The sequence below is a fragment of the Synechococcus sp. LA31 genome (genome assembly GCF_018502385.1).
Classification (GTDB): Bacteria; Cyanobacteriota; Cyanobacteriia; order PCC-6307; family Cyanobiaceae; genus Vulcanococcus.
The window spans coordinates 543,045-598,184 of the sequence record NZ_CP075523.1; the positions used below are offsets into that span (position 1 = coordinate 543,045).

General features: G+C 63.9%; 56 protein-coding genes (2 of these 56 running past the window's edge). 28 read left to right on the forward strand and 28 right to left on the reverse strand.

Annotated features, from left to right (window positions below):
* Positions 1-512, reverse strand: partial view of a CPBP family intramembrane glutamic endopeptidase gene (locus tag KJJ24_RS02925; protein WP_250544880.1) — the 5' end (the start) only. The gene continues 892 nt to the left of window position 1, outside the view; 512 of the gene's 1,404 nt are visible here — the first part of the coding sequence; its start codon is at positions 510-512; the stop codon falls past the left edge of the window.
* A 99-nt stretch (positions 513-611) separates the two neighbouring features.
* On the opposite strand from KJJ24_RS02925, the gene KJJ24_RS02930 reads away from it, so the two are divergent.
* Both KJJ24_RS02930 and KJJ24_RS02935 read left to right on the forward strand, forming a co-directional pair.
* The gene (locus tag KJJ24_RS02930) at positions 612-1,964 is read left to right on the forward strand and encodes a histidine phosphatase family protein (protein WP_214340836.1); all 1,353 of its coding nucleotides are present in this window, start codon (positions 612-614) and stop codon (positions 1,962-1,964) included.
* Positions 1,961-3,256, forward strand: a complete 1,296-nt coding sequence (locus tag KJJ24_RS02935; protein ID WP_214340838.1) for a dihydroorotase — start codon at positions 1,961-1,963, stop codon at positions 3,254-3,256. Before KJJ24_RS02930 ends, KJJ24_RS02935 begins: the two co-directional genes overlap by 4 nt.
* Here KJJ24_RS02935 and lepB read toward each other — a convergent pair.
* Entirely contained in the window at positions 3,219-3,968 is a 750-nt protein-coding gene (gene lepB / locus KJJ24_RS02940) for a signal peptidase I (RefSeq protein ID WP_214340840.1), read from the reverse strand. The genes KJJ24_RS02935 and lepB overlap by 38 nt on opposite strands.
* A gap of 62 nt (positions 3,969-4,030) precedes the next feature.
* Here lepB and KJJ24_RS02945 point away from each other — a divergent pair, with 62 nt between their 5' ends.
* Positions 4,031-5,512 (forward strand): hypothetical protein, encoded by a 1,482-nt coding sequence (locus KJJ24_RS02945; protein WP_214340844.1) that lies wholly within the window; start codon positions 4,031-4,033, stop codon positions 5,510-5,512.
* Here the strand turns inward: KJJ24_RS02945 and KJJ24_RS02950 are convergent.
* On the reverse strand, positions 5,475-5,849 hold the full coding sequence (locus tag KJJ24_RS02950; RefSeq protein ID WP_214340851.1) for a Spx/MgsR family RNA polymerase-binding regulatory protein: 375 nt from the start codon (positions 5,847-5,849) through the stop codon (positions 5,475-5,477). The two genes, KJJ24_RS02945 and KJJ24_RS02950, sit on opposite strands and share 38 nt — an antisense overlap.
* Positions 5,846-6,205 carry a 2Fe-2S iron-sulfur cluster-binding protein gene (locus tag KJJ24_RS02955; protein ID WP_214343201.1) on the reverse strand — a complete coding sequence of 120 codons (360 nt, stop codon included), beginning with the start codon at positions 6,203-6,205 and terminating at the stop codon, positions 5,846-5,848. Before KJJ24_RS02955 ends, KJJ24_RS02950 begins: the two co-directional genes overlap by 4 nt.
* A 130-nt stretch (positions 6,206-6,335) precedes the next feature.
* On the opposite strand from KJJ24_RS02955, the gene KJJ24_RS02960 reads away from it, so the two are divergent.
* A complete protein-coding gene (locus KJJ24_RS02960; protein WP_214340854.1) occupies positions 6,336-6,992 on the forward strand; it encodes a class I SAM-dependent methyltransferase in 657 nt (218 codons plus the stop codon).
* Here KJJ24_RS02960 and KJJ24_RS02965 read toward each other — a convergent pair.
* Complete coding sequence (locus tag KJJ24_RS02965; protein WP_214340856.1) at positions 6,985-7,506, reverse strand: inorganic diphosphatase; 522 nt, start codon at positions 7,504-7,506, stop codon at positions 6,985-6,987. The genes KJJ24_RS02960 and KJJ24_RS02965 overlap by 8 nt on opposite strands.
* Positions 7,507-7,823: 317 nt before the next feature.
* Positions 7,824-8,279 carry a hypothetical protein gene (locus KJJ24_RS02970; protein ID WP_214343203.1) on the reverse strand — a complete coding sequence of 152 codons (456 nt, stop codon included), beginning with the start codon at positions 8,277-8,279 and terminating at the stop codon, positions 7,824-7,826.
* A 190-nt stretch (positions 8,280-8,469) separates the two neighbouring features.
* Between KJJ24_RS02970 and KJJ24_RS02975 the strand changes: the two genes are divergently transcribed.
* From KJJ24_RS02975 to KJJ24_RS02990, 4 genes are all read left to right on the forward strand, one after another.
* Complete coding sequence (locus tag KJJ24_RS02975) at positions 8,470-10,278, forward strand: proline--tRNA ligase (RefSeq protein WP_214340866.1); 1,809 nt, start codon at positions 8,470-8,472, stop codon at positions 10,276-10,278.
* Between the two features lie 35 nt (positions 10,279-10,313).
* Entirely contained in the window at positions 10,314-10,724 is a 411-nt protein-coding gene (gene psb27, locus KJJ24_RS02980; protein WP_214340868.1) for a photosystem II protein Psb27, read from the forward strand.
* 149 nt (positions 10,725-10,873) lie between these two features.
* Positions 10,874-12,187, forward strand: a complete 1,314-nt coding sequence (locus tag KJJ24_RS02985; protein ID WP_214340870.1) for an adenylosuccinate synthase — start codon at positions 10,874-10,876, stop codon at positions 12,185-12,187.
* An 8-nt stretch (positions 12,188-12,195) separates the two neighbouring features.
* Positions 12,196-13,203, forward strand: a complete 1,008-nt coding sequence (locus tag KJJ24_RS02990; protein WP_214340873.1) for an adenosine kinase — start codon at positions 12,196-12,198, stop codon at positions 13,201-13,203.
* Here the strand turns inward: KJJ24_RS02990 and cutA are convergent.
* Both cutA and KJJ24_RS03000 read right to left on the reverse strand, forming a co-directional pair.
* Positions 13,149-13,481, reverse strand: coding sequence for a divalent-cation tolerance protein CutA (gene cutA / locus KJJ24_RS02995; protein WP_214340876.1), 333 nt, complete (start codon positions 13,479-13,481; stop codon positions 13,149-13,151). The genes KJJ24_RS02990 and cutA overlap by 55 nt on opposite strands.
* A 7-nt stretch (positions 13,482-13,488) precedes the next feature.
* Complete coding sequence (locus KJJ24_RS03000) at positions 13,489-14,241, reverse strand: precorrin-6A/cobalt-precorrin-6A reductase (protein ID WP_214340879.1); 753 nt, start codon at positions 14,239-14,241, stop codon at positions 13,489-13,491.
* Between the two features lie 57 nt (positions 14,242-14,298).
* Between KJJ24_RS03000 and KJJ24_RS03005 the strand changes: the two genes are divergently transcribed.
* Positions 14,299-14,793 (forward strand): single-stranded DNA-binding protein, encoded by a 495-nt coding sequence (locus KJJ24_RS03005; RefSeq protein WP_214343205.1) that lies wholly within the window; start codon positions 14,299-14,301, stop codon positions 14,791-14,793.
* Between the two features lie 46 nt (positions 14,794-14,839).
* Here KJJ24_RS03005 and KJJ24_RS03010 read toward each other — a convergent pair whose 3' ends face one another.
* Complete coding sequence (locus tag KJJ24_RS03010) at positions 14,840-15,082, reverse strand: hypothetical protein (RefSeq protein ID WP_371811765.1); 243 nt, start codon at positions 15,080-15,082, stop codon at positions 14,840-14,842.
* On the opposite strand from KJJ24_RS03010, the gene KJJ24_RS03015 reads away from it, so the two are divergent.
* Genes KJJ24_RS03015 through KJJ24_RS03025 form a run of 3 tightly spaced genes read left to right on the forward strand, consistent with a single transcriptional unit; the run spans position 15,081 to position 17,654 of the window.
* Positions 15,081-15,626 carry a DUF2854 domain-containing protein gene (locus KJJ24_RS03015; RefSeq protein WP_214340884.1) on the forward strand — a complete coding sequence of 182 codons (546 nt, stop codon included), beginning with the start codon at positions 15,081-15,083 and terminating at the stop codon, positions 15,624-15,626. The two genes, KJJ24_RS03010 and KJJ24_RS03015, sit on opposite strands and share 2 nt — an antisense overlap.
* Positions 15,627-15,634: 8 nt before the next feature.
* A complete protein-coding gene (gene argB / locus KJJ24_RS03020) occupies positions 15,635-16,519 on the forward strand; it encodes an acetylglutamate kinase (RefSeq protein ID WP_214340887.1) in 885 nt (294 codons plus the stop codon).
* A 7-nt stretch (positions 16,520-16,526) separates the two neighbouring features.
* Positions 16,527-17,654, forward strand: a complete 1,128-nt coding sequence (locus tag KJJ24_RS03025; protein ID WP_214340890.1) for a DUF3153 domain-containing protein — start codon at positions 16,527-16,529, stop codon at positions 17,652-17,654.
* A gap of 1 nt (position 17,655) precedes the next feature.
* Here the strand turns inward: KJJ24_RS03025 and priA are convergent, their stop codons facing one another.
* The gene (priA, locus tag KJJ24_RS03030) at positions 17,656-19,908 is read right to left on the reverse strand and encodes a primosomal protein N' (protein WP_250544984.1); all 2,253 of its coding nucleotides are present in this window, start codon (positions 19,906-19,908) and stop codon (positions 17,656-17,658) included.
* A 469-nt stretch (positions 19,909-20,377) separates the two neighbouring features.
* Here priA and rpoD point away from each other — a divergent pair, with 469 nt between their 5' ends.
* The 7 genes from rpoD (at position 20,378) to KJJ24_RS03065 (ending at position 28,830) form a co-directional block, all read left to right on the forward strand.
* Entirely contained in the window at positions 20,378-21,805 is a 1,428-nt protein-coding gene (rpoD, locus tag KJJ24_RS03035; protein ID WP_371811766.1) for an RNA polymerase sigma factor RpoD, read from the forward strand.
* Between the two features lie 61 nt (positions 21,806-21,866).
* Entirely contained in the window at positions 21,867-22,961 is a 1,095-nt protein-coding gene (locus KJJ24_RS03040) for a glycosyltransferase family 2 protein (RefSeq protein ID WP_214340894.1), read from the forward strand.
* A gap of 9 nt (positions 22,962-22,970) precedes the next feature.
* The gene (locus KJJ24_RS03045; protein WP_214340897.1) at positions 22,971-24,725 is read left to right on the forward strand and encodes a glycosyltransferase family 39 protein; all 1,755 of its coding nucleotides are present in this window, start codon (positions 22,971-22,973) and stop codon (positions 24,723-24,725) included.
* Positions 24,725-25,405: a phosphatase PAP2 family protein gene (locus tag KJJ24_RS03050; protein WP_214340901.1), complete on the forward strand. Its 681-nt coding sequence runs from the start codon at positions 24,725-24,727 to the stop codon at positions 25,403-25,405. Before KJJ24_RS03045 ends, KJJ24_RS03050 begins: the two co-directional genes overlap by 1 nt.
* Positions 25,398-25,805, forward strand: coding sequence for a DUF1824 family protein (locus KJJ24_RS03055; protein ID WP_214340904.1), 408 nt, complete (start codon positions 25,398-25,400; stop codon positions 25,803-25,805). The genes KJJ24_RS03050 and KJJ24_RS03055 overlap by 8 nt, the downstream gene beginning before the upstream one ends.
* 108 nt (positions 25,806-25,913) lie before the next feature.
* Positions 25,914-26,867 (forward strand): hydroxymethylbilane synthase, encoded by a 954-nt coding sequence (gene hemC / locus KJJ24_RS03060; protein WP_214343214.1) that lies wholly within the window; start codon positions 25,914-25,916, stop codon positions 26,865-26,867.
* 55 nt (positions 26,868-26,922) lie between these two features.
* A complete protein-coding gene (locus KJJ24_RS03065) occupies positions 26,923-28,830 on the forward strand; it encodes a chloride channel protein (protein ID WP_214343216.1) in 1,908 nt (635 codons plus the stop codon).
* Here the strand turns inward: KJJ24_RS03065 and KJJ24_RS03070 are convergent.
* The 3 genes from KJJ24_RS03070 to KJJ24_RS03080 are packed head-to-tail and all read right to left on the reverse strand — an operon-like array spanning position 28,794 to position 31,357.
* Positions 28,794-29,381, reverse strand: a complete 588-nt coding sequence (locus KJJ24_RS03070) for an inorganic diphosphatase (protein WP_214340907.1) — start codon at positions 29,379-29,381, stop codon at positions 28,794-28,796. The genes KJJ24_RS03065 and KJJ24_RS03070 overlap by 37 nt on opposite strands.
* A gap of 42 nt (positions 29,382-29,423) precedes the next feature.
* Complete coding sequence (locus KJJ24_RS03075; RefSeq protein ID WP_214340910.1) at positions 29,424-30,956, reverse strand: carboxypeptidase M32; 1,533 nt, start codon at positions 30,954-30,956, stop codon at positions 29,424-29,426.
* Positions 30,956-31,357: an OsmC family protein gene (locus tag KJJ24_RS03080; protein ID WP_214340913.1), complete on the reverse strand. Its 402-nt coding sequence runs from the start codon at positions 31,355-31,357 to the stop codon at positions 30,956-30,958. The genes KJJ24_RS03075 and KJJ24_RS03080 overlap by 1 nt, the downstream gene beginning before the upstream one ends.
* A gap of 77 nt (positions 31,358-31,434) precedes the next feature.
* On the opposite strand from KJJ24_RS03080, the gene KJJ24_RS03085 reads away from it, so the two are divergent.
* Positions 31,435-31,872, forward strand: coding sequence for a DUF2721 domain-containing protein (locus KJJ24_RS03085; protein ID WP_250544882.1), 438 nt, complete (start codon positions 31,435-31,437; stop codon positions 31,870-31,872).
* On the opposite strand, the gene KJJ24_RS03090 is transcribed toward KJJ24_RS03085, so the two are convergent.
* Both KJJ24_RS03090 and KJJ24_RS03095 read right to left on the reverse strand, forming a co-directional pair.
* Positions 31,846-32,280, reverse strand: coding sequence for a thiol-disulfide oxidoreductase DCC family protein (locus KJJ24_RS03090; RefSeq protein WP_214340915.1), 435 nt, complete (start codon positions 32,278-32,280; stop codon positions 31,846-31,848). The genes KJJ24_RS03085 and KJJ24_RS03090 overlap by 27 nt on opposite strands.
* Before the next feature lie 77 nt (positions 32,281-32,357).
* Positions 32,358-33,131: a hypothetical protein gene (locus KJJ24_RS03095; RefSeq protein WP_214340918.1), complete on the reverse strand. Its 774-nt coding sequence runs from the start codon at positions 33,129-33,131 to the stop codon at positions 32,358-32,360.
* 58 nt (positions 33,132-33,189) lie between these two features.
* Here KJJ24_RS03095 and KJJ24_RS03100 point away from each other — a divergent pair, with 58 nt between their 5' ends.
* The 4 genes from KJJ24_RS03100 to KJJ24_RS03115 are packed head-to-tail and all read left to right on the forward strand — an operon-like array spanning position 33,190 to position 34,920.
* Positions 33,190-33,672 (forward strand): secondary thiamine-phosphate synthase enzyme YjbQ, encoded by a 483-nt coding sequence (locus KJJ24_RS03100; protein WP_371811767.1) that lies wholly within the window; start codon positions 33,190-33,192, stop codon positions 33,670-33,672.
* An 8-nt stretch (positions 33,673-33,680) separates the two neighbouring features.
* Positions 33,681-33,959, forward strand: coding sequence for a cupin domain-containing protein (locus KJJ24_RS03105; protein WP_214340934.1), 279 nt, complete (start codon positions 33,681-33,683; stop codon positions 33,957-33,959).
* 30 nt (positions 33,960-33,989) lie between these two features.
* Positions 33,990-34,277, forward strand: a complete 288-nt coding sequence (locus KJJ24_RS03110; protein ID WP_214340936.1) for a 4a-hydroxytetrahydrobiopterin dehydratase — start codon at positions 33,990-33,992, stop codon at positions 34,275-34,277.
* On the forward strand, positions 34,261-34,920 hold the full coding sequence (locus tag KJJ24_RS03115) for a GAP family protein (RefSeq protein ID WP_214340938.1): 660 nt from the start codon (positions 34,261-34,263) through the stop codon (positions 34,918-34,920). The genes KJJ24_RS03110 and KJJ24_RS03115 overlap by 17 nt, the downstream gene beginning before the upstream one ends.
* 55 nt (positions 34,921-34,975) lie before the next feature.
* Here the strand turns inward: KJJ24_RS03115 and KJJ24_RS03120 are convergent, their stop codons facing one another.
* From KJJ24_RS03120 to KJJ24_RS03135, 4 genes are all read right to left on the reverse strand, one after another.
* The gene (locus KJJ24_RS03120; protein ID WP_250544883.1) at positions 34,976-35,842 is read right to left on the reverse strand and encodes a mechanosensitive ion channel family protein; all 867 of its coding nucleotides are present in this window, start codon (positions 35,840-35,842) and stop codon (positions 34,976-34,978) included.
* A 32-nt stretch (positions 35,843-35,874) separates the two neighbouring features.
* On the reverse strand, positions 35,875-38,493 hold the full coding sequence (gene clpB / locus KJJ24_RS03125) for an ATP-dependent chaperone ClpB (RefSeq protein ID WP_214340945.1): 2,619 nt from the start codon (positions 38,491-38,493) through the stop codon (positions 35,875-35,877).
* A gap of 113 nt (positions 38,494-38,606) precedes the next feature.
* Entirely contained in the window at positions 38,607-38,969 is a 363-nt protein-coding gene (locus KJJ24_RS03130) for a hypothetical protein (protein WP_214340948.1), read from the reverse strand.
* Between the two features lie 156 nt (positions 38,970-39,125).
* The gene (locus tag KJJ24_RS03135) at positions 39,126-39,527 is read right to left on the reverse strand and encodes a hypothetical protein (protein WP_250544884.1); all 402 of its coding nucleotides are present in this window, start codon (positions 39,525-39,527) and stop codon (positions 39,126-39,128) included.
* On the opposite strand from KJJ24_RS03135, the gene KJJ24_RS03140 reads away from it, so the two are divergent.
* Positions 39,512-39,724, forward strand: coding sequence for a hypothetical protein (locus KJJ24_RS03140; protein ID WP_214340951.1), 213 nt, complete (start codon positions 39,512-39,514; stop codon positions 39,722-39,724). The genes KJJ24_RS03135 and KJJ24_RS03140 overlap by 16 nt on opposite strands.
* A gap of 221 nt (positions 39,725-39,945) precedes the next feature.
* Here KJJ24_RS03140 and petJ read toward each other — a convergent pair whose 3' ends face one another.
* From petJ to KJJ24_RS03185, 9 genes are all read right to left on the reverse strand, one after another.
* Positions 39,946-40,287, reverse strand: coding sequence for a cytochrome c6 PetJ (gene petJ / locus KJJ24_RS03145; protein ID WP_214340953.1), 342 nt, complete (start codon positions 40,285-40,287; stop codon positions 39,946-39,948).
* 114 nt (positions 40,288-40,401) lie between these two features.
* A complete protein-coding gene (locus KJJ24_RS03150; RefSeq protein WP_214340956.1) occupies positions 40,402-41,403 on the reverse strand; it encodes an NAD(P)-dependent oxidoreductase in 1,002 nt (333 codons plus the stop codon).
* On the reverse strand, positions 41,400-42,458 hold the full coding sequence (gene hemE, locus KJJ24_RS03155) for a uroporphyrinogen decarboxylase (RefSeq protein WP_214340959.1): 1,059 nt from the start codon (positions 42,456-42,458) through the stop codon (positions 41,400-41,402). The genes KJJ24_RS03150 and hemE overlap by 4 nt, the downstream gene beginning before the upstream one ends.
* A gap of 89 nt (positions 42,459-42,547) precedes the next feature.
* Positions 42,548-44,818: a 1,4-alpha-glucan branching protein GlgB gene (gene glgB / locus KJJ24_RS03160; RefSeq protein ID WP_214343224.1), complete on the reverse strand. Its 2,271-nt coding sequence runs from the start codon at positions 44,816-44,818 to the stop codon at positions 42,548-42,550.
* Positions 44,819-44,893: 75 nt separating this feature from the next.
* Positions 44,894-45,646, reverse strand: a complete 753-nt coding sequence (locus KJJ24_RS03165; protein WP_214340962.1) for a DUF3887 domain-containing protein — start codon at positions 45,644-45,646, stop codon at positions 44,894-44,896.
* A gap of 21 nt (positions 45,647-45,667) precedes the next feature.
* Positions 45,668-47,269, reverse strand: coding sequence for a CocE/NonD family hydrolase (locus KJJ24_RS03170; protein ID WP_250544885.1), 1,602 nt, complete (start codon positions 47,267-47,269; stop codon positions 45,668-45,670).
* A 1-nt stretch (position 47,270) separates the two neighbouring features.
* Complete coding sequence (locus KJJ24_RS03175) at positions 47,271-47,552, reverse strand: hypothetical protein (RefSeq protein ID WP_214340965.1); 282 nt, start codon at positions 47,550-47,552, stop codon at positions 47,271-47,273.
* 75 nt (positions 47,553-47,627) lie between these two features.
* Positions 47,628-48,032 carry a DUF4332 domain-containing protein gene (locus KJJ24_RS03180; protein WP_214340967.1) on the reverse strand — a complete coding sequence of 135 codons (405 nt, stop codon included), beginning with the start codon at positions 48,030-48,032 and terminating at the stop codon, positions 47,628-47,630.
* Positions 48,033-48,036: 4 nt separating this feature from the next.
* Positions 48,037-48,498, reverse strand: a complete 462-nt coding sequence (locus tag KJJ24_RS03185) for a DUF2518 family protein (protein WP_214340970.1) — start codon at positions 48,496-48,498, stop codon at positions 48,037-48,039.
* Between the two features lie 161 nt (positions 48,499-48,659).
* On the opposite strand from KJJ24_RS03185, the gene KJJ24_RS03190 reads away from it, so the two are divergent.
* The 3 genes in view from KJJ24_RS03190 to KJJ24_RS03200 are tightly spaced (at most 9 nt apart) and all read left to right on the forward strand, a layout consistent with a single transcriptional unit that may run on beyond the window.
* Positions 48,660-52,979: a translocation/assembly module TamB domain-containing protein gene (locus KJJ24_RS03190; RefSeq protein ID WP_214340973.1), complete on the forward strand. Its 4,320-nt coding sequence runs from the start codon at positions 48,660-48,662 to the stop codon at positions 52,977-52,979.
* 9 nt (positions 52,980-52,988) lie between these two features.
* Positions 52,989-53,879 carry an ROK family protein gene (locus KJJ24_RS03195; RefSeq protein WP_214340976.1) on the forward strand — a complete coding sequence of 297 codons (891 nt, stop codon included), beginning with the start codon at positions 52,989-52,991 and terminating at the stop codon, positions 53,877-53,879.
* Positions 53,880-53,884: 5 nt separating this feature from the next.
* Positions 53,885-55,140: the 5' portion of a glutamate-5-semialdehyde dehydrogenase gene (locus tag KJJ24_RS03200; RefSeq protein WP_214340990.1), read on the forward strand. Its footprint extends 76 nt past the window's final position; 1,256 of the gene's 1,332 nt are visible here — the first part of the coding sequence; it begins with the start codon at positions 53,885-53,887; its stop codon lies off the right edge, out of view.

The window sequence follows — 55,140 nt, forward strand, 5'->3', positions numbered from 1 at the left end:
CATTGCCGCAGCACGCCCCCCTGGGGTAGAGCTTCGATCAGCTGCTCACGCGCCTGCAGAGCAAGCGAGTTGTCAGGCTGCAGGAGTGCTTCCGCCAGCTGGGCCTGTGGCGCTGGACCGGCAGTTAACTGGCGCAGCAGCGGTTCAGCTGCTTGGTTGTTGCGCTGGCGCAGCAACAGCAAGGCCTGCTCCAACTCGAGATCCGGATCGGTTCTGCGGCCGGCTTCCCTGGCGCTGTCGAGCTCTGTGTTGATGGCTTCGGCCAGGGCTTGCTGCGGGTTGCGACCCGCCAGCAACGGGCGCAGCGGTCCGTCCAGGCTTGGCTCTGCCAGCACAGCCAGCTCCAGCTGTCGCCGGTTGAGGTCGTTGCCAACCGATGGGCGGCTGAGGCTGTCGATCAGACCGTTGAGCCAGAGCAACAGGCTCAAGGCCAGGCTCACCAGCGCTAGGGCCACCTTCCATCCCGGCGCGGATCCCTCGGGCCGCCCGCCTGGCCTGTTGGCTGCTGTCACCCTGCGCTTGCTCCTTGGTGCTGATCAGCGCAGCATCTCACCGCCTGGCCAGAGCCGAAAGCCCACCAAATACGATGGCTTTTGCTCAAGCGTGCGCCTGTGTCTCTTCGGATCCTGCTGGTTCGCCATGGCTTGAGCAGCTTCAATCTCGAGCACCGCATCCAGGGCCGCGATGACCTCTCCAGCCTGACCGAGGAGGGTGTGAAGCAAGCGTTGGCCACTGGAGAGGCGCTGCGTGATCTCTCGATCAACGCGGCTTACAGCTCGCCTCTGCGCCGCGCTCATGACACCGCCACGGCCTTGCTGGCTGCACAAGGCGGCGGACTGGAGGCCAGCCTCGACGACGACTTGCGGGAAGTGGACCTGGCTCCCTGGAGCGGTCTGCTGAGCAGCGAAGTGCAGGAGCGTTTTCCGGAGGCCTATCGGGTCTGGAAGCAACAGCCTGAGCAGCTGCAACTCGAGCGAGCCGATGGCAGCTCCTATGCCCCCATTCCGGAGTTGATGGAGCAGGCGCGGCGCTTCGTCGATCGTCTGCTGGCGCGCCACAACCCCGCCAGCGTTGAAGCGCAGACCGTCTTGGTGGTGGGCCACAACGCCATCTTGCGCTGCCTACTGCTCACCCTGCTAGGCCTACCTGCCTCTGGTTTCCGCCGGCTGCGGCTCGACAATGCCTCGTTGTCGGTGCTCAACCTCAGCGCCACAGGCGATCGCGATGTGGTGGTTCAGATCGAATCGCTCAATGGCACCACCCATCTCCATCCGGAGGTGTGCGGCGGTTGGCTGCCCGCCAAGGGGGCTGGTCCGCGTCTGCTGTTGGTGCGGCATGGTGAAACCGATTGGAACCGCCAAGGCCGCTTTCAGGGTCAAATCGATATTCCCCTCAACGACAACGGCCGTGCCCAGGCTGCAGCCGCCGGCACCTATCTACGCAAGCTGACCTTCCAGCGGGCCTACACCAGTTCGATGTCTCGCCCGCGCCAGACTGCCGAGGGCATCCTCAGCCACCATCCCGGTGTGCCGCTCACCAGCGTTCGCGATCTGGTGGAGATCGGACATGGTCAGTGGGAAGGCTGCCTGGAATCGGAGATCGAAGACGGTTGGGCCGATCTGCTGGCGGCTTGGAAGCAAGCGCCAGAAACGGTTCAGATGCCCGATGGCGAAACCATTCACGATGTGTGGGACCGCTCGCTGCGGGGGTGGAACACCATCGCTGCAAGCCTGCACAGCGATGAAACCGCACTGGTTGTGGCCCACGACGCCGTGAACAAAACCATCCTCTGCGGCCTGCTGGGATTAAGCGCCGCCGACATCTGGGCGGTGAAGCAGGGCAATGGTGGGGTCACCGTGATCGATTACCCCAATGGGGCTGATCAACCGCCGGTGGTGGTGTGTCTCAACCAGACGGCTCATCTTGGGGGGGTTCTGGATCGCACCGCCGCCGGCGCCCTATGACCTCACGCCCCGATCAGCCGTTGCTGCTGCAGCAGGTTCAGCTGCTGGAGGCTGAAGGGGTTGAACCCCGTTGCGCCGACGTGCTGATCCTCGAGGGTCGCCTGGCCGCGATCGGCTCATCCGCTGCGGCTGAAGCCGACGCTTGCGGTGCCCGAGTTCTGGAGGCCATGGGCTGGTTGCTGGCCCCAGCTCTGGTCGACCCCCACTCGCACCTCGAGGATCCAGCCACTGGTGCAGCCGAAACCCTCGATTCGCTGGAGCGCTCTGCCCTGGCTGCGGGCTACGGCACTGTGGCGCTGCTGCCCCGCGCCTCGAGCTGGCGCGATCGCCCTGAGCGCCTGCAGCCTCTGGCCGCCATCAGCCCTTTGCAATGGTTGCTCTGGGGCAGCTTTAGCCACGGGGCTCAGGGCCTTGACCTGGCCTGCCATGGCGATCAGCTGGCAGCTGGCGCCATTGGGCTGGCGGAGGCGGAGCAATGTCCTCCCCTGGCGCTGTTGGAGCGTGGGCTCACCCTTGCGGAATGTGGCCATTCGCCTCTACTGCTGGCTCCTCGAGAGCCCAGCCTCAGCCAAGGGGGCTTTGTGCGCGATGGGGTGGACGCGTTGCGCGCTGGATGGCCCACGGATCCCCCCATCAGCGAAACGCTCCCGCTGGCGAGCCTGCTGGCCCTGGCCCAGCGTCATCCGCAGCGCCGCTTGCAGCTGATGAATCTCTCCACTGCTGCCGGGGTCGATCTGTTGCGCCAGTTGCCTGCGGCTCAGCGGCCTGAGGCCACGGTGTGCTGGTGGCACCTGCTTGCTGACAGCGGCAACCTTGATCCCATTGCTGAGGGCTGGCGTGTGGTCCCGCCATTGGGCACTCCTGCTGATCGCTTTGCGCTTCAACAGGCCTTGGCCGATGGGCTGATCACGGCGGTGGCGGTGCACCATGAAGCCCTGGATGCTGAGGAGCAGCTGTTGCCCTTGGATCAGCGCAAGCCCGGGGTGGCAGGGCATCGCTTCGTCTTGCCCTGCCTTTGGCAGGAGCTGGTGCATGGCCGCGGCTGGAGCGCTGCGCAGCTTTGGCAGAGCCTTTGCTTCGGCCCTGCCCGATTGCTGGGGCTGGATCCCCCTGGTCTCACCCTCGGTTCGAACCGATGGCTGTTGTTTGACCCCCAGCGCCCCTGGTCGGTCGCGCAGGATCCCTGGGGCCCTCGGGCCGCGAATCAACCTCTACTGGATGCCACGCTCACCGGTCAGGTGTTGGCGGCTGGTCTCAACCCTGGTTTGGCTGCGGTGCGGTTGCCGGCTTGAGTGGATCCTTGCTCTTGAGTTCGCCGGCGGTGCCGAGGGGCCAGAACCGCCAGAAGGCACGGCCGATGATTTCTTGTTCCGGCAGGAACGCTCCCCCTGGCCAGAAGCGCCCATCCCAGCTGTTGCCCCGGTTATCGCCCAGCACCAGCACGTGGCCTGGCGGCACCGTGGTGTTGAGCGTGCGGCAGGGTCCCATCCCTTGCGCATCCACAGGGCAGTAGTTGCTCACGTAGGGCTCCTGCAGCCGCTTGCCGTTCACCATCACCTCGCCGCGGGGATTGACCACCACCCGATCACCAGCCACGGCCACCACCCGCTTGATGTAGGCATCACAGGCGGGCTCCTGCAGGCCGGGCACCAGGTTCACCAGCGGCAGATTCACCAGCAGGCAGCGCAGCGGGCCGGCCTGATGAGCGGGCTTGAGCACTGGATCGAAGTGATGGGGTGCGTGGAACACCACGATTTCCCCCCGTTTGGGGGAGCGCTTGCGGTACGTGAGCTTCTCCACCAGCAGCCGGTCCTGGATCTGTAGGCCGGGCAGCATCGAACCCGATGGGATGAAGCGGGCTTCGATCACCGTTTGGCGCACCCCCAGGGCCACGCCCAGGGTGATCAGCACACCGCGCCAGAACACCCAGGGACTTTCCTGCTGTGGTGTGGGGTTCGATGATGGCGATGGCTGCTCGGCGGCGGGAGGTTCTGGGCGGGACAAGAGGCGGTGCTGCCGGCAGCGGGTGCAAGTGAGGCAGATTAGGGCCGTTGCCTCGCCTTGAGATGGTTCGTCCGCGTTGGTTGTCGGCCCAGAGGGTCACGGCCTCGCGGCTCTGGCGTCATTGGGATCGGGCGGTAGCGCTATGGGCGGGGCTGAATCTTCTGTGGGTGCTGTTCGACATCACCTACATCCCCTTACGCACCTTTTGGTTGCAACGCAACCTCACGCCTCTGCCGCAGGTGCCGCTGGTGGTGCCCCTCACGCTGCTGCCCGACATCACGCCGCTTTACGACCCTGTTAAGGGCATTGAGCCCCATCGGGAAACCGAGGCCTATCTGGCGGCTTTCACCCAACTGGATGAAGCGCTCCAGGCCGGCAGCAACGCTGAAACCATCGCCGCCCTGAGCCGCCGTCAGGTGGATCTCACCGTGGCGATGATCAACGAGAACCCCTTTGCGGCCTCGGGCAACAGCGGCACCCTGGAGAAGATCAAGAACCGCCTGCGTCAGCGGGCCGGCCTTGAATCGGCCAAACAGGCCTCCGATCGCCTGCTCTCCGCTGCTTGGCTCGAGCAGCGCAGCTGGCTCGAGGAGCGCCGTTTCTGGCAGCAGCAGGTGCTGCCCCTGGTGGCCACTAGCTATTGGCGCTCCATTGATGAAAACGGGCGCCCCACCGATCACGTCTGGCGGATCGATCTGCTGCTGTTTCAGAGCGTGTTCGCTCTCGACATCCTGTTGCGGATGTTGCGGCTGCGTCGCCGCTTCCCCGGGCTGAGCTGGCGCGATGCGCTGCTGCGCCGCTGGATCGATCTGCCGCTGCTGCTGCCCTTCTGGCGTTGGATGCGGGTGGTGCCTGTGGTGGAGCGCCTCAGCCAGGCGCAGTTGATCAATGTGGAGCCGCTGCGAGCGGCTGTGAGCCGGGCGGTGGTGTCGCTGCTGGCCCTGGAGCTGTTCGAGGTGCTAGCTCTCCAGCTGGTGGATGGCACCCAATCGCTGATCCGCTCGTCGCAGTGGCCGCGTTGGATCCGCAGCCTGCGCAGCCACCAGAGTGTTGGCGGTGCCGATGAGCAGCAGTTGGTTGATCTGATCAGGCTTTGGGGCCCTCTCCTGCTTGGCCAGGTCACCCCCAGATTGCAGCCGGAGCTGCAGTCGTTGTTGGGGCATACCCTGCAGCAACAGCTGCGGGAGGTCCCAGGCGGAGCGATCGTGCCTGCTGGCGTGAGCCGGCAGCTGGCAGTGGGGGTGGTCGACAGCCTGCTTGGTCTCTCCCGAGGCACGGCTGAGCGGCTGGCCCGCAGTGATGATCGTCAGAGCGCGTTGCTGCAGCAGGCCATCGATCGCTTCTGGGAGGAGCTGGCGGGCAGCCTGGAGCAGCCCGGCACCCTGGAGCGAAGCCAAGACCTGCTTTGCGCGCTTCTGCAGCAGCTCAAGCTCAACTACTTGGCCCAGATGAATCGCGCTGGCATTGATGCCCTGATGGACGAGCTCGATGAGCTGACCGCTCCGATCAGCTCTGCAGAGCCGCCTGCCACTCCTCCGGCTTAAATCCCACCAGGGCAGCGCCTGATGGCGTGATTGCGAAGGGGCGCTTGATCAACTTGCCGTCAGCAGCAAGAGCAACCAGGGCATCTTGATCGCTCATGGCCGCCACGGTGGCGCTGCCTAGGGCCCGATAGCTCTGGCCGCTGGTGTTGAACAGCCGCTTGCGGCCCAGGGCCTCAAAGGCTCGGGTGAGCTCAGCAAGACTGGGTGGCTGCTGGGTGATGTCCACCAGCTCCAGAGTTCCCTCTTGCACTGAAAATCCCTGCTGGGCAAGCCATTGCAGGGCTTTGCGACACGTGCCGCATTGTGGATAGCTGTAGAGCCGCAGGGCGGAGCTCACTTGCCGATCAACGATTTCAGCGCGCCTACAAGGCTGTTGGAGCCTTTGCCCACGCCGTCCTGAGGACGTGTGCGCACCGTGACGTCGCCATTCACGCTGGTGCGGCAGCTGAGGCGGTAGTTGGCGGGGCGATCAGCCAGATACACCTGCTCAACGTCGCTGCGGGGAGACAGGTTTTGCATGCCTTCCACCACTTCCACGACGCAGGTGCCGCATTGGCCCACACCACCGCAGTTGTTGAGGTTGTTCAGGCCCTTGTAGGGGTTGATGCCGGCATCAAGAGCTGCCTTGCGGAGGTTTGCACCTTCGATGCAACCGACCTGCTGGCCTTCCTGTTCAAAACGGATGGTGGGCACGGTCGGACGGGGATGTTCGGCGTCGACAAACTTACCTGGCCGAAGTCGATTCCCGAGGCCGATGTTGATGGCTGACATCAAATCCAATTCAGGCCGGCCTGCTTACCATCACCACACAGGCTGATAGGCAGTGCATTCCTCCGGCTACGAACGGCTTCAGAGTCAGGTGATCCCTGGCTACAGCAGCTTGGCCAGGCTGTCGGTGGCGCTCCTGGCGGCGTCTCCGGTTGCCCAGGCTGACGGGGTTGAGGTGATGGTGGCTGGCTGCGGCACCGGCGCTGAGCTTCTGGAGGCCATGGCTCAACGCCCTGATTGGCGCCTAACAGCCCTTGATCCCAGCGCTGAGATGCTTCAGGAAGCACGGCAACGGCTGGGTGAGCAGGCCACGGTTCAGTGGCGGCAGTCCACGGTGGAGTCCTTGGTGGACGAGGCGGGCATGGCGGGCCGCTTCGCCGGGGCACTCTCGGTGTTGGTGCTCCAGTCGCTGCCGGATGACGGCAGCAAACTGGCCTTTCTCACCGCCCTTGCCCGTTGCTTACAGCCGGGTGCCCAGCTGGTGCTCGTCGACCTGATGCAGACCAGCCTTCCCTCGCTGGAGGATCAGCTCGAACACGCCTGGCAGGGGTTCCAGCGGGCCAGTGGCCTGGATGCCTCGAGCCAGGAGGGCTTGCATCCCATCGGTTTGGCGCGCCTCACCAGCTTGGTGAATGCCGCTGGGTTCGGGGATCCCGCCCGGGTGTTCCAGGCGCTGGGGTTTGAGGGCTTCTTGCTGCAGCGGCTCAGCTAGGTGCAGCGCCAGCAGCAGCAATGCAGCGCTCCAGCAGTGCCGGCACCGCTTCGGCATCCAGCCAACCGGTGATCTCGATCACCCGTCCTTCCAGATTTTTGTAGGTACGGAAGAACTCCGCCACCTCTTCAAGCTGGTTGGGTGCGATCTGGCGGATGCTTCGGATGGCGTGTTGCCTTGGATCCGCGGTGGGCACGCAGAGCAGCTTGCCGTCGTGTGCACCGCAATCCACCATGTCGAGAATGCCGATCGGCCGCGCTGTGATCAGGCAGCCCGCGAAGGTGGGCTCATTCATGATCACCAGCGCGTCGAGAGGAGCACCGTCCTCGGCGAGGGTGTTGGGGATAAAGCCGTAATCGAAGGGGTAACGCACGGAGGAATGCAGAACCCGATCCAGCACCATCAAGCCTGCTTCGGCGTTGTATTCATATTTATTGCGGCTTCCCGCTGGTATCTCCACCATCAGATTCACCAGCCCTGGCGCTGGGGAAGCCTGAAGACTGCGCAAATCCATGGGCAGTGGCGGGTGACGTGGCGGCGGGTACCGGTCGGCGATCACTGATCACGCTGACCAAGGGCACCACAAGTGTGCAGAGTGCGAGCACAACACCAATGAGAGGTGCTGCCGTGTGAAAGAGGCTTCCCGAACTGTAGGGCTCATCACCGGTCTCAGCGGGATGGTTCGTGCTTCGGGGAGGGGGATCTGAATCCATGGAAGAAGCCGAAGGGCTGTTCCAGCGGTAAGAAGGCTGGAAACCCTGTTAGCGCACTCATCAAAAGACATCCATCAGCATGGCATTTCTATGCCGCATCGCAAGTGGTGGAATCCGTTCAGGCGGCTGGACGTGCCTGATCGTGCTGGTCGCGGCGGCTCTCCAGAGAGGTGGGGCGACCTTCTGCTTCGCTGAGCAGTCCGCGGATGGCGCGCAGCTCATCGAGGATCGAACCCAGGAGCTGCTGCGTCGCGGTGGAGGGTGAGTTGAGCACCTCAACGGTGACTTCCTTGATGCGAAGCACATCCCGTGCAAAGCGAGCCACCTCATTGGGGTGGAACATCAGAGGCTCTTTCTGATCGCTGCGGTATTCGGGGTTGAGCTTGCGGGGATTAAAAGGAGGGTTGAGATTGCGGGGGTCGGTGTTGGTGTAGCGATACACCGATGCGCGGGAGCGGTTGAGGCAGCGCTGCACCTCATCGATGCCGATGAGGTTGTCGCCGCTCTCAGCTGACTGGGCTGCGGCCTCTGCTAGGCCTGAGATTGCACTGCCAACCTGAGCTCCCATACCCATTCCCGCCGTGACCGAATGGGCTTGCATGAGACGGTTGTGCGACAGGTTGGACTTGCAGCGGAAGTTAGCAGACTTTTCGCTGCGGAACTGGAATTTTTTCCGCCTTTCCAACGGGAGATGTGGCGCTTCTGGATCCGGCTATTGAGGGAGCACGGTGGTAGCTTCCGGCCTCCTCTCTGCTGAGCATCCCATGCGCGTCTCCCGCCTCATGCTGGTGACGTTGCGGGATGACCCCGCTGAAGCCGAGATCTCTTCCCACAAGCTGTTGCTGCGCGCCGGCTATATCCGCCGGGTGGGCAGCGGCATCTACGCCTACCTGCCGCTGCTGTGGCGCGTGCTGCAGAAGATCTCGGCGATCGTGCGCGAGGAGCTCAATGGAGCCGGGGCGTTGGAAACGCTGTTGCCCCAGTTGCAGCCAGCCGAGCTCTGGCAGCGGAGTGGTCGCTGGGCCGGATACACCGCCGGCGAAGGCATCATGTTTCATCTCGAGGATCGCCAGGGCCGAGAGCTGGGCCTAGGCCCCACCCACGAGGAGGTGATCACCGCTTTGGCCGCAGATCTACTGCGCTCCTACCGGCAGCTGCCGGTGAACCTCTATCAAATCCAGACCAAATTTCGTGATGAGATCCGGCCTCGCTTCGGCCTGATGCGGGGGCGCGAATTCATCATGAAGGACGCCTACTCCTTTCATGCCGATGAGGCCTGCCTGAAGCAGACCTATGCGGCCATGGATCAGGCCTATCGCCGCATCTTCAGCCGTTGCGGGCTGCGGGCTGTGGCGGTGGAGGCAGATAGCGGCGCGATCGGTGGCTTCGCCAGCCAGGAATTCATGGTGACGGCCGATGCCGGAGAAGATCTGATCCTGGCCAGTGGGGATGGTCGCTATGCCGCCAACCAGGAACGGGCGGTCTCTCGACCTGCCGAGGCCGAGCCCCTTGCCGGCGGACGTCGCAGCGGCGGCCTCGGTGACCGCCTCGCCACGCCCGGCCAGAGCAGCATCGAGCAGCTGTGCTCGGCCCATGGTTTTCAGCCCAGCCAGACCGTGAAGGTGCTGCTGCTGCTGGCCCGTTTTGAAGATGGCTGTCAGCAGCCCTTGCTGGTGAGTTTGCGCGGCGATCAACAGCTCAATGAGGTGAAGCTCGCCAATGCGGTGTCGGCTCGCTGCAGCACCGAGCACGGCAGCCTGCTCGAGATCGCTCCCCTCTCGGCTGATGCGGCTATTCCCTTCGGTTTCACCGGGCCGCACCTCCCTGACGTTGTGCTCGAGGGCTCCCCCAGTTGGCAGCCCCGTTTCCTGCGCCTGGCCGATGCCACGGCTATTGATCTAGAGGCTTTTGTGTGCGGCGCCAACAGTCCCGATGCCCATCTGGTGGGAGCCTGCTGGGGCGAGCTCTGTCCGGCTCCGGAGGCTCTCGACCTGCGGGCTGCCCAGCCCGGCGATCACTGCCTGCATGACCCCAGTCAGCAGTTGCAGGCCAGCCGTGGCATCGAGGTGGGCCACATCTTTCAGCTGGGCCGCAAGTACTCCGAGGCCCTCGAGGCCACATTCACCAACGAGGCTGGCCAGGAAGAGCCCCTCTGGATGGGCTGCTACGGCATCGGCGTCTCCCGTCTGGCTCAGGCGGCTGTGGAGCAGCACCATGACGCCAACGGCATCTGCTGGCCGACGGCCATTGCTCCGTATGAGGTGATCGTGGTGATTGCCAATGTGTCTGATGAGCAGCAACGGCAACTGGGTGAGCAGCTGTATCACGACCTGATGGCCGCTGGCATTGATGCCCTGCTGGACGACCGCAGTGAGCGCGCCGGGGTGAAATTCAAAGATGCTGATCTGCTTGGAGTGCCCTGGCGCGTCGTGGTGGGGCGTGGCGCTGCAGATGGCCTGGTGGAGCTGGTGCAACGCGCTGGCGGCGAGCGCACCGATCTCGCTGCCGCGGCCGTGCTGCCGCAGCTGCTGGCGCACTTGGAGCGTGAACGGGCCGGATTCGTCACGGCCTGACGCCATAGGATCCGCCCAACCCTTGCAGGAACACCATGGCGGCTGGTTGGCGTCACCTCAAAGCAGCCGTCCTTGCGGTTTGTCTCTGCCTGTCGTTGATGCTCACCGCCTGCTCCGGCAGCGGTGGGCCCCTCACGGGCAATTACGTGGAAGACACCGTTGCCGTTGCGGACACCTTGCTCGCCACGATGGCTCTCCCATCGGATGATCCTGGCCGTTCCGAGGCGGAAACTGAGGCGCGTTCGCTGATTAATGACTACACGGCCCGCTACCGTCCGCGCCCCCAGGTGAATGGCCTGGCATCGTTTACGACCATGCAGACCGCTCTCAATTCCCTGGCAGGTCACTACGCCAACTACCCCAACCGTCCGCTGCCCGATGCACTGCGGGAGCGGGTGTCGAAGGAGCTCAAGAAAGCTGAAACCGGTGTGGTACGCGGCGCCTGATTGGTCCGGCGGCATCATGCTCTCGGCGGCCTCTGGGCCGCCTTTTTTGTGTCGTAAAGCAGCAGCTGGTGCCTTGACTTTGACGGAGGGCCGCTTGATCTGAGATCCTCTTTGTTTGTGCTTAGAAGCGGCTGCGGGCCGCTGTTTCCTTGGCCAACGTCGTCGTCATCGGTGCGCAGTGGGGTGACGAGGGGAAGGGCAAGATCACTGATCTCCTGAGCCGCTCTGCCGATGTGGTGGTGCGTTACCAGGGTGGTGTGAATGCCGGTCACACGATCGTGGTGGACGACAAGGTGCTCAAGCTGCACCTGATCCCATCCGGCATCCTCTACCCCGACACGGTTTGCCTGATCGGTTCGGGCACTGTGGTGGATCCGAAGGTGATGATCGGCGAGCTCGACATGCTTGCCGATAACGGCATTGCCATTGACGGCCTACGGCTGGCCTCCACCGCCCACGTGACCATGCCGTACCACCGCCTGCTGGATCAGGCGATGGAGAAGCAGCGTGGCGACAGACGCATCGGCACCACGGGCCGTGGCATCGGTCCGACCTATGCCGATAAATCCCAACGCAACGGCATTCGCATCATCGACATTCTCGATGAAGAGCGCTTGCGGGATCGTTTAGCTGGCCCCCTCGCCGAGAAGAACGAGACTCTCCAAAAGCTTTACGGCCTAGAACCCCTCGATTTCGAGGCGGTGGTGGCTGAATACGTGGCCTATGGCCAGCGGTTGGCCCCCCACGTCGTCGATTGCACCCGTGCCATCCACGAAGCGGCCCGGGCGCGCCAAAACATCCTGTTTGAAGGTGCCCAGGGCACCTTGCTGGATCTTGACCACGGCACCTATCCCTACGTCACCTCCTCCAACCCGGTGAGTGGTGGTGCCTGCATCGGCGCCGGCGTGGGTCCCACCCTGATCGACCGCGTGATCGGTGTGGCCAAGGCTTACACCACGCGTGTTGGAGAGGGTCCCTTCCCTACTGAGCTCGAGGGAAGTCTCAACGACCACCTCTGTGACCGGGGCGGGGAATATGGCACTACCACGGGGCGCCGCCGTCGCTGCGGCTGGTTCGATGGCGTGATCGGCCGTTACGCCGTGGAGGTCAACGGCCTCGATTGCCTGGCGATTACCAAACTGGACGTGCTCGATGAACTCGATGAGATCCAGGTGTGCGTGGCCTACGAACTTGATGGCCAGCGGATTGAACACTTCCCAAGCTCTGCCGAAGCCTTTGCCCGCTGCAAGCCGATCTTCGAAACCCTGCCCGGCTGGCAGACCTCCACGGCCGACTGCCGCACCCTGGAGGATCTCCCTCCCACCGCCATGAGTTATTTGCGCTTCCTCGCTGAGCTGATGGAGGTCCCGATCGCGATCGTGTCGCTTGGTGCCGACCGTGATCAGACAATCGTGGTGGAGGATCCCATCCATGGGCCCAAGCGGGCTCTGCTCAGCCGCTGATCATTCCGATGGCCTCCACCAAAATCCTTGATGTTGTCGGCATCGGCAACGCCATCGTTGATGTGCTCGTGCACGCCGACGACGATCAGCTCGACAACCTGGAGCTCACCAAGGGCACCATGGCCCTGGTCGATGAGAACCAGGCAGAGCGTCTCTACGCCAGCGTTGGCCCAGGCCTGGAAACCTCCGGCGGTTCAGCGGCCAATACCCTCGCGGGTATTGCTCAACTGGGTGGCCGTGCCGGGTTCATTGGTCGGGTGCGCAATGACCAGTTGGGCGGCATCTTTGCCCATGACATCCGCTCCGTCGGCGCCCGTTTTGACACACCAGCCGCGACCGACGGCCCTTCAACCGCCCGTTGCCTGATCTTCGTTACCCCAGACGCTCAGCGCACGATGTGCACGTATCTGGGGGCTTCTGTGGGCCTTGACCCCAGTGATCTTGATCTGGAGATGGTGGCCCAGGCCAAGGTGCTGTATCTGGAGGGTTATCTCTGGGATAGCGATGAGGCCAAGCGTGCCTTCATTGCCGCGGCCGAGGTGGCCCGGGCCCATGGTGCCGAAGTGGCGCTGAGCCTCTCGGATGCCTTTTGCGTGGAGCGTCACCGCGACAGCTTCCAGCTGCTGGTGGATGGCCATGTGGACATCCTGTTTGCCAACGAGATGGAGATCACCTCCCTCTACAAAGCCAACAGCTTCGATGAGGCCGCCGAGCAGGTGCGCGGGCGTTGCCGCATCGCCGCCCTCACCCGCAGCGAGTCTGGCTCGGTGATCCTGAATGGCAGCGGCACCCATCACATCGAGCCGTACAAGCTCGGCCCCCTGGTCGATACCACAGGTGCTGGTGATCTCTACGCGGCCGGTTTCCTGCATGGCCACACGCAGGGCATGGACGTAGACGCATGCGGCCGCTTGGCTTCTCTATGCGCCGGCCAGGTGGTGACCCAGCTTGGGCCTCGGTCTCAGGTGGATTTGCGTGAGCTGGTGGCGCAGCATTCGCTCAGCCAGGCGGCGTAATCAGCGCTGGCTTCGGCGCACCACGTGAGCCATTGTGGAGTGGTGTAACTGTGTAGCTCCCGCACCGCTTGCTCCAGGGCAGCTGCGCAGCAGGGGTCGCTCTTGATCAGGAGCTGCACCTCATGGCTTCGCTCCAGCTGCCCTTTCCAGCGGTAGAGCGATTCCACCTCCTTCAAAGCCACGCAGCACGCCAAGTGCCTCTCCAGGAGCAGCTCGGCCAGCTGTTCAGCCTGGGCGCGGCTGGCTTCGGTGGTGAGGGCGAGCAGGGCTGCGGCCATTGGGAGCTCAGGGATGCCCCAGCATCTCCAGCAGGGCAGGCATGGACAAGCCCCCGCTTGATTCAGGGCGGCGCATCAACAGCAGGGGTAAACCCAACTGCTGACACACGCGCCGCCACAGTGCCTCGCTGCGCCCGCCCCCTTGGCGGCAGAGCACCAGGCTGATCGTCCAGCGGCGGCAGAGTGCTTGCTCCAACAGGCCAGCTCCCGTGGCATCTGGCCGCAGGCAGGCAATCTGTTCATCCGCAAGGCCCGCTCGACGAGCTGCCTGGAGGCTGGCGGGCTGATCAAGCACCCGGGCGAAATGGCGGCAACCGCACGTGGCTTCGATCGCGGCTTGGAGTTGGCGGGCGCCGATAGCCAGCAGTAGGCGCTCGCCATGCAGAGCCAACCGGCCCAGATCCTCCACGCCACCGATCAGCTGAAGCTGCTCGCCAGGCAGAGGCTCCGCTGGCTGACGCCGATCGATTTGGATCAGCGGCTGATCAAGCTGGCGGCAGAGCCGTTGCAGTCGCTCAGTGATCACAACGGCGAAGGGATGGGTGGCATCCACCACCCAACGCGGGGCCTGCTCGCGCAGCTCCTGGGTCAGGGCAACGTCATTGCTGCAGGCTCCTACGCGGATTGAGAGCCCCTGCTGGTCTGGATAGGCCCGTGCCGCTGCTGCGGTGACCACGCTCAACTGCACCCGCCAGCCCCGCTTGAGCAGGGCCTCCACAAGGGGGGGGCCTTCAGCGGTTCCGGCAAACAGCCAGATCAATGGTGCTGCCTGCAGCGGCCCCTGGCAGGATGTGGCCCCTTGCCCATGAACACTGCCGTGAACCATTGCTTGCTGGAGGTGGAGGTGCTGGAGGCGCCCCAGGTGCGCTACACCCAGGACAACCAAACTCCGGTGGCGGAGATGGCGGTGCAGTTCGATGGGCTGAGACCCGATGATCCGCCGGGTCAGCTCAAGGTGGTGGGCTGGGGAAGCCTCGCGCAAGACCTGCAGAACCGCGTGCAGGTTGGCCAGCGCCTGATGGTGGAAGGCCGGCTGCGCATGAACACCGTGACCCGCCAGGACGGGGTGAAGGAGAAGCGGGCCGAGTTCACGCTCTCGCGTTTGCATCCGATCGGAGCCGGGGCCAGTGGCCCTGTGTCCGGATCCCCCATGCCGGCGCGCGCTTCTGCCCCCGCTCCGACGCGCTCTGCCGCCCCACGCTCTGCCCAAGCTGCAGCGCCTGCCCCTGCCCCGGCGTCTGCGCCGCCAGCCTGGAACGCATCCCCCCTGGTACCCGATCTGCCCGAGGGTGAAGACGAGATTCCCTTCTGAATTCAGTCGTGACCTCAGGCAGTCGTGACCTCAGGCAGTGGTGACGTCAGGCGTTGGGCTCTGCCTCCAGCTGGAGCTTGTCCTGGGCCTGCTCCAGCACTTGGCCCAGCTCCCGCTCGAGCGCGGCCAGATCCAGCCGCAGCTCTGGCCAGCGGCCGCCATCGATCTGTTGCAGCAGCCAGAGGCGATCAGCTCGTAGTTTCTCCACCAGCTCGGCGGTGGTGCCTTCTGCGATCGGGCCTGCGCTCAAGTCGTCGCTGGGGTCGCCGCTGACCGAAGATGACGCCATGCTCTCCATCGCTTCCCCTGGCAGCCTAGTCACGATTGCTGGGGCCTCTCTCTCGGTCATCGGTTGGGTCGGGTACGCCACCGGCAACCCCAACCTCAGCCTGCCAACAATTTTCTACGGCATCCCGATTCTTCTCGGGGGTCTGGCGCTCAAGTCGTCGGAGTTGCCGCCTGCTGAACTGCTGCCTGCTGAGCCAGACGCTGTGGCCCTGCGCGATCAGCCCGCCAGCCAGACCCTGCGCAAATTGGTGAAGGATGTGACCCGCTGGCGCTATGGCCAGAAGGCTCACCTGGAGAGTTCCCTCGAGGCCCTCAAGCTCTGGGACGACGACGCACCCCCCCAGCTGGAAAGCGTGGGTGAGGTGGCTCTGCATGGTCAATACGGGTTGGCCCTGCGCTTCCGCACCGAGGGGGTTCCCTTCGAGCGCTGGCAGGAGAAACAGGATCGCCTCGGTCGCTTCTTCGCCAAGGGTCTCGAGGCCCGTCTCAGCCAGCCCGCCAGTGGTGTGTTGCTGCTGGAGCTGCTGCCGGTTCAGCCCGCCTGATCATGTCCATGTCTGTCGATCACGATCGCAGCGACGCCCTGAGGGTGTCGGTTTTGAGCGAAGCCTTGCCCTACATCCAGCGCTTCGCTGGCCGCAGGGTGGTGGTGAAGTACGGCGGCGCGGCCATGGTGCGTGCCGACCTACGCGATGCGGTCTATCGCGATCTGGTGTTGCTGGCTTCGGTGGGCGTGAAGCCGGTTGTGGTGCACGGCGGTGGCCCTGAGATCAACGACTGGCTCGGTCGACTGAATATCGAGCCCCAGTTCCGCAATGGTCTGCGGGTCACCACCCCCGAAACCATGGACGTGGTGGAGATGGTGCTGGTGGGACGTGTGAACAAGCAGATCGTGAACGGCCTCAATCGCCTCGGTGCCAGGGCAGTGGGCTTGTGCGGCAGCGATGGATCCCTGGTGCGGGCCCGCACCTATGGCGATGGCAGCAACGGGCTGGTGGGTGATGTGGCAGCAGTGGATCCCTCCGTGCTGTTCCCTCTGCTTGATGCGGGCTATATCCCGGTGATCTCTTCGGTGGCGGCCGATGCCGAGGGGCAGGCCCACAACATCAACGCCGATACGGTGGCTGGCGAACTGGCCGCAGCGCTTCAGGCTGAAAAGCTGATCCTGCTCACCGATACCCCAGGGATCCTCCAGAACCGGGAAGATCCCGAGTCACTGATCCGCTCGGTCACCCTCTCTGAGGCTCGCGGTTTGATTGCCAGCGGTGTGGTGGCCGGTGGCATGACCCCGAAAACCGAATGCTGCATCCGCGCCCTAGCTCAGGGCGTATCGGCGGCACACATCGTGGATGGCCGCACCTCCCACGCCCTGCTGCTTGAGGTGTTCACCGATGCCGGCATCGGCACCATGGTGGTGGGCAGTTCTGTGTCGCGTTAGCGAGCCCGTGCTGCAGCCTGAGAACGATTCCCCGGAGGCGCTGAGCGAACCCGCGCGCCAGGCCCTGGACCGGGGGGATTACGGCCGCTGCCAGCAGCTGTTGGCTCCGCTGCTCGAGCAGCACCCTGCCAGCACGCCCCTTGGCGGGCAGCTGCGGCTGATGTTGGCCACTGCCCAGATGGGCCAGGGCAACAGCGCCGCTGCAGCGGCCACCTGCCGCAGTCTGCGGGTCTGTCGCGATGCCGGTTTGCGCGCCCAGGCCAAAGATCTCCAGGAGGTGCTGGATGCCCCAGCCCTCGAGCGTCCGCGGGAGTGGTCGATGACCTTGCCAAGCCTCGCCGAGGTGCAGCCGCTCGAGGGTCAAGCGCAGGTTCTTGCCAGGCGGAGGCGGCGGGCAATCGCACCGCCTCCGCCGGCGCCACCCACCGGTCCCACCACGGCCCCGTGGGGCTTTGCCCTGGTGGCCTTGGCTTTGCTGTTGATCACCGCGCTTCTCGGAGGATGCGTCGACCTGGAGACCTCCCTGCGCTTCACGGCCCCGGGCCGACTTCAGATCACCCAGAGCAGCCAATCCAGCACCGGCAGCCCCCTGCCATGGCAGCGCCAGCTGGCCGCCGACCTGCAGGGTTCCGTCTGGAAGCAGCGTCAGAATCATGGCGAGCTCCAGCTGAGGGCCCCTGCTCTGCCAGCCCGGCAAGCCCTCGACTTGCTTGCGGCCAGCGTTAAGCAGGGTGCGGCCTTGGCCGCTGTGGACCTCCCCGATCCTGACTTTGCCCTGATCGAGCACAACTGGCTGCTCGGCGTGCGGCAGCGGTTCCACTGCAGCCTCGATCTGCGTGGCCTTCAGCCGCTCCCCGGGCTGCAGCTCAGCCTGTCGCTCGAGCCGCTGCCGCAGCGGGCCGTGCGCCGGGCTGAGCCGCTGCCGGTTCAGGTGAAGCGCTCAAGCCAGGACAACTCCAGCGCGCTGGTCTGGCGTCTACAGCCTGGAGCGATGAATCAATTGGATTTCACGTGCTGGCGCTGGAGCCGCTTAGGGGTGGGGGCGCTGCTGATTGGGTTGCTGCTGGCCCTGGTGGCCCTGCTGCAGCGCCTCAAGCTGGCGGCTGGGTTTGGGCCACCCCAGCTGCCGGCTTAGCTCAAAGTTCCAGCGGATCGGGATCGATCGCCAGCGACACATCACGCGGAAGCAGCGCCCGCAGTTCGCTCTCCATCGGCACGGGGACCTCAGCGCCTGCGGGACCGTGGAGCAGCAGCTGCCAACGGCTGTTGCCGGCCACCCGAGCCACCGGTGCCGGTGCCGGTCCGATGATCAACCAGCCGATCGCCTCCGCCTGCGGACGGATGTGTTCAGCCAGCAGCGCGGCAGCGGTGGCTGTGCGGCTGGCGGAGGGACCTGCCAGCCGTAAAAGACATGCGCGGCTGAAGGGCACCAACGCGGCCGAGCGGCGTTCGGCCAGCTCCTCCTGCAGAAACCCTTCGTAGCGTCCATCCACCAGATGGCGAATCACCCGGTGCTCGGGGCTGTAGGTCTGCACCAGCACCTCCCCGGGCTGCTCACCCCGGCCTGCGCGCCCTGCCAGTTGCAGGAGCAGCTGCATGCATTCTTCGGCGGCTCGCAGATCCGGGCGGTGCAGCAGCCCATCGGCGGCTAGGACTGCGGCGAGGGTCACCCGGGGCAGATCCATGCCCTTGGCCAGCATCTGGGTGCCCACCAGCACATCAGCTTCGCCGTTGGCAAAGCGCTCCAGCAGCAGCCGATGCCCGTGGCGCCCGCGGGTGGTGTCACGGTCGAAGCGCAGCAATCGCAATCCTTCCAGCTCCTGCTGGAGATGCTCAAGCACCTGCTGGGTGCCGGCACCGAAGGGCTTGAAGGCTGTGGAGCCGCAGGCATTGCAGCGCTGGCTGATGTCGGCTCGGTGGTCGCACCAGTGGCAGCGCAGCCAGGCGCGCTCACGCTGGCGATGCACGGTGAGGGCTACATCGCAGTAAGGGCACTGCACCACGTCACCGCAGCTGCGGCAGCTCAGAAAACTGCTGTAGCCCCGCCGCGGCACCAGCACCACTGCCTGACCTCCGTTGCCGGCCAGCCCCTCCAGCCGCTCCATCAAGGGCCGGCTCACCAGACGCCGGTGCCCCTCCGCCAGCTCCTGGCGCATATCCACGACGTGCACCGGCGGCAGGGAGCGCCCGCCGATGCGCTGCGCTAACCGAAGCAGGCCTGAGCTGGGGCTGCCGTCTTGACAGGCCAGCCAGGTTTCCAGGCTTGGGGTGGCCGAACCTAGCACCAATCGGGCACCGCTCAAGCCCGCGCGCAGGGCGGCCACCTCGCGGGCGTGATAGCAGGGCATGGGGCTGTCTTGTTTGTAGGAGCGGTCGTGCTCCTCATCCAGCACGATCAACCCCAGATGGGGAAGCGGTAGAAACACAGCTGAGCGGGTACCCACCACCAGCAGCGGTTCAGTACCAGCCAGGCAGCGGCGCCAGCCATCGATGCGTTGGCCGTCGCTGCAGCCGGAGTGATACTCCACCACTCGTTCACCGAAGCGGCGGCGGCATCGATCAAGCAACTGGGGGATTAGACCGATTTCCGGCGTGAGCAGCAACACCGCCTTGCCCTGCTCCAGTTGATGGGCTGCCGCTTGGAGATACACCTCGGTTTTGCCGGCCCCCGTCACCCCCCACAGCAGCAGCTGCGCTCCGGTCGCGGCTTGTTCGATGGCGCTCACCGCCGCCTGTTGCTCGGCGGTGAGCAACTTGGGTGCCTCCAGGGTTGTTCCGCTTGCTGCTGAAACTCCTCCGCTAAAAGGGCGTTGCTCACGCTTCAGCAGATCGCGTTTGACCAAACCATCCGCCACGCTGCGCCCAACCGAGGCCGCGCTTAGAACCTCGCTCTGCCAGCCGGCACCAGCGCTTAGGCGTAGCAGCTCGAGCAGGCGCCCCTGAGGTGGCGTGAGGTGGCTCAGCTCACAACTGCTGCCGGTGGCGGTGAGCTGCAACCAGAGCTTCTGCCGGCCCCGGCTGGCTTTGCCGCTGCGGCGCTGTCCGAGCCATCCAGGCGGTAGCGCCGCTTTGAGCGTGCGGAACAGGCTGGTGCGGCAGCTTGTCGCAACGGCTTCGATCAGATGCTGCCAGTGGGGATCCACAGCTGCTCGCTGGAGCACCGACTCGATCGGTTGGAGCTTCTCGGGGGGGATGTCGGCAGGGGGGCTGCTGAGCAGGTCCACCACCAGGCCGCTGTGGCGTTGGCCCCTCAGCCGTAGTTGTACGAGATCTCCGTGGCCGAGCTCCAACCCATCGGGGTTGCTGTAGGTGAAGACCTGTCCTTCACGACCAGCCTCCAGCCACACCTGCAGCCAGGGTGCTGGTTGGCGGGTCTGCTCGGGGCTCAAGCCATGGCGGTCACTCAACAGACTCTCGCTCAACCTTGCGGAGCCGTCAGCCATTTCTTAGGATGTGATTGTTGAGCAGTCCGATGGGCTGTAGTCGGAACCCGGCAAAGTTCCGTCCAGCGGGAAGATCTGAGGCATGCCAGGCGTTGAACCTGTGCACCCGATCTGCGACCACCCCTGACAGCGTTGCCTGGGCTTTGGCCCACCCGTTCCGTTTCAGACCTGCCAACCGTATCCATACCAGGGCTTCGCCCTCCCTGCTTGCTCCAACCCTGTACCTGATGACCTGTTCCGTCCGAACGCTTGCGTTCGTTGGCGCAACCGGTCAAACCCGTTGAGAGCACCAGGCTGAGTGTTTGTCCCTCTGTTGCCTTTGATCGTCGCCTTGCCGCTGCCTTTCGGGGCCCGTGCTTCGTCGTTCATGCAACGTTGCTGATTGCTGTCGTCCGCCCTGTCCTCCCCTGCTCCGATGAGTCCTGCCGCTGCGTCCAAAGCCACCACAACGAAAGCCACCACAACCAAGGCCACTGCTGCAAAGGCCACTGCCGCCAAGGCAGCCAAGCCTGAAATCCTGATGGTTGCCAATGCCTCCGGTGAAGCCATCAGCGTGGCGAAGGTCAAGCCCAAGGCAACGCGCAGCAAGGCCAAGGTTGAAGCGGGTGATGGTGCCGCTGCGGCGGCGAACAAGGTGACCCCAACCAAGGCCAAGACCGCCGCTAAGAGCAAGGCCGCACCCAAAGCGAAAGCAGCGCCAAAAGCGAAAGCCAAAGCCACCGGAACCAAGGCTGCTGCGAAGACAACGGCCAAGGCTGGCGCCCCGGCTGATCTCGATGCTGCTGCCGATCAACTCTTGGCAGCGGCGGGCAGTAAGCCCGCTGATGCCAAGGCTGCTGAAAAGGAGGCCAAGAGCGCCAAGGCTCTGGCCAGCATCAAAGTGGGTCCCAAGGGTGTTTACACCGAAGACTCGATTCGGGTTTACCTGCAGGAGATCGGCCGGATTCGCCTGCTGCGACCCGATGAGGAGATTGAGCTGGCTCGCAAGATCGCTGATCTTCTTCAGCTCGAAGAGCTTGCCGCTCAATTCGAGATCGACCACGGCCACTACCCCGACACCAAGGAGTGGGCGGTTCTGGTGGATATGCCTCTGATCAAGTTCCGTCGTCGCCTGATGCTCGGTCGGCGGGCCAAGGAAAAGATGGTTCAGTCCAACCTGCGCTTGGTGGTGTCGATCGCCAAGAAATACATGAATCGTGGCCTGAGCTTCCAGGATCTGATCCAGGAAGGGTCTCTCGGTTTGATTCGCGCAGCCGAGAAGTTTGACCACGAGAAGGGCTACAAGTTCTCCACCTACGCCACCTGGTGGATTCGTCAGGCCATCACCCGTGCGATCGCCGATCAGTCGCGCACCATTCGCCTGCCGGTGCACCTCTACGAGACCATCTCGCGCATCAAGAAAACCACCAAAACGCTCTCTCAAGAGTTTGGCCGCAAGCCCACGGAGGAGGAGATCGCCGAATCGATGGAAATGACCATCGAAAAGCTGCGTTTCATCGCCAAGAGTGCCCAACTGCCGATCTCCCTGGAAACACCAATTGGTAAAGAAGAGGATTCCCGCCTCGGCGACTTCATCGAAGCCGACATTGAGAATCCCGAGCAGGATGTGGCCAAGAATCTTCTGCGCGAAGACCTCGAGGGTGTGCTCGCTACCCTCAGCCCGCGTGAGCGTGATGTGCTGCGCTTGCGTTATGGCCTTGACGATGGCCGCATGAAGACCCTCGAAGAGATCGGTCAGATCTTCGATGTGACCCGCGAGCGCATCCGCCAGATCGAAGCCAAGGCCCTGCGCAAGCTGCGCCACCCCAACCGCAACGGCGTGCTCAAGGAATACATCAAGTAATTCCGTCCTTTCACCCCCTTCGCCGGCAGGTTCCCCTGCCGGCTTTCTTGTGCCAGCCGTTATGAAGTCACGGGTTTCGATTGTTCTGCCCACCTACAATGAGCGGGGCAACATCGAGCCATTGCTGCAGCAACTATTGCCGCTGCAGCACAGGTACAGTCTCGAAATTCTTGTCGTAGACGATGATTCTGCTGATGGCACAGCTGAGCTGGTGCGTCAGCTAGCGCACGCGGAACCACGGTTGCGATTGATCAGGCGGGTGGGGCGCTCCGGCCTGGCCAGTGCCATCAAGGAGGGCTTGCTGGATGCCACCGGTGATCTGGCCCTGGTGATGGACAGCGATGGCCAGCATGAGCCGGCTTCAGTGCAGCGTGCTCTCGACACCCTGCTGGCTGGCGATCTGGAGCTTGTGGTTGGAAGTCGTTTCCACTCTGAGGCCGAGATCGTCGGGCTCAGTGGCCGCCGGCAACGCGGCTCCAGCTGGGCTAATGCCGCAGCGCGCTTTAGCCTTCCCCGCCCTTATGGCCAGCTCAGCGATTACATGAGCGGTTTCTTTGCTCTGCGGCTTGAACCGCTGCTGCCTCTCATCCGGGCGGTGGATGTGAATGGATTCAAATTTCTCTATGAGCTTCTGGCGGTGAGTCAGGGCCGCTTGCGTGTAACAGAGGTGCCCCTCAGCTTTCAACCCCGCAGCTATGGCAGCTCCAAGCTTGATCTGGCGATTTTCTGGGATTTTCTGATTTCGATCCTGCACAGCCTCAGCCTGCGGGTGCTACCCCGCCGCGCCATCAGCTTCGGCTTGGTGGGTTTCAGTGGTGTGGCCGTGCAGTTGCTGGTCACCCAGTTGTTGATGCTGGCCGGGTTCGGCTTTGAGCAGGCGCTGCCCGTTGCGGTGGTGGCAGCGGCCAGTTCCAATTATCTGATCAACAACGCGCTCACCTTCCGTTTTCAGCGGTTGACGGGCCTGGCCCTGTTGCGGGGGCTGGTGAAATTTCTGCTGGTGGCCTCCCTGCCCGTGCTGGCCAATGTGGGCCTGGCCTCGGCCTACTACAGCCTGGTGGCTCCCGACACGCTCTGGGCTCAGCTGGCTGGAATCCTGGTGGTGTTCGTGTGGAACTACGCCGCCAGCAGCCGATTCGTGTGGAACACGCCCTAATTTTTCGGCATGCAACGCCTCCACACCTGGCTCGACCAGGACGAACACCGCAGTCTGCTGCTCGCTCTGACTGCATTGGCTGGCCTCTGTGCTTTGGCCTACGGCCAAGAGCTCGGCTCCCTCGGCCTGATGGATAAGACCGAGGGGCTGTTCGTGGAGATCCCCCGCGAGATGCTCACCACGGGTGACTGGATCACCCCGCGCTGGAACGGTGAGCTCTTCTTCGACTATCCCGTTTGGGGCTACTGGATGGTGGCCCTCAGCTTTCGGTTGTTCGGCGTGAGCGAATGGGCGGCACGGCTGCCGGTGGCCCTGGCTGCCACGGCCACGGTGTTTGCCCTCTTTGCCGTGCTGGTGTTGGTGGGATCCCCACAGGAACAGCCACACCAGCGCTTGGGCAGGGCCCTGCTCGGCTCAACCGTGTTGGCGCTCAGTCCCGGGTGGTTGGGTTGGGGCCGATTCTCGGTGACTGACATGTTTCTGGCCAGTGCCATCAGCCTGGCCCTCTTTGGCTTTGTGCTGGCCCACACCGCCACCGATCAGCGCCCCTGGCAGCGGCCCTTGGGCTACATCGCCCTGGCTGTGTTCTGTGGGATCGCGGTGCTGGCCAAGGGCCCAGTGGGTCTGTTGCTGCCGGGCTTGGTGATGCTGGTGTTCTGGGCGCTCAACGGCACCTTCTTGCAGCAGCTGCGCACCACCCCCTGGATTCCGCTGGTGCTGCTCTTTCTCGGTGTGGCAGCACCTTGGTACGCCATGGCGACAGCCGCCAATGGCAGTGAATTTCTCGGGCGTTTCCTGGGTTTTAGCAACGTGGAGCGCTTTACCTCGGTGATCTACGACCATCCGGGCCCACCCTGGTTCTATCTGCCTTGGGTGGCGATCTTGCTGCTGCCCTGGTCGTTGTTTTTGCCGGTGGCCTTTGCTCGACTTCGGGTCTGGCGATGGAAAACCTGGCGCCAGAGCTCCCCGGCCAACGACCTACCGCTGATCGCACTGCTCTGGCTGGTGGTGATGGTGGCCTTCTTCTCGGCGGCGGCCACCAAACTGCCCGGCTACATCCTGCCGGCCCTGCCTGGTGGCGCGCTGTTGGTGGCACTGCTGTTTGCCCCTCTCGCTCCATCGCCTGCCCCATTGGCGTGGGGGATGCGCCTGAGCGGCTGGATCAATGCGTTGTTGCTGGCCTCGATGGCCCTGGCCGCCGTGTTGGCGCCGCGATGGATTGAGCAAGACCCTTCCTATCCCGCCTTCGCTGATGCACTGAAAGGCTCTGGTCTGCCCTGGTTGCTGGGGCTGCCGCTGCTTCTAGGCGCCATCGGCCTGGTGGTCGTGCTGCTCCGCGGTTCACGAGGCCTGCCCTGGCTCTGGCTACCCAACACAGGTTGGTTGGCGGCTGTGTTGGTTCTGGTTCTGCCGGTGCTTGTCCCCCTGGTGGATCGAGAGCGACAGCTGCCGATTCGTGCCCTCTCCAGGCTTGCCGCTGAGCAGGGGCGTGCCGATGAACCGCTGTTGGTGGTGGGCTACAAGCGCTACAGCGTGGTGTTCTACAGCGGACGGCCCGTGTTGTTTGTGACCTCTGCGCGTAAGGCCATGCGGTCGCTGGATGAGGCGGCGCGACGTTCAGACAGTGTGTTGTTGTTCGGCAGCGATGCCGAGCTGCTGGAGTTCGGCATCGGTCCAGGCGATGGCACACCTGTGGGCCGCCGCGATGCTCATCGGTTGGTGCGGCTGCCTGTGCAGCAGCTTGAGCAGCTCGGCAAACCCTGATGGCCGCTCTGCTCCGGCTGCTGCGCGATTGGCTGAAGGCACTGGGCACCTGGCGACTGGGGTTTGCCCTGATGGCCAGCGGCCTGTTGGCCTGGGGTGGTCCGCTCCTCGCTGAGATCCGTCATCCTCGATTCGATGAAGCCGTGCTGGAGGCGGTGCATCAGGCCATGCCGCCAGCGCTGGGGGAGTTGCTGCTGCGCGTCTATCAGATGAGTGGTGTTCACCTCACTGCGGTGCTGGTGCTGGCGGTGCTGATCTTCATGGCCCTGAAGCGCTTCTGGGCCGAATTGGTGTGTCTGATGGTGGCGACCGGTGGCATCTTGGTGATCGTGGACCGTTGGCTGAAGCCGCTCTTTGATCGGCGGCGCCCCAGCGGACGCCTGCTGGAGGACATCAGCGGCCGCAGTTTTCCGAGTGGTCATGCGGCCGGTTCGGTGGTGTTCTATTTCCTCACCTGTTGCCTTCTTTCGGCCCATTACCCCCAGCTGCGCAAACCGCTGTTCGTGCTCTCCAGTTGTTGGGTCGCCCTGGTGTGGCTAAGCACGCTCTATTGCCGCGCCCATTGGCTGTCTGACATCGCCGCTGGTGCTGCTGTGGGTTATGTGTGGCTCAGCTTCTGCCTGGCCGGCTTCACGGTTTGGGAGCAGCGCACCAACCGTTCTGCTCGTTTCCATGGCTGATGCTTTGCGCTCGTTGAGCGATCTGCGCGGTTTGCGCACAGCGCCGGCTCTGAGCGCAGCCGATGCCGAGACCCTGCGCCAAGAGCTGCTGTCTCAGTTGCAGCGCTGCGAGTGGTTCACCGTGGGGGTGATGGCCGCTTCAGCGGAGGCCGCGGTGGCGGCGTTGCGCGGGCTGGAAACAGCTCTGGCCTGGGAGGCCTTGGAGTTCGATCCCTCCGGTGAAGCCCTCAGCAGCATCGATGGACCTGTGTTCCTCAAGGCCAACCAAAACACCGGGCGGTTTCTGGTGCGGCGTGAGACTGGTCTGGGGGAAGGTCTTCTGATCACAGGGCATAACCCTGTTGATCCTGAAGCGGAAGACACTTGGGGCCCCCTGCCCCTCGATTTGTTCACCGCCTGATCGCGACGACAGATCACGACTTGCCCCCTGCGATCCGGCCTGGGCACGCTGATCCTTAGGCTTGGCGGCTCTGCTCCGGCGGCCATGGGCTGCCTCCTCCCGCTTCCGATGGTCGCTTCCCAACTGCGCATTGCCTCCCGCCGCAGCCAGCTGGCCATGGTGCAAACCCATTGGGTGCGCGATGAGCTGGCCAAAGCCCACGCGGGCCTGGAGATCACGATCGAGGCGATGGCCACGCAGGGCGACAAGATCCTGGATGTGGCCCTGGCCAAGATCGGGGATAAGGGTTTGTTCACCAAGGAGCTCGAGGCGCAGATGCTGGTGGACCGGGCGGATATCGCCGTTCACAGCCTCAAGGATCTGCCCACCAACTTGCCCGAGGGCCTGATGCTCGGCTGCATCACCGAGCGGGAAGATCCCGCGGATGCATTGGTGGTGCACGCAAAGCACAAGGACAAAACCCTGGCCACCCTGCCCGAGGGCTCGGTGGTGGGAACCAGCTCGCTGCGCCGGCTGGCTCAGCTCCGCCACCACTTCCCGCATCTCATGTTTAAGGATGTGCGGGGCAATGTGATCACCCGCCTGGAGAAGCTTGATTCCGGCGAGTTTGATTGTCTGATCCTGGCGGCAGCTGGCCTGGGTCGCCTTGGCCTTGGTGATCGTATTCACGAGCTGATCGATCCCTCGATCTCGCTCCACGCTGTTGGCCAGGGTGCTCTGGGCATTGAGTGCCGCGAGGGCGATGCAGCCGTGCTGGAGCAGATCAAGGTGCTTGAACACCTGCCCACCGCGCGCCGCTGCCTGGCGGAGCGCGCCTTCCTGCGGGAGCTGGAGGGGGGCTGCCAGGTGCCCATCGGTGTGAACACCCTGTTCGAGGGCAACGAACTGGTGCTCACCGGCATGGTGGCCAGCCTTGATGGCCAGCGTCTGATTCGCGATGAAGCTCGCGGTGATCAGAGCGATCCTGAAGCGATTGGCATCGCCCTGGCTCAAGCCTTGCGCGCTCAGGGTGCCGGCGAGATCCTGGAGGAGATCTTTGCCACCGTCCGGCCTGAGGCCTGATTCAGCAACAGCGAGCGCCTCTGTTGAGACACGCGCACTGCCCTTTCAATGGAGCCTGCTGGCCTGGGCTGGGCTGGTTGGCGGTCTGACTGGTTTGGCAGTGGTGGGGTTCCACTTCCTGTTGGGCTTCATCAACAACTTTCTCTACGGTCCGGTGGTGGAAGGGCTGATCAGCCTGTTCAGTGCCACTCCTCCCGAACCGCTTCCCCTCCCCGAGGCGGTACAGGCCACGGGCACTCCACTGGGCGCTTTGCTGCAGATCGGTTTGGGTGGCTTGGCCTTCATGCCGCCACCACCGCCTCCTCCCGATCCCATTCCCCTGCCTGGTGATCCTCTGCCTTTGTGGCTTTCGGCCTGGCCGGTGGTGCTGGTGCCTTTGCTTGGAGGCTTGGCCGTTGGAGCCTTGCGCCAGTGGAGCCGTGATCTGGGCCCCAGCCTTCCCAGTCTGATGGCGATGGCCGACGGCAGCGTGCAAGCGGCCCCCAAACTTCCTTTTGTGCGCCTGCTCGCAGCGTCCCTCAGCCTCGGCAGTGGCGCATCACTCGGCCCCGAAGGCCCAAGCGTGGAGAGTGGCGGCAATATCGGCCTGTGGGTCGCCGGTCGAGGTGGCCTCTCTCCCGATTCCCAGAAAGCCCTCGTGGCGGCGGGGGTGGCGGCGGGTCTGGCGGCTGGTTTCAAAGCGCCCATTGCCGGCCTGTTCTTTGCCTTTGAAGGCAGCTACAGCACGATCCCGGGGCGTCCGAGCGTGCGGGCCGTGCTGGTGGCCGCCGTGGCGTCCTCGCTGGTGACACAGCTTTCCCTCGGGGATGAGCCGATTTTTCGGCTGCCGGCCTACGAGGTACGTTCCCCCCTTGAGCTGCCGCTCTATCTCGGCCTGGGCTTGGTGGCCAGTGGCATGTCGCTGGCGCTGCTCAATCTGCTGGCTGCAGGCCGCAGCGAGCGGGTGCAGCGTCAGTTGCAGCGCCTGCCGGCCTGCGTAGTCACTGGGCTGGGCGGCCTGGCCGTTGGCTTAATGGCCCTGGGTTTCCCCCAGGTGTTGGGGGTGGGCTACGACACCATCGGTGCCCTACTGGGCCGCGAGGGCGGCATCGCCCTGCTGAGTCTGCTGGGTCTGTTGGTCGTAAAGCTGCTCGCCACAGGGCTCAGCAGTGCAACGGGCTTCGTGGGGGGCGGCTTTGCACCCTCGCTCTTCTTAGGTGCTGTGCTCGGCAATGTGTATGGCCAGCTCCTCGGCGAGAGCGGCCTGCAACTGCCCGTGGCCGAACCGCCTGCCTACGCCATGGTGGGAATGGCTGCGGTATTGGCCGGCAGCGCCCGGGCGCCGCTCACAGCCCTGTTGTTGCTGTTTGAGCTCACCCACGACATCCGTATCGTGCTGCCCCTGATGGCCGCTGCTGGCTTAAGCGCTCTGTTGGTGGAGCGCTGGACGGGGATGGCTGATCCCGGACTGCTCGGCCCAGATCGGCCGGAGGAACAACGCAGGGCTCGCCTGGCTTCCATTGGCGTGATCAAGGCTCTAGAGCCGGAATCACCGCTGGTGCTCTCCGGGGCCACGTCCGCTGCTGCAGCGTTGGAGCAGCTGCTCGATGCCCATGGCCATTGTTTGGTGGTGGAAGACGACGGCTGGGTGCTGGCGCTGGTCACGCTGGAGGATTTGCAGCGTCCGATTTCAGCGGGCCTGGGCCAACAAGCCCTGCGTGATTGCCGCCGCTCAGATCTGCTGTGGCTGTCTGCAGGGGCCAACCTGTGCCAGCTCGAGGATCAGCTTCAACCCAATGGCCTGCGGCAAGTGCCGGTCTTTCAACTTGATGATCAGGCCCTGCCCCAACTGCCAGCCGGCGTTCCGAGCACGGGCCTTCCCCTAACGGCGCTCCAGGGGCTGGCCAGCCGCGATGGCATGGCCCGCGCCCTGGCGCGCTCCAGCGCTCAGTTCACCAGCTTGGGGGCGATGACCTCCATGTAGCGGGCCTCGCACTCCTTAATGATCTTCACGGCTTCGGCTGAATCGAAGAAGCCGTTTACGCGGCAGGTGCCAGGCTTCTTCAGATCCTTGTAGTGCTCCCAGTAGTACTGGGTTTCCTTGAGCCAGTGGTCGCCCAGCTGGGTGTAGCTAGTGATGTGATCCATCCGCTTGTCGTCGGCGAGCACGGCGATCACCTTGTCGTCAACTTCACCGCCGTCGTCGAACTTCATGATGCCGATGATGCGGGCTTCTACCAGGGAGCCGGGCACCAGGGGCTCGGTCACACTCACGATCTCGATGTCGAGCGGATCGCCATCCTCATCCCAGGTGCGGGGGATGCAGCCGTAGGCGAAGGGGTAGGCCAGCGAGGAGTAGCCCACGCGATCGAGCTTGAGGTGACCGGTTTCGGTGATCAACTCGTACTTATTGATCGTGTTGCTGTTGAGCTCCACGATCGTGTTGAGGCGCAGCTCGGCTTCATCGGCGAAGGCCGGCAGCACGTGCAGCAGGTTGAGCATCGTGCGGCTCGGGGCGTGGTCGATGTTCGCCATCAGGGCAGCGGCAAGGGGAGGGCGGCATCCTACGGATGGCACTCAGCCCTCCAGCCGCTCCAGCTTCTGGCGCAGGTAACGACCAAAGGGCTCGGGGCTCAAGGGCTGGCCGCTCACGTGCTCCACCAGCTCAGCCGCGTTCACGCTGCGGCCCAACGGATAGACCCGCGTTTGAAGCCATTGGCCGAGCTCTGCATCGCGCCCGGCTTCTAGAAGCGATTCGATCGTCCCGAGTTCTTGCTCAAGCGTGTCACTCAGCTGGGCGCTGATTAGATGGCCCAGGGCATAGGAGGGGAAGTAACCAAACAGACCTTCGCTCCAGTGCACGTCTTGCAGGCAACCCTGTGCGTCGTTCGCGGGTTTCACGCCAAGCAGCTCCTGCATGCCGCGATTCCAGGCCTCAGGAAGCTCTGCCACCGGCATGCCCCCCTCCACCAGCGCCAGCTCGAGCTCGTAGCGCAGCAGCACGTGGAGGCCGTAGCTCACCTCATCGGCCTCCACCCGCGTGAGGCCGGCGCGGATTGGATTGAGATCACGCCAGAACGCCTGTGGGCTGCCCCACACATCGCGGCCCAGCGCTGCTGTGAAGCGCGGGTGCCAGCGCCGCGCCAGGGCCTGGCTGCGGCCGAGGCGATTTTCATAGAACAGGCTCTGGCTTTCATGCACGGCCATGGAGGTGGCTTCCCCGAGGGGCCAGGGGAACCAGTGCTCGCCGCTGCGGGGCAGACCCTGTTCATACAGGCTGTGGCCCCACTCATGGGCCGTCGCCAGAAAAGCGGAAAACGGCTGCCCCTCCACCACGCGGGTGGTGATGCGGAAGTCGTCGGGGCCGAGGGTGCATGAGAAGGGATGGGGAGAGAGAGCCCGCTGGCAGCGCTCTTGGTTGTAGCCCCAGTTCAGGAGCAAGTCGGTGCAGAGGGATTCCTGCTGGGCCTCGCTCAGGTCCCAGGCTTCGCTGCTGCCTGAGGGCAAGCTGCGGGCCCGCTCCAGCAGCGGCGGAAGCAGCTCCCGCAGAGGCAACAGCAGTGCCGTCAGCTGCTGTTTGCTGATGTCGGGCTCAAACGGTTGGGCCAGAATTTCCCAGGCACTGCGTGCGCGGCCATCGGCTTGGATTTCCACTGGTGCCAGCTGCTGGGCTTGTTCGAGCCGCAGCTCAATTAACCGCTGCAGCGATGGGGCAAATAGGCCGAAGTCGTTGCGTTGCTTGGCCTCTTGCCATCGGCTGTAGCCCTCCGCCTGAGCCTGGGCGATCGCTCCGACCAAGGCTGGCTCGAGTCGGCTCTGCCGCGCCAGCTCCCGTTTCAGTAGATGGAGGTTGTGGCGTTGTTCGGCGGGAGCCTGCGCCGGTAGTGCATGTTCCGCTGCAGCGAGGAGGTCTTGGTAGGCCGGATTTGTTTGCCGCTCATGCAGTTGCTGCGCCAGCAACGCCAGCTGTTCTCCGCGCCAGCCGGCGGCTGCCGATGGCATCGCTGTGTTTTGGTCGAAGTAGAGCGTGCTGTGAATCCCGCCGAGCAGCTGTGTGGTGTGCAGATGGGCGCGCAGTTGATCCCAGGCGGTGCAGAACGTGTCGCTCATCAGTTCCAAACCATCTCCATCGCCACGGCCCCCTCGAGGCTGCGCTTCACCGGGCACTGTTCCCCGGCGCGCTGCAGCACTGTGCGCTGTTGATCGCTCAGGTGAGCTGGCAGCTTCACCCACACCGTGAGCTTGGCGATCCGCCGAGGGGCTTCGCTTGTCATCGTTTTGTCAACACGGGCCTCGCAACCCTTGAGATCCCAGCCGTGCCGCTCGGCAACGATCCCCATGATCGTCAGGATGCAGGTGCCCAGCGCCGTGGCCACGAGATCAGTCGGCGAGAAGCGTTCACCTTGGCCCTGGTTATCGGTTGGAGCGTCGGTTTCCAGTTGCGTGCCGGAGGGGCCGTGGCTGGCTGTACAGCGCAACTGGCCCTGGTAACAGCTGTGGATGACGGTCATCGCCGGGGCTGCAGGTGGAGGCAGCTTGGCAGTTCCGGCCCGCTTCGCTTGAGTGAGCGGCAGGTGAAACGTTTGGTGTGACCCTGTTTTTTGTGATTGCCGCACCCCATCCGGGCGCGCCGGTGATGGGCCTGGCAAAAGCGATCCAACTGTCGGTGGCGCCGGTGTTTCTGCTAACGGCGATTGCTGGTCTGTTGGGTGTGATCAGCAATCGTTTAGCCCGGGTCTTGGATCGATCCAGGGATCCCCGTGGGCCCAGTTCGGACAGTCAGGAACTGATGCTGTTGCGCAAGCGTATGGGCCTGCTGTCACGAGCGATTGAATGCGTCAGTGTCACCGGCGTGCTGGTCTCGATGGTGGTCGCTGTGACGTTCATCAGCGCCATTGCTGTGCTCGATCTGGCCGCGATCGTGGTGCCGCTATTTGTCTTGGCCATGCTCACGCTGATGGCAGGCTTGTTGCTGCTGCTGCTCGACACCCGCGTGGCATCACAGATGTTGCGTCGGCTGTTCTGAACGGCAGCTGCAGAGTTGATCGAGGTTGGGCCGGCGGGTCAGAGGCAGGCGCCAGCGAGCCCAAAGTCCGTAGAGAAGATCGGCAACCTGCCGCAGCACAGGCCAACCGCTGGGTGCATACAGCCAACCCAAGCCGATCAAGGTATAAGCCGCTCTGAACACCTCCACATCACGCAGCACGTTGCCATCCGCCTGAATCGCATGAATGCGTCCCATGGCCTCTCGGTAGCTGATGTCGCCATGGCATCGGGGGTCGTAACTTTCGGCGTCGATATCCACGAATGCCAGAGCCGGACTGTTCGGGTGAAGGCGTTGATCCCGCTGCCGCAGGAAGGTCACTTCGCGCACACAAAGCGGGCATCCCCCGTCGTAGAGGAGCGTGAGCGCAGGCGGCTGGGGATTGTTCATGGCTGGCATCAGTCCAGCCTAGAGACGGCACAACAGCAAAAGCCCCGCCATGGCGGGGCTTGCGCGGGGCTGCAGATTCAGAGGCCGAGAACGCCACCGTCGCCCATCAGGTTGGGAGGGTTGATCACGTCTCGGTTGAAGAGATTCACCAGTTCGCCGCTATCAAAGCCTGAACCGGGTGAGGTGAAGACATCGACCAACGAGCCGATCGGATTCTCCTGCTGTGCCAATGCCTCGAGGGCGCCAGGGCTGACCTCGGCTTCTTGGATGAGCGATACACGACCAGGATTAACAAGGAGGTCCTGGCTGTTGAAGACACCATCGCCATTGGCATCCAGCAGGCTGATCCACTCACGAAAGGCTGTGCTGCCCGTGCCACCACCGGTTAGACCGTCGTCTTCGTTGCCTGCTGGCGTCCGCTCGTTGTCCAAGGACAGGTCATGGTCAACCACTTGGAAACGGCCTTTCTTTTTGCTGACCTTGATCTTGACGCGGTCGCCGGGGGTGAAGTCATAGTCCTTGCCCTGGTAGCTGAAGCTGGCGTCTAGGCCATCGCCCTGGATGTCTTCGACATTGAGCCAGCCTTTCACTTTCTTACCGCGGGCACGAAAGTTGGATTCGAAGCTGCCATCACCATCAACTGTGCCGTTCAGGCTGATCTCTTTTTTGGCTCCTTTGCCTTTGGAGAAGCCTTCAAATGACCAGCCAATGCCGGTGAGGGTGTCAACGTTGCCGAGATCGCCAGAGAAACCAAAGCGTGCCATTGTTTTGAGTGGGTGTGTGGTTGAGGAGGCTGTTTTGCCTCCGATGCACATACCTTCGCCCGGTTCTTTGTCGCAGCCGTTGATCACAGACAAGTTCCGCTGTGATCTTGCTCACAGGTTTGGCGGAGCTGAGAAGCGTCCTAGCTTGCAGAACATTGCGCCCAGCACGCTTCCCTTGATGCGTCAGCACCTCAGCCGCCTTGCCGTGCCGACCAGCGGTGAGGGCTTCACTGATCTCACAGCGGCACTCAATAGAGAGATTGCGTCGAGCGGCTTGCAGCAGGGCATCGCCCAGCTGGTGGTGCTGCACACCAGTTGCTCGCTCACGGTGAATGAGAACGCCGATCCGCGTGTGCTGCGCGATCTCACCACCTATTTGCGTGCGCTGGTGCCTCAGGAGGGGGTGCGCTCCCTCAGTGGCGAGGGTGGTTTGCAGCGCTACGCCCATGACGACGAAGGCCCTGACGACATGCCAGCCCACATCCGCACGGCCCTCACCACCACAAGCCTGGGCCTGTCATTTGAGCGGGGCCGCCTGCTTCTGGGTACGTGGCAAGCCGTGTATTTGTGGGAGCACAGGGCTCGCGCCCATCAGCGCCAGCTCAGCCTGCACCTCATCGGTGAGTGACCTCCGCCATGGCTGAACCCATTGCTGTGACCCACAGCCCCTCTGCTGCTCAGTTGCGACAACTGGGAGTGGCTGATTGGCCGATCTGGACCTGTGGCGTGAGCACGTTCCCTTGGCGTTACGACGAGCGGGAGACCTGCTTGCTCTTGGAGGGCGACGTCATCGTGACTCCGGATCGAGGTGAACCGGTGCGCTTTGGTGCGGGAGATCTGGTGGTGTTTGCAGCGGGCTTGAGTTGCAACTGGGACGTACAGGCTCCAGTACGCAAGCACTATCGCTTCGGTTGAGCCAGGCTGGGATCCCTGTCCTGCAGACCGATGGCTGCTGTTCCGCTCTCCGCCGATCAGATCGAAGCCCTGCCCCAAGAGCTCCCGCGTTGGAGCTTGGTAGGAGGCAAGTTGAGGCGTGATCTCCGCTTCGCCAATTTCGTGGAGGCGTTCGGCTTCATTAGCCAGGTGGCGCTTGTCGCTGAAGCGATGGGCCATCATCCGGAGTGGAGCAATGTGTGGAATCGCGTGGTGATTGAGCTCACCACGCACGACACCGGCGGCCTCTCCGACCTCGATGTTCAGTTGGCCCAGCGAATAGATGCTCTCGTCGGCTGAAATCGGTCTCTACGGCCGCCTGCTACCCCTCGCCATCGGTGCTGCAATCAGCCCGATGGTGCTCGTGTTTCAGCTTCTCAACCTGACCAGCTCACGCCGGGCCCTAACTCGCAGCGTTGCCTTCCTTGTGGGTTGCACGGCGGTGGTGTGGCTGTGGTTGCTCTGTGCGGGGTGGATCTCAAGCTTGTTACCACCGGCTGATGCTGGTCCCGATCCCACGGCCGCTGCGTTTGATGCGGTGTTCGCGCTGCTATTGGTGGGCTTGGCGGTGCGCATCTTGAGCCAAACACCACCGTCAACCCCAAGACCAGCCCCACCCGGTTTGTGGACCCCCGCGCTCGGCGGCCTGGTGTTGATGGGGTGCAATCTCACCTCACTCGTGTTGTTTCTGCCGGCGATTCAAGACATCACGCGTGCTGGTTTGCAGGGCACCGCTTGGTGGTATCCGGCCCTGGCTTTGGTCGTGATCACGCTGCTGCCGGCATGGCTGCCACCGCTTGTGGTGCTGTTGCTGGGGCATCGAGGGCGTGCATGGCTGCAACGTCTCTCGGTATGGGTGGTGCCACGCCAGCGGCTCATTAACGCTGGCGTATCCATCCTCTTGGCCATCGTGCTGGGTTTCAGAGCTGTGATGAGAGCTTGAGGCTGGATCGTTCGTCCCAAACTAGATTGCTTGATCCGTGCGATTTTCAGCCCCCTCAATCAGCCTGAAAATCCACATGCATTGGATCTGGATGAACAAGCTGCAAGGTGGCTGACCCCAGTGCTACAGCACCTTGGCTTGTTGCAAATGCATCGATCACCCGGGTTGACAACCGATCTCGGGTGCTGCGTCTCTGTTTGTAATCAACCAGGTAGCGCAATGTGAATTCCAACCAGTTGTCGGTGATCACCAAGGTCACCGCTGGATCTAGCCTGGCGTTCTCGAGGCGATAGCGCTGCACCATGTGTTGCCAGGCCTGGCGTGAATCGTGCACCACTGTTTCGGAACACACCTCCTGTAGGACCAGCTCCAGCAATGCTCGTGCCTGCTGGTGGTCACTGCCATGTTGTACTGGGATGCGGATTTCATCCCAGAGGAAGGGGAAGTCGTGGGAGTAGTTGAAAACTGGCTCTTTGAATACAAAGCTATTGGCAATCCGTACCACGCGACCGGTGTAGAGATCGGAGGCCACCCATTCCCCCAGTTCCATTAACGTGGTGCGCAGGATCCCGATGTCGATCACGTCACCACGGATGCCGCCGAGCTGCACGCGATCGCCAGGGGCGTAGAAGGTGCCGAAGGAGATCGCAATCCAGCCAGCGATGCTGGCGATCACCTCCTGTAGGGCGAAGGCGATCCCTGCACTGGCTACCCCGATCCCCACAGCGAGCCCGCCGAGGCGATCGCGGAACACCACCGCTACCAGCAGCACACAGGCGAACCAACCACCGATGGTTACCAGCTTGCGGGCGTAGTAGCGCGTGTCCGGATCGGGCAACCGCTGCACCAGGCTGTTCTGAATCAGCTTCACCACGAGCACAATCGCCGTGGCACCTGCCACTGCCGCCAGTGATCGGCTCACTAGCGGCAGCTGCCACCATGCTGAGTCAGCGTTCACACCAGCACGGGGAGTTTGCTGGGATCGACTTGTTGGAAGCGCAGCTGCTCGCCGGCCACATCAACGGCCACCGTATGGCCAGCCGTGAACTGTCCGCCAAGGATGCCTTTGGCGATCGCCGTCTCCAATTCACGCTGGATAGCGCGCTTGAGCGGCCGGGCGCCATACACCGGGTCGTAGCCGACACCGGCGAGCCAATCGAGGGCATCGGCGTTGAGCTGAAGGCCCAGCTTCTTGTCTTCCAGGCGCTTGGCCAGGCGCTCCACCTGCAGTTCCACGATCTGCCGCAGCTCCTCTTGTTGGAGGCTGTGGAAGATGATCGTTTCGTCGAGCCGGTTGAGGAACTCTGGGCGGAAATGGCCGCGTAGGGCTTCATTCACCCGCGCTTCCATCTCGCTGTGGCGCTCGGGATCGCCAGCGAGATCGAGGATCGACTGGCTGCCGATGTTGCTGGTGAGAATCAGCACGGTGTTGGTGAAATCCACCGTGCGGCCCTGTCCATCGGTGACGCGGCCGTCATCGAGGATCTGCAGCATCACGTTGAACACATCGGGGTGGGCCTTCTCCACCTCGTCGAACAGGATCACCGCATAGGGCCGGCGCCTTACGGCTTCGGTGAGCTGGCCGCCTTCTTCATACCCCACGTAGCCAGGAGGAGCGCCGATCAGGCGGCTCACGGCGTGCTTCTCCATGTATTCGCTCATATCGATGCGCACCATCGACTCGTCGCTGTCGAACAGCTGTGAGGCCAGGGCCTTGGAGAGCTCGGTTTTACCGACACCCGTGGGGCCCAGGAACAGGAAGCTGGCAATCGGGCGATTGGGATCGCTCAGCCCGGCTCGTGAGCGTTGGATCGCATCCGCCACAGCGGTCACGGCCTGGGCCTGACCGATCACACGGGTGTGTAGTTCGTCTTCGAGGTGCAGCAGTTTCTGCATTTCGCTTTGTACCAGCTTGGCCACGGGGATACCGGTCCACTTGGCGATCACCTCGGCGATGTCGTCTTCGGTGACTTCCTCGCGCAGCAGCGATTTATCGCTGCCGCCGGCGCTGAGCTCCTCCTCCTTGGTGGTGAGTTTTTTGTGCAGTCCAGCCAGGGTGCCGTACTCCAGCTCTGCGGCCTTGTTGAGGTCGTAGCTGCGCTTGGCCTGCTCGATCTGCAGTTGCACCTGCTCGATCTCTTCTTTGATCGCGCCAAGCTCATCGATTGAGCCCTTTTCCTTCTGCCACTGGGCGTTGAGGGTGCTCTGCTGCTCGCTCAGATCGGCCAGCTCCTTCTCCAGGCGCTCGAGCCGGTCTTTGCTGGCGGCATCGGATTCACGGCCCAGCGACAGCTTCTCCATCTCCAGCTGCAGGATGCGGCGATCGAGTTCGTCGATCTGCTCGGGTTTAGAGGTGATCTCCATCTTCAGGCGCGCGGCCGATTCATCCACCAGATCGATTGCCTTATCGGGGAGGAAGCGATCGGCGATGTAGCGGCTGCTGAGCACCGCTGCCGCTACGAGGGCGTTGTCGGCGATGCGCACGCCGTGGTGCACTTCGTAGCGCTCCTTCAGGCCCCGCAGGATCGAGATCGTGTCTTCCACCGTGGGCTGATCCACAAACACCTGCTGGAAGCGGCGCTCCAGAGCTGGATCCTTCTCGATGTGCTGGCGGTGCTCATCAAGCGTGGTGGCGCCGATGCAGCGCAGTTCGCCGCGGGCCAGCATCGGCTTGAGCAGGTTGCTGGCATCCATGGCGCCGCCGGTGGCACCGGCACCAACCACGGTGTGGATTTCGTCGATGAACAGCACGATCTGGCCTTCGGAGGCGGTGACCTCCTTGAGCACAGCCTTGAGCCGCTCCTCGAACTCGCCGCGATATTTCGCGCCAGCAATCAGGGCTCCCATGTCGAGGGCGATGAGCTGACGGTTCTGCAACGCCTGCGGCACGTCGCCGTTCACGATCCGCTGGGCGAGCCCCTCGACGATGGCGGTTTTGCCGACGCCGGGCTCACCGATCAGCACAGGGTTGTTCTTGGTGCGGCGGCTGAGGATCTGGATGGTGCGGCGGATTTCTTCGTCGCGGCCGATCACCGGATCGAGCTTGCCGTCTTTGGCGGCCTGGGTGAGGTCACGCCCGTATTTCTCAAGCGACTCGTAGGTGCCTTCGGGGTTCTGGTCAGTCACGGTCTGGGATCCACGGATCGCCTGCACGGCGTCTTTGAGCTTGGCGACATCGGTGCCCGCCTGCGAGAGCAGTTGTTTGCCGCAGCGATCATCGATGGCGAGCGCCAGCAGCAGATGCTCTATCGCGATGTAGCTATCGCTGTAGGAGTTCTTGAGCTGTTCAGCCTGTTCGAGCACGGCGTTCAGCCCTTTGCCCAGATACACGTTGTCTGGGGGCGCGCTCAGGCTGGGTTGGGTGGCGATGTAGGCCTCAACCCGCTGGTTGAGGATCCCGAGATCGACGCCCGCTTTCTCGAGGATGCGACCAGCTAGGCCCTCTTGACTGAGCAGCGCAGCGAACAGATGCTCGCTTTCCATCTGTTGTTGGCGGCGCTGCTGCGTCAGCTGCTGAGCTGCCACGATGGCGCTCCAGGCTTTTTCTGTGAACAGCTCGGCGGTGGGATGCATAGAGACCTCCCTCACTGGGTGGGATGTCAGAACCGTATGGCCGCCGTCCGCTGTTGGAGTAGAGGAGAACCGAATCGTTTGATTCGGCCCTCCTCCCTAGGGGCGGTTAACCGTCAGCGAGGGGCGCCGTTGTAAACGACGCTCGTGATGGTGCGGCCGTCAGGCGAGACCTGCACTTCGGTTTCGGTGGTGGGAGTCATGCCGTCTGTCTGCCAGCCGGGCTTGCCACCCATGAAGCGGAAGGTGAAGCCTTGGTTGTTGTTCTGGATCAGGCAGGAGCCGCCGCCATCACTGGTGTTGAACATGCAAGCAGCGGGGCGGTACACGGTGAGGCCGCCGTTGTTGTTCACGGCCCAGTTGCGTGCCGAGTTCACGGCGCGCACATTTGAGTCGCTCACCTGGGCCAGTGCGGCACCGGCGCTGAGAACGGCGGTGGCTGCAGCCACCAGGGACAGACGCAGAGTTTTGATGGCCATGAAGGCAGGCTCAAAGCATCAACATTTTGCTTGATTGCTGCAGCCTTCGTAACGTTGCGTCAGAAACCATTGATGCTCGCTATTGAATTGCAAGCTTATTTGCGCTAACGATGCATCGCTTCTCGCCTTCGTCTGGCCTCAAGCTGTTGCTGCCCCTCAGCCTCCGCTGCTTTGAGGCAGAGCAACCGTGCCGCCGCTCTGCCCGCACAAGCGGCTGGGGCAGCCATCGGGGCCATAAACGGCGTCGTTGGGGGACAGGCAGCCCAGCTTGTTTTTGGCGGCCACCTCGGAAGGCGGTAAGCGCATCGGTTGGATGTCGCCAACCGAAACGATGGCCGGGCAGCTGCTGGCCGGTAGAACAGGAGTGCCCGGCTTGAACACGGCCGGCGTGCCGCCGCCGCGAATTTGAAGCAGGGCTGGATTCTCGGAACTGGGCTGCGCTAGGGCCGCACCGCTGCACAAGGCCAGTGGCACGAGCAGACGACCCAGGTGCTCCGTCGCGATCGGCATGATGGCGCTGCAGTGCTCCACCAGTTTGGCGAATGGTTGAGGAATCACGCTCAGAGCTGTTGAAACGGTTGGCACAGGAGTCGTTCGCTTTTGATGGCACCGCCAGCGACCCAGAACGCAACTGTTGGCTGGTGGTGCATCGCTACGCCCACGGCGTCTTGCCGAGCGAATACGACATTCGAGACATTGATGAGGCCCTCTACTTGGAGGTGTTGGCCGAACGCCGCTCCCTCTCGGAGGATTGAGGCATTGCCGGAATCACTGGCAAGGCTGATTGCCGCAGGAAACGCAGGATGGCTGCCTCCTGCTGTTGCCGGCTGACTTGCGCTGGAGAGAGCTTCATTGCCGATCGCCGATCGCCATCACCATGGCGCTGGTTGACGCAGCAGGCAACAGAGAGCAGACATCAAAAAGCCGCCCCGATGGGGCGGCCTGAGGGGTGAAACCGGATTCGGTTGGGCGTGGATCAGGCCCAGCCCTTTTGGCTCATGGACTCCACATAGGCAGCCACATCGGCGATGTCGTCGGCGCTCAGCTTGCCGCCGAAAGCAGGCATAGCGTTCTTGCCGTTGGTCACCTGGTACTGAATGGCCTCTTCGTGGCCAGCGCTGTAGTTGGCCAGGTAGGCCTCCAGGGCATCTTTTTTGAGGGTGCGCTCAGCGTTCACCACGTTGCCGCCGCCCATGTGGCAAGCAGCGCAGTTGGCGGAGAACACCTGAGCACCGTGATCGGCGTCAGCGGCGAAACTGGGGGAAGCACCCAGCACCAGCGCCAGGCAAAGGGCAATGACAGAGAGAAGACGGCGCATCGGAGCTCGTGCAACCCGGCCAAATTAGAAGGCCACTGTTCCCAATGTGAGGGTTGCTGCAGAGGTTCGCAACATTTGAAACGTCCGCTGCTATCAGGGTTGCTAGAGGGGCATTTAACCCCGATGCGGTAGTCCGGCGTCTTCAAACACCGCCTTAAGCGTTGGAGCATGGCTCACGAGGCCGAAACGCTCCGGCGGACTGATCGGCTCATGCACGAAATGGCGCTGGCGGATCGAGAAGCGATCCCAGGCGTTCACCTCAATCCGAAGCAGCTTGATCAGGCCTTCAATCAGCCATCCCTGCAGGTCGATGCCCACAGGCGGTAGCCAGCTGCGGCGCCAGCGGCACAGTTGCTTCACGGTGTCGTTCACTGTGACCGAAGGCTGACCCAGCACCAGGCGCCGTACGGCTCCTTTCTGGCCAACCTCTGGATTGCTCTGGTGTGGGTTGGTGGCCAGGTGCACGCATACCCGGGCGATGTCGGCGGCGTGAATGAAGTGGAAGGAGGCATCGGCACGCAACCATTTCGCCAGCCACAGCCAACGTGTGCCTTCCTTGAGGCCTGCCGTGAGATAGCTGGTGGGAAAGGGCCCGCTGCTGTCCACCCGCCCTCCAAACACCAGCGTGGGGAACACCGCCACGATCCTCTGAGCCAGAGGGTGCTGCTCCAATTGTTGCAAGCACAAGGCCTTGGTCTGGATGTATTCGGTGCCGTAGGCCATGGCCTCTGGCAGCAGCTCCAGATCACGGTTGAGGATGCTGGCAGTGGAGAAATACACCACCTGCTCCAACACAGACGGATCGGCAGCCGCCAGCATCTGCTTGACCGCCACCACGTTCACCTGTTGAGCCCGTTCTGGATCTCCCCAGGCTGTGGCCGTGTGGATAATCCGAGTGGCAGAGGCAATAGCGGCACGGTGGGGCTCTGGATCGCGCAGGTCGCCCACCAGCAGAGTGATGCGGGGGTGATCGGCTGGCACCGCTGTGAGCTTCGATGCATCCCGCAGCCAGAGCAGCAGCTGGGCATCCGTTTCACGGAGCAACAATGCTGCGATGTGCTGACCGACGCAGCCTGAGGCGCCGGTAATCAGGATTCGGGCAGGCGTTGCGCTCAAGCGGTCGCTCCGATGCGCTCCATCACGCTCTTACCGGCCTCGAAGAAGAACTGGCCGTTCTCTTCCGGTGTGCCGGGCAGGATGCCGTGACCGAGGTTGAGGATGTGCTTGCGGCCGCGGGCCTTGCGCACAGTGTCGTCGATCCGCTCCTGGATGGCCTTGGGGGTGCCAAACAGCAAGCCGGGATCCACGTTCCCCTGCACACCCACGTGCTCGGGGAGGCGGGCCAGGCCTTCGGCCATGTCCACGGTCCAGTCGAGCGACACAATGTCGACACCGGTGCGCGCCATCCGCTCAAGCACGCCGGCACTGCCGGAGATGTAGAGGATGAAGGGGGTATCGGGGTGGGTTTGTTTCACCAGATCCACCACCTTCTTCTGATAAGGAGCGGCGAAGGTGTCGTAGTCGGCCGGGCTGAGCTGACCTGCCCAGGAATCAAACATTTGCACCACCTGGGCACCGGAATCGATCTGGTAGCGCAGATAAGCCGCGATTGATTCGGCGAAGTGATCGAGCAGCTTGTGCAGCAGGTCGGGCTCACGGAAGGCCATGGCCTTGATCACCGCATAGTTCTTGCTGCTCTTGCCCTCCACCACGTAGGCGGCGAGGGTCCAGGGGGCACCCACGAAGCCGAGTACGGCAGCTTGATTGCCCACGGCGCTACGCAGGCGGGTAAGCACCTCACCCACAAACGGCATGGTCTCGGCGGGATTGAGAGGGCGCAGGGCGTCCACTTGGGCTAACGAGCGAATCGGGTCGTGAATCAGAGGGCCCTTGCTCTCCACGATGTCGAAATTGATGCCCATCCCGGGCAGGGGCGTGAGAATGTCGGAGAAGAGGATCACGCCATCGGGCTTGAAGGCCTCGAAGGGCTGCATCGAGATCTCAAAGGAGAGATCGGGGTTCTCCGAACGTTCGCGGAAGCCGGGGTGGCGGTCCCGCAGGTCGCGGTAAACCTTCATGTAGCGACCGGCCTGGCGCATCATCCACACCGGCGGCCGCTCCACCTGCTCACCTCGGGCGGCGCGCAGCAGCAGGGGGGCGGTTTCGGTCATGGGCGAGGGGGACGCGAAGCGAGAACCTACCCGAAGGCAGTCCCGTTGCCGGCCTGCCGACGGCAGGGTTCTGCCGCTTCGTCACACACCTAAGAAGTTGCGCCTGCCTCCAGCTCCTGGCTGCGCTGTTCATCGCGCTGGAACACGAGCACGGAGAGAGGCGGTAGGCAGAGATCGAGGGAATGCTCGTAGCCGTGAATACCCCACTGATCGGTGAACTTCCCGCCCAGGTTGCCCAGGTTGCTGCCGCCGTAGCGCTCTGCATCGGTGTTGAACACCTCGCTGTAAAAGCCACTGGTGGGCACACCGATGCGGTAGTGGGAGTGGCTCTGAGGTGTGAAGTTGGCTACCACCACCAGCCAGCGCCCAGTAGTGCTCTCCCGGCGCATAAAACTGATCACGGAGTGGCGGTTGTCGTTGCAGTCAATCCACTGGAAGCCGTACTCGCTGAAGTCGTCGCCCCAGAGCGCCCGCTCAGATTTATAGAAGCTGTTGAGGTCGTCCACCAGCCGCTGCAGCCCCAGGTGGGGTTCGTGTTGCAGCAGCTCCCATTCCAGATCTCCCCACACGTTCCATTCGCCCCGCTGACCGAATTCCATCCCCATGAAGATGGTTTTCTTGCCGGGGTGGGTCCACATGTAGGCGAGAAGCGCTCGCACGTTGGCGAACTTTTGCCAGTCGTCACCTGGCATTTTGTGCAGCAGGTTGCTCTTGCCGTGCACCACCTCGTCGTGGCTGAGGGCAAGCATGAAGTTCTCGGTGTAGGCGTACCAGATCGAGAACGTCACATTGTTCTGATGGAACTGGCGGAACCACGGATCGAGCTCGAAGTAATCGAGCATGTCGTGCATCCAGCCCATGTTCCATTTGAGGTTGAAGCCCAAACCGCCCATGTCGGTGGGCTTGGTCACCATCGGCCATGTGGTGGATTCCTCCGCAATCGAGAGGGCACCGGGGAAGTGCTGGAACAGCACGTGATTGGCCTGCTGCAGGAATTGCACCGCTTCGGTGTTCTCGCGGCCGCCGTGCTCATTCGGAATCCACTCGCCGTCGGGGCGCAGGTAGTCGCGGTAGAGCATTGAGGCCACCGCATCCACCCGGATGCCATCGATGTGAAACTGTTCAAACCAATACACCAGGTTCGCCACGAGGAAGTTGCGAACCTCATTGCGGCTGTAGTTGAAGATCAGCGTGCCCCATTCCTTGTGCTCGCCGATGCGTGGATCGGCGTGCTCGTAGAGATGGGCGCCATCGAAAAACGCCAGACCGTGGGCGTCCTTGGGGAAGTGACCAGGCACCCAGTCGAGGATCACGCCGATGCCCTCGGCATGGCAGCGATCAACGAACGCTCGGAATTCATCCGGGCTGCCGAAGCGGCTGGTGGGGGCATACCAGCCGGTCACCTGATAGCCCCAGGAGCCATCAAAGGGATGCTCCGAAAGGGGCATCAGCTCGATGTGCGTGAAACCACGCGCTTTCACATAGGGGATCACCCTGTCCGCCAGCTCGGGGTAGGTGAGCAGGCGGGCGCCGGGTTTGAGATCAGCGGCTGGTACTGGCGGGCGTGGTGTGCCGTCGGCCTCGATGTAGGGCTGATCAGCGCCGCCATGCATCCAGCTGCCCAGGTGCATTTCGTAGACCGCGATCGGTTGATCGAGGGGATTCCGGCTGTCGCGCTGCTGAATCCAGGCGCCATCGCACCAGCTGTAGCCCTCGAGCGTTTCCACAATCGAGCCGTTGTTGGGCCGCACTTCGTGGCGGAAGCCATAGGGGTCGGCTTTCTGGTAGCAGTGACCTGCCTGGGTGCGGATCTCGTATTTGTAGATCTCGCCAGGCTTGAGACCTGGGATGAATAGCTCCCAGCCGCCGCCGAGGCGGGCTTGCATCGGGTGATGGCGCCCGTCCCAGTTGTTGAAGTTGCCCAGCACAGACACACTGCGGGCGTTGGGGGCCCATAGGCAGAACATCACACCCGCCACGCCGTTGCGGGTGGTCACATGGGCGCCCATGCGCTGCCAGATGTGGTGGTGGTTGCCTTCGGCAAAGAGATGGCGATCCATCTCGCCCATCCACTCCTCACGGAAGGCCCAGGGATCGTGGGCGATGTGCTCGATGCCGCCGCGCAGCACGCGCACTTGATAGCCACTGCCCGGGTCGTTGGGCAGCTCTGCCTCAAAGATCCAGGGGTGATGCGGTGTGGCCATGGGTACGGCTACACCGCCGTTCATCAGCTCAACGCGTTCGGCTTCCGGCATCCAGACGCGCACCACCCAGCTGCCGTTGTCGAGCGGCTGGGGGCCGAGCACCGCAAAGGGGTGATCATGCCGGCACTCCGCCAGGCGCTGGGCATCGTCCACCATCCAGTCGAGCTGAGCCAGCACAGGCTTGATTGCAAGAGCGTGGCTGGGAGCTTAAGGCTGTTTTTCGCTGGCGGATCAGCGAGGACCTGCCGGGTTTTCCGGGAAATCAATCCCTGTGATCTGGTTCTCACCATTGAGGATCACGTAGAGGTTGTCGCTGAGGCGGTTGAACTGCACGTTGACGAGGATCAGGCGCGTATCAGGGGTGCTTTCGGCCTCAACCGCACGGCCTACCTTCACGAAGCTTCCGGTGAGTCGCTGCAGACCCAGCCATCGGGCCTGGATCACTGCAGGGGTCAGCTCCTCTTGCACAGAGGGAGCGAGGAAGCTCTGGGCGGTGATGAAATTACCGGTGCTAACGGCTCGCACGAACTGCAGCGCCACTTTGCTGTCGTCATCGTCGGCGCGATCCACGTAGTAACGATCGATCAGTCCCTCAGGGCTGATCACCATGAACACCACGCGGTTGCCTGCTTTCGTCTTCAGCTCGGCTTCCACGGTGCTGCTCTCGAGGCCGCTGCGCACGCTCAGCAACTCGTAGCCGAGCACTTGTGGTTGCGTGCGCATCGTGGCCGCAATCATTGACGGGCTGGTGACCGCCTGCAGCGCAGGCGAGAACTGTGCGTAGCGGGCTTTGGCATTGCCGCTTTTCACGGCGTTGAGGATGCGGATGGCGGCGGCACGGGCCTGCTCCACGGAAAGGCCGCTGCCGCTGCTTTGAGCTGCCGATGGTGTGCCCTGCGCCAGAGCGGCAGGGGGAACGGAGACGGCACCTAGCACGGTTGCGGCGACCAGGGCGGAGAGAGCAGGGCGCAGCAGGCGCAACATCGCAGCTGAGTGAAGTGGGCCTCAGTTTGCCCCAACCATCGGCTTGATGCGGAGTTGGGCGCTTGCCAGTTCAATCTCCACGCTGATCACGCGGTGGTGTGGGCCTGCCGGGCTCTGAGGCATTGAGCCATCACCTGGATTCACCGCAATCTGTGGCCAGGCCGCCAGGCCGATCGAAAGCCGCAGCCGCTCACCAGGTTGGAGGGTGAGCAGCAGGGGCTGAAACACCACCGTGCGCAGAGCCATGGCTTGACAGCCTTCACCCAGCCAACGGCTAACGCCGGTGCTGCACTGCTGCACCCGTCCATCGCTGTTCAGCACCGACAGGGCTGCGCAGAGATCAAACCCGGGTTGATCCGCGGCGGCCTGTAGCTGCAGTTCCGGAAGCCCAAGCAATTCCATCGGTAGCTGCAGGGCGTCGCTGGTGAAACAGGCCACGTCGCAGCGTTGGTCGAGATCGCGGCGATCGACTGAGCCGGCATCCAGGCCCAGGTGGCCGCCTCGCCCCGGTAGGGGACGCCACGGATCGTGCACCAGCGTGACGTGACCACTCCCTCCTCCCGGGGTGGGGTTAAGCCGGCCTTCGTGGCTGTCCAACGCCGCTAGCCCTTCGCTGGCCAGACGCCACACTTGACCACTGCCGTGTTGGGGCCATCGCGGCAGCCACTGGCCCAGGCTCAGATCTTCCAGCCAAGCTGGCTGGCTGTCCTGCAGCTCAGCACTCGGTTGATCGCGCAGGTGTTGGTTGAAGAAGGCCAGTTGTAACCGGTCGAGACCGCCGTTCCATTGCAAGTGGCTCCAAGCCCCCACGCGCAGCAATGGCTTGCCACCCCCGGCAATTGCGCGTTGCCACAGATCGAGCACCCCCGTCAGGTGGGGGTCATGCCAGCCGCCGATCAGCAGCATCGGCCGTGTCCACAGGGCGCCTGGGGGCTGGTGAACTCGCCAGCCACCTGGGGTTGCCGGATCGTTCTGCAGCCAGTTGAGTGCCATCCCTTCGCGGTCATGCCGCTTCAGTAGATCCAGGCCTTCCCGCAGAAAGCTGCCGCTCTCGAGGCTCTGGCGGATCTCGGCCCAGCCCACTTCGTCTCCTCGGCGTTGGCAGCCTTGGGCTGCCAGCTGCAATCCCCAGGCCAGCCCCAGGGCCCACCAGTGGCAACCGCCACTGGTGGCCCAGTGCTTGCGTTCATCGAGGCCAGCCATCGCCGGGGCCAGGGCGTCGGGGAGCTGGCTGTCATCCAGCAGCAGCAACTGGCTGAGACCTTGGTAGGAGAACCCGTAGCTGCCAACGCGGCCATTGCACCAGCTCTGTGCCCGGATCCAAGCCATGGTGGCTGTGGCATCTGCCGCTTCCTGACGGAAGCCCAGGAAGTGGCCTTGAGAGCTGCCGCGCCCGCGCACGTCTTGAACGACCACCGCATAGCCGTGGCTGGCGTACCACTGCGGATGGGCGTAGGTCACGGTTGACGCGATCGCCCGCCCATAGGGCTGCCGCATCAGCAACACCGGCCATGGCCCCTTGCCTTGGGGTGTCCAGATGCGACAGCACAGCTCCACCCCATCCGCCGCCTCGATTCGGCTGTCGTAGACCGTCCGGCTGTCGCAGACCGTTGCGCCGCTCACCTCAACGCACGTCTGGGCAGTAGAGGCCCACCACGTAGGTGGAGACGATCTCAGCGTCGGTGGTGTTCAAGCCCTCGCGGGCGGCGATCTGGGCTACAGCCTGGGGGGAGGTGTAGGAGATGCCCTGAGCGTTCAGCGCTTTCAGCTCTGTACAAAGAGCTTTGGCGCGCTGGGGGTTGTTTTTCACCGACTCCAGCAGAGGCGAATTGGCTAGAGCCGGTGGTGAAGCGATCAAGGCAAGCGCGATCGCCAGCCCTGGGCCGCGGACGCGGGTTGGGGTCATGGCAGAGCGGCCTTTAGGTCTAATTGGTCTAGTTCCATTTCAGGTAGGACGTTGTGTGTTGCAGCCCGGACAGGGTCAGTTCCGGGAGAGGCCGGTGGCCCGCTGGGCCCGTTGAATCCAGGCACGGACGGTGCTGGCATCCAGCCGCGGCGGGGCCATACCGGTCAGCGATCGCTCGAGCCGACCCAGTTGCATCAGCAGCTGCTGCGGTGAGGCTTGGGCTAGACCGCGGGTGCTGGCAATGCCGGCATACAGCAAAAGGGCGGCCTCATGGGGCTGGAGCTCCAGCTCCACCACCAGCTGTGCCTGCCCCCTGAGCTTGCGCAGCTGGCGCTCCAGTGCGCCGCCTTGACGGGACAGGGCCCGAAGGTCTTGGTCACTCAGGGATGACAACTCCTGCCAGCAGCTAATGCCCTGTTGCTGAAGCACCCGCTCCTCCCGTTGGAAGTGGCGAGGTAAGGGGTAGAGAGGGCTGGTCAAGGACTCAGCCCCGCAGGCTCACGCTGCCATCAGCCAGGTTTCGGATTGCAGTGGCCAGCACGACCGGGGTATCGGTGCCGTCGGCGGTGGATTCCACGCGGCGCAGCCTCACCTCCACAGTCTGGGTACCGCGCCCGCTGCCCCGCAGGTTGATGGCCACCTGCTCCACAGAGGGGAGAAATGTTTCGAGCGGCATGTCTGCCGGCGCAGCGGCCACTACCAAATCTGAGCCGTTGTCGAACACCACGGGCACGCTGATCGCCCCTTCCACCGTCTGGCGCGGGGTGTAGCTCACGGCAAAAGCCAGGCAGGAGAGCGAGAGCAGCACCGTGAAGCTGGTGACGCCCACGAGGCGGAAGCGGATGCCCCAGCGCACCAGAAAAGCCACCACGGTGAGCACCAAGAGCACAGCAGAGGCCGCACCCAGCCACTCGCCGGCGGTGAGCAGCAGGGGGTCGGCGCGCATGGGGCTCGGCGAGGCGAAAGATGACCTTTATATTGCGGCCTGCTCAGCTTCTGAGACCCACGGGCCGCCGGATCCGCCGATCCCTTCGCCGATCAGGCTGCCCTGTTGGCGCAACCCAGCTGGCCCTGACAAGGCCCGCGCTGGTTCTGGGTGGTCTTGGCGTGATCGCCCTGGCGTCTGCGGCTTGGTACGGCGCTGATCGGCTTGCTGAGGCGGTTTACAACCAACGCCGGCCCTGGCTGGAGCGTCTGGTCAGTGACGTTCTTGGTCAGCCCCTCGAGCTGGGGCCTTACGGCGGCTTGAGACCACTCGGGCTGGCAGCTGGTCGGAGTCGCTTCCTGCCAGGGCCAAACAATCCCTCCACGGTGGAAGCTCCGGCTGTTGAGGTGGCACTCGATCCGCTTCGCAGCATGCTGCAGCGGGCCTTGGTGTTGCAGATTCGTGTGCTGCGCCCCTCGGTGGATCTGCGGCGCAATCGCAACGGGGCTTTTTGGGAGTTACCCAGCCAGCGCCCCGGCCGCCAGCCGCCCCGGGTGGCGCTGCGCATTCAGGTGCCGAAAGGGGCCCGAGGGGTTTTGCACAGTTCGGCTGGATCCACGGCCTTCGGGCTGCAGGGTGAGGCGGATCTGCCGCTCTGGCGCCGGCAGATTGATCTGCGGGGTTCTGTCGCCGCCCCTCGGGGAGGCCAGCTGCCATTCCAGCTACAGCTCAACTGGCAGCAGCGCCATTGGGCGCTCCAGCTACAACCCCGTCAGCTTGCGCTTCAGCCCTTGCTGCCCTTGCTGCCAGAGGGGCTGCACGGTCAGCTGGTCGGCCGGTTGGAGGGTGTGGTCAGCGGCCAGCTTCAGCTCCAACGCCGCTCGGAAGCGGGGAGCTGCTCTGGAGGGGTCACGGGCAATGCGCTGCGCTGGCGCCCTCAGGGCCTCGCTCAGCCGCTGACAGCACAACGTCTTGCCTTGCGCTGCAATCGCCAGACGCTCCAGCTCGAACCCTCGGCCCTTGCCTGGGGTGACTGGCGTGGGCGTCTTGCTGGTGTGTTGTCGTTGGCCAGCGGTCGACTGCAACTGCAGCTCAACGCCAAGCAACCTGAACAGAGGCATCGGCTCGATGTCGACCTCAACGGCCCCTGGCGGCAGCCCGACCTCCGCCTGACCGCCGACTGGCAGGGTCTGCGCCTGCCGGGGCTGCCCCTGCGGCCGCTGCAGGTGGAATCGCGAATGGCTATCCGCCAGGGCCGCGATCGTGGTCTACGGGTTTTGTTACCGGAGCTGCAACTGCGCCGCGGAGATGCGCGTGTGCAAGTCAGCGGTGAGCTTTGGCCCCTGCTGCAGCTGCGCACCGGTGATCTTCAGTTGGGCCAGGAGTTGCGGCCTCGCCTGGAGCCACTGCTGGGTCCCGCACCTCGCCTTGAGGCCTCCCTGCAGCAGGTTGGGGGCTGGAGCCGTCCGCAGTTGCAGCTTGATCTGGCCCAGTCAGCCAATCCCCTGCTGGGGGATTGGCTAGCCCAGTTGCGCCTCCAACCCCAGCTGCTCGAGCTGGTGCGCTTGCGCTCACAGCCTTTGGAGGCGTCCGGCCGTTTGCCCCTGCGCCCCACGGGCTCTCTGGATCTCGATCTCGACCTGCACCAATTCCCCCTGGAGCGGCTCAGTGCTCTTCTTGGCACGCGCCTGAGGGGCTCTCTGGATGCTTGGGGAACGCTGCGGGGCCCGCTGGATCGCTTGCAGCCCGATCTGGATCTGTTGGTGCGTGATCCCGGTGCCGGGCCGCTGCTCCTCCTTGAGACCTGGCGCGGTGCTCTGCAAGGGGCGCCGGGCGGTGGCGGGCGGGTGCAGATGCAGGCCCTCTCACCGGCCCAGCCCGGCCAGCTGCAAGCCCAGTTGGATCGCCGCTGGATGCCCAGCTTTGCCAGCCTGGTGCGGCAGGGGGGCAAGCTCGCCTTCACCGGCAGCCCGCGCCGCTACAGCTGGGACGCCGCTGCGTTTCCCCTGACGGGTTTGCAGTTTGCTCTGGGGCCTAGTGGTGCCTTTCAACCGTTGGAGGGGGCGCTCACCGGCCAGGGCCACCTTGATCTTCAGCCTCTCTGGATCAGCGGGGAGATCAGCCTGGATCGCCCTCAGCTGCTGGGCTTCTATGGCCGCAGCCTCACTGCCAGTGGCAGCTTCCGCAACCGGCGCTACAGCGCACAGGGTCGCTGGCTGGGCAACAGCGACGACAACGTGGATCTGCGCTTGCGCGGTGAGCAGGGTGGCGCTCTCTGGGCCCGTTTTGAGGCCCGTCAATTTGGTTCCCAACCCTTGCAGCAGCTCTGGCAGGCGGCCCAAAGCTGGCGACGAGGCCCCCTGCGCTCCGGCGGCTCGGCCCTGGATCTTGAGGGTTTGGCCATCGATACCCTCGGCTCAAGCCTCGATGCGCAACTGGCCGTCTTGCTGCAGGCCAAGCAGCAGCTAGCCGCTGCGATGCAGCGCGAGCGCTCAGGAGCTGAGCGGCTTGATCCCAGCAACCTGGAGGGTCTGGTGAATGCCGACCTCACGCTGTCGGGGCCGTCTATCGGACAGCTCTCGTTGGATCTGGAGGCGAGCGGTCACCTCTGGCTGCGGGGTATGGATCGCGACGAGGCCCTCACCGCTCAGCCGGTTCAGCTCACGCTGCAAGGCCCCCTTGGCGGCGCGACCAGCTTCTCTGTTGAGCATCTCCCACTGGCGCTGCTTGCTCTTGTGACCACCGTGCCCGATGGCTTGCGCGGTGGGCTGGGGGCACAGGGGCGTTATGCCTTGGCCGCTGGCCGGAGGCGACCGGAGCTGCAGATGGCCCTCACGCTTCAGAACGCGTCGCTGGCTGATCAACCGCTGCAGCTCGAGCGGGGTGATCTGGCTTTGGCGGATGGCCGCCTCAGCCTCGATTGGTCGCTGCGCAGCGATGGCGCGCAAAACAGCGTGGATCTCAAGGGCACCGTGCCGCTGCAGCCGGATCAGGGGGAGCTGGAGTTGCGGGTGGCCAGCCGCGGCGATGGACTCCACTTCCTCACTGTTCTCGGCGGCCCTGGCGTGCAGTGGCAGCAAGGCAGTGCCGATCTACAGCTGCTGGTGCGTGGCTCTCTGATGGCACCCGTGGCCAACGGCTTTCTGCGCTTCCGCGATGGCGTGTTGCAGGTGGCGGGGCAAACGATGCGTGAACTCGATGCCACCGTGCTGTTCGATTTCCGGGAGCTGGAGCTGCAGCAGCTCACAGCCCGGGTGGGGGAGCAGGGCCAGATCACTGGCTCCGGCCAGCTGGGTTTAATCCAACCGATCGAGCAGCCTCAGCGGCTGCTCAGCCTGCAGGTGAAGCAAGCCCCGTTCAAGCTTCCGCGCATGCAGGCTCAGGCCAATGGTGAGGTGCTGGTCAGCGGTTCGCTGCGTCGCCCAGGCTTGCGTGGTGAGCTACAGCTCAGCCGCGGCAGCATCAATGTGCAGCCTGGTCAGTTGGCCACGGAAGCCGAGCCCACCCGACCGGTCACCGTGCGCGAGCTGGTGGAAGAGCGCTGGGACTTCAAGGAACCGCTGGTGGTGATGGGGCAACAGCTGGAGAGTTCCGCCAGTCGCGATCTGCGCGCTGCTGTTCCCGACCTCCCCTTCCTCAGCTTCGAGAGTCTGCGCCTCAGCCTCGGCCCTGATCTGAAGGTGGGCGTGCCCAACGTGCTCAATTTCAACACCGGTGGTGTACTAACCCTGCGGGGGCCCCTGGATCCATCCCTGCAGGTGAGCGGGGTGGTGCGTCTGCTCAATGGTCGCCTCAGCCTGTTCACCACCAACTTCAGCCTCGATCCCGATGCGCCGAATGTGGCGGTGTTCACCCCCAGCCTCGGCCTGATCCCCTATGTGGACATCGCCTTGCGCACCCGGGTGTCCGACACCCTCTCTGTGAACGATGCCAGCCGTTCGAGCCTCTACGACTGGAACGTGAATGCTCCAGCCAACTCCATCGATCAGTTGCGGCTGGTGAAAGTGAAGGTGGAGGCGTCGGGCCCTGCCGATCGCCTGGCTGACAACATCCGCCTCACTAGCTCACCGCCCTTGCCCCAGGAGCGGCTCGTAGCTCTGATTGGCGGAAATTCCCTGGTGGGCTTGGCTGGTGGTAACGCCGGTGCGGCCCTGGCCACGGTGTTGGGGCAGTCGCTGCTCTCACCCTTGGTGGGTGGTTTGAGCGATGCGTTTGGTCAGCGACTCACCTTCGCCCTCTACCCCACCTACTTCGCCCCGGCTGAGGTGCTGGCCTCTGAGAATCGCTCCCGTCGCCTTCCCTCCCAGTTGGTGCTCGGCTCTGAGATTGGCCTCGATGTCACCGAGCGCTTCAACTTCTCCGTCTTGGCGGCACCCAACCGCAGCGACATCCCGCCCCAGCTGACGCTCCGCTACCAGGCCAGCGATCGCGTAGGCGTGCAGACCTCGATCGACACGGAAGGACGCTGGCAGAGCCAATTGCAGCTGTTGCTGCGCTTCTAGGTTGCACGGATGACCCAGCTGATCGGTGTGGATCTGGGCGGCACGGCGATCAAGCTCGGCCGCTTCAGCCTCGATGGGGCACTGCTGGCCGAGCTGGAGGTGCCCACGCCGCAGCCTCCCATGCCCGGAGCGGTGGTGATCACGATCGTGGAGGCCGTCCAGCAGCTCGACCCCGAGGGGCAGGCCTCCTGCGTTGGCGTGGGGCTACCGGGACCGATGGATGCTTCAGGCCGGGTGGCGCGGGTGTGCATCAACCTGCCGGGCTGGGAGCAGATTCCTCTGGCGGAGTGGTTGGAGCCCCAGCTAAACAGGCGTGTCACCTTGGCGAATGACGGCAACTGTGCCTTGGTGGGGGAGGCGTGGCATGGAGCGGCGCGCGGCTTCTCCGATGTGTTGTTGCTCACCCTGGGCACGGGTGTTGGCGGTGGGGTGCTGCTGGGCGGAGCGCTGTTCACCGGCCATGGCGGTGCCGCTGCTGAGCCAGGACTGATCTGTGTCGATCCAGAAGGCCCTCCCTGCAACAGCGGGAACCGCGGCTCTCTCGAGCAGTTCTGCAGCATCGCGGCCCTGGGCCGACTTTCTCCCCTGAGCCCTCAACAGCTGTGTGCGCTCGCCGAGGCCGGTGATCGCGATGCCTTGGAGGTGTGGCAGCGCTACGGCCGCCGGCTGGGGTTGGGCCTCAGTTCCCTGATCTACGTGCTGACTCCCGAGCTGGTGCTCATTGGTGGTGGCCTCAGTGCCGCTAGTGAGCATTTCTTGCCGGCAGCCTTGGCGGAAGTGGAACAGCGAGTTCAGCGGGAAAGCCGCCAAGGGCTGCAGATCCGCCGTTGCGCCTTGGGCAATGGAGCCGGCCGGCTGGGAGCCGCCCGGCTGGCGCTGGAGCGTTTGCTCAACGTCTAGCTGGGATGATGCGCCCAGTGCCCGCTGCCCTTGTGAGCGTTCCCGATCCCTCTCCTGATCTGTTGCAACGTGCGGCCGGCGTTCGCCGTGCGGCCATGGCGCTGGGGCGGTTGAGCGATGGTGAGCGCCGCCAGGCGGTGGAGGCCATGGCTGCAGCGCTGGAGGCTGCTGCCGATCAAATCGTGGCTGCCAACCAGGCCGATTTGGCTGCGGCCGCGGCTGATGGGTTGGCGCCGGCGCTTGTGGCGCGGCTGAAGCTGGATGCGGCCAAGCTGGCCGGGGCAATCGAGGGTGTGCGCCAGGTTGCTCAGCTGGCTGATCCGCTCGGGGTGCGGCAGCTGCATCGGGAGCTGGATACCGATCTGGTGTTGGAGCGTTTGAGTGTGCCCTTGGGGGTGCTGGGGGTGATTTTCGAGGCGCGGCCCGATGCCGTGATGCAGATCGCATCGCTGGCGATCCGCTCAGGCAACGGCGCCCTGCTCAAGGGGGGGCGCGAGGCTGGGCTTAGCTGTGCAGCCATTCTCGAGGCTTTGCGCGAAGGCCTAGCCGGCAGCCCCGTGGATCCTCAGGCTTTGGAGCTGCTCACATCCCGCGAGGAGAGCCTGGGGCTGCTCAAGCTCGATGGTCTGGTGGATCTGATCATTCCGCGGGGCTCGAACGAGCTGGTGCGCTTCATTCAGGACAACACCCGCATCCCGGTGTTGGGCCACGCCGATGGCATCTGCCATCTCTATGTGGACTGTGAGGTTGACATCGATCAGGCCCTGCGCATTGCCATCGATGCCAAGACCCAGTACCCCGCAGCATGCAACGCCATCGAAACTCTGCTGGTGCACCGCGATGCTGCGCCTGCATTTCTGGCCGCGGCGTTGCCGGCCATGGCCGCGGCCGGTGTTGCCCTGCGCGGTGATGCCGTCGCCCAGGCTCTGGGGGTGAGCCAACTGGCCAGCGACGACGACTGGAGTCGCGAATACTCCGATTTGGTGCTCGCCGTGCGCGTGGTGGATTCTCTGGAGCAGGCTCTCGATCACATCAGCCGCTACGGCTCACGTCACACCGACGCCATCTGCACCACCAACGCCTCCACAGCCGAGACGTTTCTGCGCAGTGTCGACAGCGCTGGCGTGTATGTGAATTGCTCCACGCGTTTTGCTGATGGCTTCCGCTACGGCTTTGGCGCTGAGGTGGGCATCTCCACCCAAACCTTGCCCCCTCGCGGCCCCGTGGGTCTGGAAGGACTGGTGACGTATCGGTACTTGAT

Coding starts and splice junctions, on each gene's coding strand:
- KJJ24_RS02935 (WP_214340838.1), top strand. CDS start 1,961: ATGACCTCACGCCCCGATCAGCCGTTGCTGCTGCAGCAGGTTCAGCTG.
- KJJ24_RS02945 (WP_214340844.1), top strand. CDS start 4,031: ATGGTTCGTCCGCGTTGGTTGTCGGCCCAGAGGGTCACGGCCTCGCGG.
- KJJ24_RS02965 (WP_214340856.1), bottom strand. CDS start 7,506: ATGGATTTGCGCAGTCTTCAGGCTTCCCCAGCGCCAGGGCTGGTGAAT.
- KJJ24_RS02970 (WP_214343203.1), bottom strand. CDS start 8,279: ATGGGTATGGGAGCTCAGGTTGGCAGTGCAATCTCAGGCCTAGCAGAG.
- KJJ24_RS02975 (WP_214340866.1), top strand. CDS start 8,470: ATGCGCGTCTCCCGCCTCATGCTGGTGACGTTGCGGGATGACCCCGCT.
- psb27 (WP_214340868.1), top strand. CDS start 10,314: ATGGCGGCTGGTTGGCGTCACCTCAAAGCAGCCGTCCTTGCGGTTTGT.
- KJJ24_RS02990 (WP_214340873.1), top strand. CDS start 12,196: ATGGCCTCCACCAAAATCCTTGATGTTGTCGGCATCGGCAACGCCATC.
- cutA (WP_214340876.1), bottom strand. CDS start 13,481: ATGGCCGCAGCCCTGCTCGCCCTCACCACCGAAGCCAGCCGCGCCCAG.
- KJJ24_RS03015 (WP_214340884.1), top strand. CDS start 15,081: ATGCTCTCCATCGCTTCCCCTGGCAGCCTAGTCACGATTGCTGGGGCC.
- KJJ24_RS03010 (WP_371811765.1), bottom strand. CDS start 15,082: ATGGCGTCATCTTCGGTCAGCGGCGACCCCAGCGACGACTTGAGCGCA.
- argB (WP_214340887.1), top strand. CDS start 15,635: ATGTCTGTCGATCACGATCGCAGCGACGCCCTGAGGGTGTCGGTTTTG.
- rpoD (WP_371811766.1), top strand. CDS start 20,378: ATGAGTCCTGCCGCTGCGTCCAAAGCCACCACAACGAAAGCCACCACA.
- KJJ24_RS03040 (WP_214340894.1), top strand. CDS start 21,867: ATGAAGTCACGGGTTTCGATTGTTCTGCCCACCTACAATGAGCGGGGC.
- KJJ24_RS03045 (WP_214340897.1), top strand. CDS start 22,971: ATGCAACGCCTCCACACCTGGCTCGACCAGGACGAACACCGCAGTCTG.
- KJJ24_RS03050 (WP_214340901.1), top strand. CDS start 24,725: ATGGCCGCTCTGCTCCGGCTGCTGCGCGATTGGCTGAAGGCACTGGGC.
- KJJ24_RS03055 (WP_214340904.1), top strand. CDS start 25,398: ATGGCTGATGCTTTGCGCTCGTTGAGCGATCTGCGCGGTTTGCGCACA.
- hemC (WP_214343214.1), top strand. CDS start 25,914: ATGGTCGCTTCCCAACTGCGCATTGCCTCCCGCCGCAGCCAGCTGGCC.
- KJJ24_RS03070 (WP_214340907.1), bottom strand. CDS start 29,381: ATGGCGAACATCGACCACGCCCCGAGCCGCACGATGCTCAACCTGCTG.
- KJJ24_RS03075 (WP_214340910.1), bottom strand. CDS start 30,956: ATGAGCGACACGTTCTGCACCGCCTGGGATCAACTGCGCGCCCATCTG.
- KJJ24_RS03080 (WP_214340913.1), bottom strand. CDS start 31,357: ATGACCGTCATCCACAGCTGTTACCAGGGCCAGTTGCGCTGTACAGCC.
- KJJ24_RS03090 (WP_214340915.1), bottom strand. CDS start 32,280: ATGAACAATCCCCAGCCGCCTGCGCTCACGCTCCTCTACGACGGGGGA.
- KJJ24_RS03105 (WP_214340934.1), top strand. CDS start 33,681: ATGGCTGAACCCATTGCTGTGACCCACAGCCCCTCTGCTGCTCAGTTG.
- KJJ24_RS03110 (WP_214340936.1), top strand. CDS start 33,990: ATGGCTGCTGTTCCGCTCTCCGCCGATCAGATCGAAGCCCTGCCCCAA.
- KJJ24_RS03115 (WP_214340938.1), top strand. CDS start 34,261: ATGCTCTCGTCGGCTGAAATCGGTCTCTACGGCCGCCTGCTACCCCTC.
- clpB (WP_214340945.1), bottom strand. CDS start 38,493: ATGCATCCCACCGCCGAGCTGTTCACAGAAAAAGCCTGGAGCGCCATC.
- KJJ24_RS03130 (WP_214340948.1), bottom strand. CDS start 38,969: ATGGCCATCAAAACTCTGCGTCTGTCCCTGGTGGCTGCAGCCACCGCC.
- KJJ24_RS03140 (WP_214340951.1), top strand. CDS start 39,512: ATGGTTGAGGAATCACGCTCAGAGCTGTTGAAACGGTTGGCACAGGAG.
- petJ (WP_214340953.1), bottom strand. CDS start 40,287: ATGCGCCGTCTTCTCTCTGTCATTGCCCTTTGCCTGGCGCTGGTGCTG.
- hemE (WP_214340959.1), bottom strand. CDS start 42,458: ATGACCGAAACCGCCCCCCTGCTGCTGCGCGCCGCCCGAGGTGAGCAG.
- glgB (WP_214343224.1), bottom strand. CDS start 44,818: ATGGTGGACGATGCCCAGCGCCTGGCGGAGTGCCGGCATGATCACCCC.
- KJJ24_RS03165 (WP_214340962.1), bottom strand. CDS start 45,646: ATGTTGCGCCTGCTGCGCCCTGCTCTCTCCGCCCTGGTCGCCGCAACC.
- KJJ24_RS03175 (WP_214340965.1), bottom strand. CDS start 47,552: ATGACCCCAACCCGCGTCCGCGGCCCAGGGCTGGCGATCGCGCTTGCC.
- KJJ24_RS03185 (WP_214340970.1), bottom strand. CDS start 48,498: ATGCGCGCCGACCCCCTGCTGCTCACCGCCGGCGAGTGGCTGGGTGCG.
- KJJ24_RS03195 (WP_214340976.1), top strand. CDS start 52,989: ATGACCCAGCTGATCGGTGTGGATCTGGGCGGCACGGCGATCAAGCTC.